The organism is Natrinema sp. DC36 (assembly GCF_020405225.1).
Classification (GTDB): Archaea; Halobacteriota; Halobacteria; order Halobacteriales; family Natrialbaceae; genus Natrinema.
In genome coordinates, this window is record NZ_CP084475.1 from 1 (window position 1) to 57,671 (window position 57,671).

At 57.4% G+C, this 57,671-nt stretch carries 52 protein-coding genes and 7 pseudogenes (1 of these 59 running past the window's edge); 31 read left to right on the forward strand and 28 right to left on the reverse strand.

The features are described 5' to 3' along the window. The first annotated feature begins 157 nt into the window (after positions 1–157). From LDH74_RS24260 to LDH74_RS24285, 6 genes and pseudogenes are all read left to right on the forward strand, one after another. A complete protein-coding gene (locus LDH74_RS24260; protein ID WP_226043230.1) occupies positions 158–976 on the forward strand; it encodes a ParA family protein in 819 nt (272 codons plus the stop codon). Then, positions 973–1,380, forward strand: a complete 408-nt coding sequence (locus tag LDH74_RS24265) for a hypothetical protein (RefSeq protein WP_226043231.1) — start codon at positions 973–975, stop codon at positions 1,378–1,380. Before LDH74_RS24260 ends, LDH74_RS24265 begins: the two co-directional genes overlap by 4 nt. 333 nt (positions 1,381–1,713) lie before the next feature. Continuing rightward, positions 1,714–1,869: pseudogene (locus LDH74_RS24270) on the forward strand (ArsR family transcriptional regulator); the annotation flags it as partial. Between the two features lie 101 nt (positions 1,870–1,970). Next, positions 1,971–2,666, forward strand: coding sequence for a nucleotidyltransferase domain-containing protein (locus LDH74_RS24275; protein WP_226043232.1), 696 nt, complete (start codon positions 1,971–1,973; stop codon positions 2,664–2,666). Beyond that, positions 2,659–3,168 (forward strand): DNA-binding protein, encoded by a 510-nt coding sequence (locus LDH74_RS24280; RefSeq protein WP_226043233.1) that lies wholly within the window; start codon positions 2,659–2,661, stop codon positions 3,166–3,168. The genes LDH74_RS24275 and LDH74_RS24280 overlap by 8 nt, the downstream gene beginning before the upstream one ends. Positions 3,169–3,195: 27 nt before the next feature. Then, positions 3,196–4,434, forward strand: a complete 1,239-nt coding sequence (locus LDH74_RS24285; protein ID WP_226043234.1) for a phage integrase SAM-like domain-containing protein — start codon at positions 3,196–3,198, stop codon at positions 4,432–4,434. Between the two features lie 35 nt (positions 4,435–4,469). On the opposite strand, the pseudogene LDH74_RS24290 reads toward LDH74_RS24285, so the two are convergent. The 7 genes and pseudogenes from LDH74_RS24290 to LDH74_RS24320 all read right to left on the reverse strand — a co-directional run bounded on the left by LDH74_RS24290 (position 4,470) and on the right by LDH74_RS24320 (position 9,069). After that, positions 4,470–5,149: pseudogene (locus LDH74_RS24290) on the reverse strand (IS6 family transposase). 61 nt (positions 5,150–5,210) lie between these two features. After that, the gene (locus tag LDH74_RS24295) at positions 5,211–5,966 is read right to left on the reverse strand and encodes a glucose 1-dehydrogenase (RefSeq protein WP_226043235.1); all 756 of its coding nucleotides are present in this window, start codon (positions 5,964–5,966) and stop codon (positions 5,211–5,213) included. Between the two features lie 137 nt (positions 5,967–6,103). Further along, on the reverse strand, positions 6,104–6,337 hold the full coding sequence (locus LDH74_RS24300; RefSeq protein WP_226043236.1) for a hypothetical protein: 234 nt from the start codon (positions 6,335–6,337) through the stop codon (positions 6,104–6,106). Between the two features lie 23 nt (positions 6,338–6,360). After that, a complete protein-coding gene (locus LDH74_RS24305; RefSeq protein WP_226043237.1) occupies positions 6,361–6,540 on the reverse strand; it encodes a hypothetical protein in 180 nt (59 codons plus the stop codon). A gap of 90 nt (positions 6,541–6,630) precedes the next feature. Further along, a complete protein-coding gene (locus LDH74_RS24310; protein ID WP_226043238.1) occupies positions 6,631–7,440 on the reverse strand; it encodes an alpha/beta hydrolase in 810 nt (269 codons plus the stop codon). Then, the gene (locus LDH74_RS24315; protein WP_226043239.1) at positions 7,437–7,835 is read right to left on the reverse strand and encodes a hypothetical protein; all 399 of its coding nucleotides are present in this window, start codon (positions 7,833–7,835) and stop codon (positions 7,437–7,439) included. The genes LDH74_RS24310 and LDH74_RS24315 overlap by 4 nt, the downstream gene beginning before the upstream one ends. 475 nt (positions 7,836–8,310) lie before the next feature. Then, entirely contained in the window at positions 8,311–9,069 is a 759-nt protein-coding gene (locus tag LDH74_RS24320; protein WP_226043240.1) for an IclR family transcriptional regulator, read from the reverse strand. Positions 9,070–9,641: 572 nt separating this feature from the next. Here LDH74_RS24320 and LDH74_RS24325 point away from each other — a divergent pair. Next, positions 9,642–9,794 (forward strand): hypothetical protein, encoded by a 153-nt coding sequence (locus LDH74_RS24325; protein ID WP_226043241.1) that lies wholly within the window; start codon positions 9,642–9,644, stop codon positions 9,792–9,794. Positions 9,795–10,068: 274 nt separating this feature from the next. Here the strand turns inward: LDH74_RS24325 and LDH74_RS24330 are convergent, their stop codons facing one another. From LDH74_RS24330 to LDH74_RS24360, 7 genes are all read right to left on the reverse strand, one after another. Beyond that, positions 10,069–10,530, reverse strand: a complete 462-nt coding sequence (locus LDH74_RS24330) for a nuclear transport factor 2 family protein (RefSeq protein WP_226043242.1) — start codon at positions 10,528–10,530, stop codon at positions 10,069–10,071. Beyond that, positions 10,527–11,504 (reverse strand): alpha-ketoacid dehydrogenase subunit beta, encoded by a 978-nt coding sequence (locus tag LDH74_RS24335; RefSeq protein WP_226043243.1) that lies wholly within the window; start codon positions 11,502–11,504, stop codon positions 10,527–10,529. Before LDH74_RS24335 ends, LDH74_RS24330 begins: the two co-directional genes overlap by 4 nt. Positions 11,505–11,506: 2 nt before the next feature. Continuing rightward, on the reverse strand, positions 11,507–12,487 hold the full coding sequence (locus LDH74_RS24340; protein ID WP_226043244.1) for a thiamine pyrophosphate-dependent dehydrogenase E1 component subunit alpha: 981 nt from the start codon (positions 12,485–12,487) through the stop codon (positions 11,507–11,509). 60 nt (positions 12,488–12,547) lie between these two features. Then, positions 12,548–13,327: an enoyl-CoA hydratase/isomerase family protein gene (locus LDH74_RS24345; protein ID WP_226043245.1), complete on the reverse strand. Its 780-nt coding sequence runs from the start codon at positions 13,325–13,327 to the stop codon at positions 12,548–12,550. Between the two features lie 140 nt (positions 13,328–13,467). Next, positions 13,468–14,478: an alcohol dehydrogenase catalytic domain-containing protein gene (locus LDH74_RS24350; RefSeq protein ID WP_226043246.1), complete on the reverse strand. Its 1,011-nt coding sequence runs from the start codon at positions 14,476–14,478 to the stop codon at positions 13,468–13,470. A 164-nt stretch (positions 14,479–14,642) separates the two neighbouring features. Further along, positions 14,643–15,806, reverse strand: a complete 1,164-nt coding sequence (locus LDH74_RS24355) for an acyl-CoA dehydrogenase family protein (RefSeq protein ID WP_226043247.1) — start codon at positions 15,804–15,806, stop codon at positions 14,643–14,645. A 69-nt stretch (positions 15,807–15,875) separates the two neighbouring features. Continuing rightward, on the reverse strand, positions 15,876–17,582 hold the full coding sequence (locus tag LDH74_RS24360; protein ID WP_226043248.1) for a 2-oxo acid dehydrogenase subunit E2: 1,707 nt from the start codon (positions 17,580–17,582) through the stop codon (positions 15,876–15,878). 267 nt (positions 17,583–17,849) lie between these two features. On the opposite strand from LDH74_RS24360, the gene LDH74_RS24365 reads away from it, so the two are divergent. Beyond that, the gene (locus LDH74_RS24365) at positions 17,850–18,323 is read left to right on the forward strand and encodes a VOC family protein (protein ID WP_226043249.1); all 474 of its coding nucleotides are present in this window, start codon (positions 17,850–17,852) and stop codon (positions 18,321–18,323) included. Between the two features lie 49 nt (positions 18,324–18,372). Next, on the forward strand, positions 18,373–19,908 hold the full coding sequence (locus LDH74_RS24370; RefSeq protein ID WP_226043250.1) for an AMP-binding protein: 1,536 nt from the start codon (positions 18,373–18,375) through the stop codon (positions 19,906–19,908). Between the two features lie 36 nt (positions 19,909–19,944). Here the strand turns inward: LDH74_RS24370 and LDH74_RS24375 are convergent. Next, positions 19,945–20,630 (reverse strand): annotated as a pseudogene (locus tag LDH74_RS24375) (aldo/keto reductase). A gap of 328 nt (positions 20,631–20,958) precedes the next feature. Between LDH74_RS24375 and LDH74_RS24380 the strand changes: the two are divergent. From LDH74_RS24380 to LDH74_RS24390, 3 genes are read left to right on the forward strand one after another with little or no spacing between them, the layout of a single operon-like run. Then, complete coding sequence (locus LDH74_RS24380) at positions 20,959–22,125, forward strand: ABC transporter substrate-binding protein (protein ID WP_226043251.1); 1,167 nt, start codon at positions 20,959–20,961, stop codon at positions 22,123–22,125. Between the two features lie 44 nt (positions 22,126–22,169). Then, a complete protein-coding gene (locus LDH74_RS24385; protein WP_226043252.1) occupies positions 22,170–23,072 on the forward strand; it encodes a branched-chain amino acid ABC transporter permease in 903 nt (300 codons plus the stop codon). Next, complete coding sequence (locus tag LDH74_RS24390; protein ID WP_226043253.1) at positions 23,069–24,082, forward strand: branched-chain amino acid ABC transporter permease; 1,014 nt, start codon at positions 23,069–23,071, stop codon at positions 24,080–24,082. Before LDH74_RS24385 ends, LDH74_RS24390 begins: the two co-directional genes overlap by 4 nt. A 124-nt stretch (positions 24,083–24,206) precedes the next feature. Here the strand turns inward: LDH74_RS24390 and LDH74_RS24395 are convergent, their stop codons facing one another. Together LDH74_RS24395 and LDH74_RS24400 are read right to left on the reverse strand one after the other, a co-directional pair. After that, the gene (locus LDH74_RS24395) at positions 24,207–24,923 is read right to left on the reverse strand and encodes an ABC transporter ATP-binding protein (protein WP_226043254.1); all 717 of its coding nucleotides are present in this window, start codon (positions 24,921–24,923) and stop codon (positions 24,207–24,209) included. After that, complete coding sequence (locus LDH74_RS24400) at positions 24,920–25,678, reverse strand: ABC transporter ATP-binding protein (RefSeq protein ID WP_226043255.1); 759 nt, start codon at positions 25,676–25,678, stop codon at positions 24,920–24,922. Before LDH74_RS24400 ends, LDH74_RS24395 begins: the two co-directional genes overlap by 4 nt. Before the next feature lie 280 nt (positions 25,679–25,958). Between LDH74_RS24400 and LDH74_RS24405 the strand changes: the two genes are divergently transcribed. Then, complete coding sequence (locus LDH74_RS24405; protein WP_226043256.1) at positions 25,959–27,581, forward strand: AMP-binding protein; 1,623 nt, start codon at positions 25,959–25,961, stop codon at positions 27,579–27,581. Positions 27,582–28,166: 585 nt separating this feature from the next. Here LDH74_RS24405 and lpdA read toward each other — a convergent pair. Beyond that, positions 28,167–29,564: a dihydrolipoyl dehydrogenase gene (gene lpdA, locus LDH74_RS24410; protein WP_226043257.1), complete on the reverse strand. Its 1,398-nt coding sequence runs from the start codon at positions 29,562–29,564 to the stop codon at positions 28,167–28,169. A 253-nt stretch (positions 29,565–29,817) separates the two neighbouring features. On the opposite strand from lpdA, the gene LDH74_RS24415 reads away from it, so the two are divergent. Next, on the forward strand, positions 29,818–30,585 hold the full coding sequence (locus tag LDH74_RS24415; RefSeq protein ID WP_226043258.1) for an SDR family NAD(P)-dependent oxidoreductase: 768 nt from the start codon (positions 29,818–29,820) through the stop codon (positions 30,583–30,585). A 261-nt stretch (positions 30,586–30,846) separates the two neighbouring features. Beyond that, positions 30,847–32,037, forward strand: coding sequence for an MFS transporter (locus tag LDH74_RS24420; RefSeq protein WP_226043259.1), 1,191 nt, complete (start codon positions 30,847–30,849; stop codon positions 32,035–32,037). A 5-nt stretch (positions 32,038–32,042) separates the two neighbouring features. Here LDH74_RS24420 and LDH74_RS24425 read toward each other — a convergent pair whose 3' ends face one another. Then, the gene (locus LDH74_RS24425) at positions 32,043–32,504 is read right to left on the reverse strand and encodes a MaoC/PaaZ C-terminal domain-containing protein (protein WP_226043260.1); all 462 of its coding nucleotides are present in this window, start codon (positions 32,502–32,504) and stop codon (positions 32,043–32,045) included. Between the two features lie 45 nt (positions 32,505–32,549). Next, on the reverse strand, positions 32,550–33,752 hold the full coding sequence (locus LDH74_RS24430; protein WP_226043261.1) for an iron-containing alcohol dehydrogenase family protein: 1,203 nt from the start codon (positions 33,750–33,752) through the stop codon (positions 32,550–32,552). 206 nt (positions 33,753–33,958) lie between these two features. On the opposite strand from LDH74_RS24430, the pseudogene LDH74_RS24435 reads away from it, so the two are divergent. Continuing rightward, positions 33,959–34,104 (forward strand): annotated as a pseudogene (locus LDH74_RS24435) (phosphotransferase family protein); the annotation flags it as partial. A 61-nt stretch (positions 34,105–34,165) separates the two neighbouring features. Here LDH74_RS24435 and LDH74_RS24440 read toward each other — a convergent pair. Together LDH74_RS24440 and LDH74_RS24445 are read right to left on the reverse strand one after the other, a co-directional pair. After that, positions 34,166–34,464 (reverse strand): annotated as a pseudogene (locus tag LDH74_RS24440) (winged helix-turn-helix domain-containing protein); the annotation flags it as partial. Between the two features lie 2 nt (positions 34,465–34,466). Beyond that, positions 34,467–35,066: a lipoate--protein ligase family protein gene (locus LDH74_RS24445; RefSeq protein ID WP_226043262.1), complete on the reverse strand. Its 600-nt coding sequence runs from the start codon at positions 35,064–35,066 to the stop codon at positions 34,467–34,469. Between the two features lie 163 nt (positions 35,067–35,229). Between LDH74_RS24445 and LDH74_RS24450 the strand changes: the two are divergent. From LDH74_RS24450 to LDH74_RS24465, 4 genes and pseudogenes are all read left to right on the forward strand, one after another. Next, positions 35,230–36,007 (forward strand): annotated as a pseudogene (locus tag LDH74_RS24450) (ribose 1,5-bisphosphate isomerase). A 367-nt stretch (positions 36,008–36,374) separates the two neighbouring features. Further along, a complete protein-coding gene (locus tag LDH74_RS24455) occupies positions 36,375–36,791 on the forward strand; it encodes a hypothetical protein (protein ID WP_226043263.1) in 417 nt (138 codons plus the stop codon). Positions 36,792–36,875: 84 nt separating this feature from the next. Continuing rightward, positions 36,876–37,763: a lipoyl synthase gene (gene lipA, locus LDH74_RS24460; RefSeq protein WP_226043264.1), complete on the forward strand. Its 888-nt coding sequence runs from the start codon at positions 36,876–36,878 to the stop codon at positions 37,761–37,763. An 84-nt stretch (positions 37,764–37,847) separates the two neighbouring features. Then, the gene (locus LDH74_RS24465) at positions 37,848–38,114 is read left to right on the forward strand and encodes a hypothetical protein (protein WP_226043265.1); all 267 of its coding nucleotides are present in this window, start codon (positions 37,848–37,850) and stop codon (positions 38,112–38,114) included. Positions 38,115–38,157: 43 nt separating this feature from the next. Here the strand turns inward: LDH74_RS24465 and LDH74_RS24470 are convergent, their stop codons facing one another. The 3 genes from LDH74_RS24470 to LDH74_RS24480 all read right to left on the reverse strand — a co-directional run bounded on the left by LDH74_RS24470 (position 38,158) and on the right by LDH74_RS24480 (position 39,520). Next, on the reverse strand, positions 38,158–38,334 hold the full coding sequence (locus LDH74_RS24470; RefSeq protein WP_226043266.1) for a hypothetical protein: 177 nt from the start codon (positions 38,332–38,334) through the stop codon (positions 38,158–38,160). Continuing rightward, positions 38,313–38,585 carry a hypothetical protein gene (locus LDH74_RS24475; RefSeq protein ID WP_226043267.1) on the reverse strand — a complete coding sequence of 91 codons (273 nt, stop codon included), beginning with the start codon at positions 38,583–38,585 and terminating at the stop codon, positions 38,313–38,315. The genes LDH74_RS24470 and LDH74_RS24475 overlap by 22 nt, the downstream gene beginning before the upstream one ends. A 299-nt stretch (positions 38,586–38,884) precedes the next feature. Next, positions 38,885–39,520 carry an IS6 family transposase gene (locus tag LDH74_RS24480; protein WP_226043268.1) on the reverse strand — a complete coding sequence of 212 codons (636 nt, stop codon included), beginning with the start codon at positions 39,518–39,520 and terminating at the stop codon, positions 38,885–38,887. A 102-nt stretch (positions 39,521–39,622) separates the two neighbouring features. Here LDH74_RS24480 and LDH74_RS24485 point away from each other — a divergent pair, with 102 nt between their 5' ends. Beyond that, the gene (locus tag LDH74_RS24485) at positions 39,623–39,910 is read left to right on the forward strand and encodes a hypothetical protein (RefSeq protein ID WP_226043269.1); all 288 of its coding nucleotides are present in this window, start codon (positions 39,623–39,625) and stop codon (positions 39,908–39,910) included. Between the two features lie 783 nt (positions 39,911–40,693). On the opposite strand, the gene LDH74_RS24490 is transcribed toward LDH74_RS24485, so the two are convergent. Beyond that, positions 40,694–41,026 carry a helix-turn-helix transcriptional regulator gene (locus LDH74_RS24490; RefSeq protein WP_226043297.1) on the reverse strand — a complete coding sequence of 111 codons (333 nt, stop codon included), beginning with the start codon at positions 41,024–41,026 and terminating at the stop codon, positions 40,694–40,696. An 883-nt stretch (positions 41,027–41,909) separates the two neighbouring features. Beyond that, on the reverse strand, positions 41,910–42,266 hold the full coding sequence (locus LDH74_RS24495) for a hypothetical protein (RefSeq protein ID WP_226043270.1): 357 nt from the start codon (positions 42,264–42,266) through the stop codon (positions 41,910–41,912). Between the two features lie 180 nt (positions 42,267–42,446). Here LDH74_RS24495 and LDH74_RS24500 point away from each other — a divergent pair. Beyond that, positions 42,447–43,074 (forward strand): annotated as a pseudogene (locus tag LDH74_RS24500) (IS6 family transposase). Positions 43,075–43,102: 28 nt separating this feature from the next. On the opposite strand, the gene LDH74_RS24505 reads toward LDH74_RS24500, so the two are convergent. Further along, the gene (locus LDH74_RS24505) at positions 43,103–44,461 is read right to left on the reverse strand and encodes a cytochrome P450 (RefSeq protein ID WP_226043271.1); all 1,359 of its coding nucleotides are present in this window, start codon (positions 44,459–44,461) and stop codon (positions 43,103–43,105) included. Positions 44,462–44,768: 307 nt separating this feature from the next. Here LDH74_RS24505 and LDH74_RS24510 point away from each other — a divergent pair, with 307 nt between their 5' ends. The 9 genes from LDH74_RS24510 to LDH74_RS24550 all read left to right on the forward strand — a co-directional run. Then, positions 44,769–45,740 (forward strand): hypothetical protein, encoded by a 972-nt coding sequence (locus tag LDH74_RS24510; RefSeq protein WP_226043272.1) that lies wholly within the window; start codon positions 44,769–44,771, stop codon positions 45,738–45,740. 423 nt (positions 45,741–46,163) lie between these two features. Next, positions 46,164–46,409 (forward strand): hypothetical protein, encoded by a 246-nt coding sequence (locus LDH74_RS24515; RefSeq protein WP_226043273.1) that lies wholly within the window; start codon positions 46,164–46,166, stop codon positions 46,407–46,409. Continuing rightward, entirely contained in the window at positions 46,402–46,887 is a 486-nt protein-coding gene (locus LDH74_RS24520) for a pilin (protein WP_226043274.1), read from the forward strand. The genes LDH74_RS24515 and LDH74_RS24520 overlap by 8 nt, the downstream gene beginning before the upstream one ends. A 1,252-nt stretch (positions 46,888–48,139) precedes the next feature. Then, positions 48,140–48,673: a hypothetical protein gene (locus LDH74_RS26730; RefSeq protein ID WP_345778583.1), complete on the forward strand. Its 534-nt coding sequence runs from the start codon at positions 48,140–48,142 to the stop codon at positions 48,671–48,673. After that, positions 48,670–49,527 carry a hypothetical protein gene (locus LDH74_RS24530; RefSeq protein ID WP_226043276.1) on the forward strand — a complete coding sequence of 286 codons (858 nt, stop codon included), beginning with the start codon at positions 48,670–48,672 and terminating at the stop codon, positions 49,525–49,527. The genes LDH74_RS26730 and LDH74_RS24530 overlap by 4 nt, the downstream gene beginning before the upstream one ends. Beyond that, positions 49,528–50,736 carry a hypothetical protein gene (locus LDH74_RS24535; RefSeq protein ID WP_226043277.1) on the forward strand — a complete coding sequence of 403 codons (1,209 nt, stop codon included), beginning with the start codon at positions 49,528–49,530 and terminating at the stop codon, positions 50,734–50,736. 6 nt (positions 50,737–50,742) lie between these two features. Continuing rightward, complete coding sequence (locus LDH74_RS24540; RefSeq protein WP_226043278.1) at positions 50,743–54,024, forward strand: conjugal transfer protein; 3,282 nt, start codon at positions 50,743–50,745, stop codon at positions 54,022–54,024. Positions 54,025–54,026: 2 nt separating this feature from the next. Continuing rightward, positions 54,027–55,154, forward strand: coding sequence for a hypothetical protein (locus LDH74_RS24545; protein ID WP_226043279.1), 1,128 nt, complete (start codon positions 54,027–54,029; stop codon positions 55,152–55,154). Beyond that, positions 55,144–57,671, forward strand: partial view of a type IV secretory system conjugative DNA transfer family protein gene (locus LDH74_RS24550; RefSeq protein WP_226043280.1) — the 5' portion only. It continues 568 nt past the right edge of the window; 2,528 of the gene's 3,096 nt are visible here — the first part of the coding sequence; the start codon lies at positions 55,144–55,146; its stop codon lies beyond the right edge, outside the window. Before LDH74_RS24545 ends, LDH74_RS24550 begins: the two co-directional genes overlap by 11 nt.

The window sequence follows — 57,671 nt, forward strand, 5'->3', positions numbered from 1 at the left end:
GCATTGATGGCAACGATAGTGTTTGCCTCAACGAGCGAAACGAACAATTGGTTTTAACATCGTAGTATTCCTCTCACCGAGTGAAACACCCTCACCGAACCAAACGAACAGAACGACCAAAACGAACAGAACGAACACAACGAGGTAAACGAAAGAAATGACCGACACCAACACCGCACGAATCACCGTGGCGAATCAGAAGGGAGGCGCGGGGAAGACAACCGACGTCATTCATACTGGCGGCGCACTCGCTGCCCGAGGCCACGACGTCCTCCTGGTCGATATCGACTACCACGGGGGGCTCACCTGCTCGCTTGGCTACAACGATCTGTACTACGATACCGACCGTACAACGCTGTTCGACGTCCTCGACTTCGATCAGATGGAGTCGGTGAACGACATTATCGTCGAGCACGAGGAATTTGACATCCTCCCCGCGAGCGAGAAGCTCGCGAACAACAAGAACATCCAGACGCTGCTTGAGGCACCGAAGAGTCGCGAGCGGTTGGAGATGACTCTCGACGAACTCGAGAAGGACTACGACTACATCATCGTCGACACGCCGCCATCCCTGAACGTCCTCACCGACAACGCCCTCGTCGCGACCGGTAACGTCGTCATCCCCGTCATTCCCGAGAAGCTCAACGCCAACAGCCTCCAGATTTTCGCAAAGCAGCTGAGCTCTCTCGAACAGGCGTACGGAGACATCAATCGGCTCGTCATCGTCTGTAACCGTGTCGAGCAGAACGCCGAACACCGCGACACCATCGAGGAGATCAAGTCGGCGTACTCCCTTCCAGTGTTCGAGATTCCGAAGCGGACCGACCTCTCCCAGTCGATTGGCGAGGGGGTATCCGTCTTCGGCTTCGGCAAGGAAAACCAGCGCGTTGAGGATGCACGCGACCTGTTCAACGAAATCGCCGATCTGTTCGACGAGACGTTCGAGAAGACCGCGCCTGAGGAGGTGGAAGCATGAGCGACGGCTGGGGCGATGCTTCCGGCATCGAGGGCAACTACGAAGAGGAGGACGATGAGGTCGATTCCGGCGAAACGAGTGAGGTGAGTGAAACGGTGGAAACCAGTTCATCGACCGAAACGACCGAATCGACTTCAATGAGTGAAACGAACGAAACGAGCAAAACGAAGACAAACATCAAGGACGAGTGGAATGGGCGAACGATCTACATTCCCGACGATGTCCTCGACGAGATGGAGGATACCTACCTCGAGTCCCAGCTGAAGCTCCGCAAGGCGGGCCAAGACGAGTTCAAGAAGAACCGCCACTTCTACCCGCTACTCGTCCAGTTCGGTGTTGAGGCGCTCTCTGAGGCGGATGCCGAGGAAATTCAGGCTCGACTCTCAGAACTCGGTGACGAATGAGCACCCGCAGAACGAGGACCGAGATTTTGTATAGCGATATACGATATACATTTTCCTGTAGTGCGGAATTCCGGCGCTAAGAGACTCCAGATCCTCGAATTCTCCCGATGAGACCGATACGGCAAGTGGTCGTGATTATGCCAATAATCACGACCACTTTGAAGTACCCCGACGCCGTCGGGTAAGCACGAATGTTGCAACCGCCTCATGACGCCGCTTTCTCCGGGGTAGAGACGCTGAGAGTGGGGGTCTTTCTGCAGTTACCGAGTGGTTTTCGAATTCACCTCCCTAGCCGGAAGCCTGATCACGAATTATTGACAATCCGTAATCGAGATGGCGAACTCACCTCCCTGGGCGGGCCAGCCACCCATTCAGCAGCTTCAGACGGTCGTCGACCTTCTCGAGACGCCAATACTCGCTCAGATTTATGCCCCCATTTTGCAGTACGGTCCCGTCACTGTTTCCGAGACCGTCGGCGAACTCGGTATCCGGATGTCTTTCTCCGCAAGCACGTTGATCCCGTCGTGAGTATTTAGGTGGAATCAGATCCACATATAATGTTTTTATAGTAGTAGTCCGTGTCACGTCATATGAACCGCGAGACGGAAAGTACGGATTCGCCCGGAGCATCTATTTCGCTTTCGGTACCCCCTTCAGATCCGGAATTATTCAAACATAAGGCGACGAGTGATGTCCTTTTATTTTTAACAAACCATCGATTCAGTGACTTTTCGCTGCGAGAACTTGCGACGCAGATCGGCCATTCACACCAGTCCGTTCGACGAGCTGTGAATGTTCTCAGTTCGAATGATCTGGTCACAGAATCTCCCAAAAGCAACCAGCGACTTATTCAGATCAACAGACAGCGCCTTTCTATCTCAGACGATCCGATTCTTCGGATTCCCCAATCGGAGTATCACCAGCCAGTCAAAACTGCTATAACGAAGCTCCGTGAGAACATTAGTGATGTCGTCGGCATCATCCTGTATGGGAGTGTTGCCCGGGGAGATGCTGACCGACGAAGCGATATCGATCTCTGGGTGCTGGCTCGCTCTGGGAGGGCCGAAAGCCAACGAGAAGCGAACGCCATCGCACGTGACCTCGAAGAGATGAAATTCGATGGTGACCGGTACGCGTACGATATCGACGTCGAGGCCGTCCAAGCGATTCCGGCCTACACCGATGACATTCGGGAAATCATCGTCTCAGGAATTCCAGTCTACAAGACGAGTGACTTCGAAACTGTCGAAAACCTCCTTCTGGAGGAAGGAGCTGCCGATGAGTAGCGGCTCAGACCCGTCATCTGTGCTCGCAGCACTTGAGCGTGCGCAGGACGCCTTCGAGATGGTTGGACGAGGTCGGACAGAATTCGAGGACGGAATTAGCGCCGATGCAGACTGGAAGACACAACTGACGAAAGCATGTCGCCTTCTCGAAGTTGTTGACACACTCCAAGCACAAGACGGGTACTACACTGCCGTCATCGAGGTCTGTTTCGGGGCTATTGAACGGTCGATCGAGGCGTATGCCCTCTCGATGACGACCGATACACTCCAAGATTTCCAGGATCATCAGTTCAGCTACGAACGTGCCCATCAGATCGGGCTATTCGAGAGGCAGACTGCAGAGGAGATGAGGAACCTCTACAGCGAAAACCGGACTGAGAGTTATTACGGTGGCGGTCGTCCAACCGAAGAACAAGCGGACGCAATGACCGAACTCGCAATCGCTGTCCATCAGTTCGCGGTGAGTCAGATCCGGGAGAGCGGCGTCTGTCTGTGTGACTGACTCCATTAGACACTTAAAGAGAGCAATATGGACCGGAATACATCTACAGGACGAACACAATTGACCCCCTTTATCGACTCGTTCGAGCGCTACCTCCAAGACAAGGGGAAAGGCCGCGGTGGGGACGGCGGGAACTACCGACGCAACGCAGCGCGCGAGCTCGAGCGGTTCTTCGAGTGGGCTGCCGGCGACCGCGACGACGACTGGACCGGGATCATCCCCGACGATGTTGACCGAGAGCCCACCTTCGAGGACCTCGACGAACGCGTCTTCCGCGAGTACGCCCGACACCTCGCCGGTGATCGAGGGCTCAAACAGAACACTGTACAAACCTATTACCGCTATATCTCTGCGTGGTGTGGCTGGTGCGTCAACGAGGGGTACCTCGAGGCGCACTACGCTCAGCGGGCGAGTGCGATGGCACCACTCCCCAACGACGACGGCCGCAAGCCCGGTGACCAGCAGGCCTGGACGTCCGAACAACGCCACGCCCTCACTCGACACGTCGACGAGCGAGCCCGCGATGCCATCGAGATGTACACGACACTCCCGGAGGATGCCGATCCCTTAGACAGACAGCGAGCGCGATACACGGCGCTGAAAGCTGCCCGTGAACGCGCCCTCGTGTTCGTCCTCGCCTACACAGCTGTCCGTGTCGGGGAACTGCTTCGGGACCCGAACGACCCGCGCCGGCGCGGGGTCCGGTGGGAGGAAATCTCGCTCGAGGACGGGAGCATGGACGTCTATCGGAAGAAACAGCAGTGGGACGCTGCGAGCCTCCCCGATCCGGTAATCTCGCCGCTTCGGAGCTATCGAAAGTTAATGGAGCCACCAACTGAGCGCTGGCCAGTGTTCCCGACGTTCGACCAGCGGACGCTCGCGACGCTTGTGCAGGACGAGTTGGCTGATCGAGGGGAACGCCCAGATGCAATTGACGGGCGACGTGGTGAGTATGCTCGTGACCTATTGCTGGCTCTCGACGAGGACGTTCGACCGCCATCGATCACGACGGATGGAGCACGGTCGATTCTTCAGCAACTCTCGGAAGACTGTGATATCGACATCGACCATCCGAAGCACGATTATCTCGCACCTCACGGTGGTCGACGCGGGATGGGCGAAGTTCTTGTCCGCGCGTTCGGATACACGGTTGCGGCACGGTATCTTGATAACTCCGAGGAGATGGTTCGTGAGCGATACTCTCATATTGAGGCCGGAGAACTGGGAGATGTGGCGACAGAGGCACTCAACGAGATCGATAGGTAGATAAAATCCCAATTGTCCTATGACAATGGTACTATCTAGTTTTGCACCTCCTCCTCGACTGGCATGGTTTCGTCGAGAGCTTGATGCGGTCTTTGACGGTTGTAGTAATGCATGAACTGTTCAAGACACTCTTGGATGGTCGCCCGACTCCCCATCGACAAATTATGGAATCGCCCGATCCGCATTTTGAGGGAATGAAACCACTTTTCGATAGGTTTCTGTCGGTATAATTGACCCGACCGCTCAGTCCGACTCGGGAAAGGGCAGTCCGATAGCCGAATTGACCAATGATAAACTCAGCCTCGGGGGAGATCGTATTTCTCGCAGAATTTCTGCAGAAACGCAGCCCCCGGATTAGTGCCATGTCGGCTAAACAGTGCAACGTCGCGAATCAACTTTGTCTCGATGTATATTGCAGTATATAGTCAAAATCGCTCGCCGTTGATCTTAACAACGGTTTCGTCGACAGCGACCCGCGACGGCGGAGCCGTCGTCGGGTCGCATCCGCTGTCAGCCAACCGATGCACCCAGTTCAAACTGCTCCGTGAGAGCGTTCGACGCCTAATTCAGTGAGAATCGTTGTTGTCTCCCGAAGCGAACAACCGGTCTGATAGAGGCGGACGGTGAACGCCCTGATGGACGTCGCCGTCCGCTCGTTCTTCCAAAAACCTTCTAAATCCCCCTCATAGCTCTCGGTGAGCAGGTTTGCGAGCATTTTCACCAATTCACTCAACGACCTGCTCACTTCTCAAACTGGCTCAACTAGGCCGTACCTATTAAGACATAGAGTACCCGCCATCGACGATAAGGTTCTGGCCCGTCACAAACGAGGCCCCATCTCCGATTAGGTAGATCACCGCATCGGCGATTTCTTGGGGATCACCGACACGGCTCATCGGCGTCTGTCTCTCGGCGAACTCGATAGTCCCCTCGTGAGTATCCTTTCGCAACATCGGTGTATCGACGAATCCGGGCGAAACGGCATTCACGCGGATACCCGAATCTGCGTAATCGCGAGCTATCTGACGCGTCAGCGCGAGAACGGCACCCTTCGACGCACTGTAGGATGCTGAGTTCGGTGCTCCGACGACACCGAAGACGCTCTCGATGTTGACAATCGCGCCGCCGCTATCGTCGAGCATCCGTTCGACTGCGGCGAGACACCCGTGATAGACGCCTGTGAGGTTGAGTTCAATTGTCGCCTGCCAGTTGTGTGTGCTTGTGTCCGTTATCGGGTAAGATTCAGCACGGCCAGCGTTGTTAACAACGGCATCGAGACTTCCAAACTCTTCGATAGCAGCGTCGACAGCTGTCCGAACAGACTCAAGGTCTGTCACATCCGTTTCGACGTAGATAGCCCTGCCGCCGTCGGCTTCAACCCGTTCATCAGTTGGGATGGTACCGTCACGCGGCGCACGGCGAATATCGGCATTGATTACTGATGCACCTGCTGCTGCCGCCTGAAGCGCAGTAGCACGTCCAAGACCGGAGCTTCCGCCAGTGACAAGACACGCCGTTCCATCGAGTGACATAGGTATATCTTCCGTGGGAAGCGCAAAAGTAGTTCCCCCGGAGAACGGGGAGCAGCGTCCGTCAAAGACCGGCCGGACAGTTAGTATGCAGGTTCAAAGACGATTTCCGGACTGGCTGAAAACGCTGTGACGGTTGCTTACCAAAGTTCAAATTGAAGAGATTCAGACGAGAGGTACCGTTTCTTGATCTCATCATCCTCTCGAAGCTCCGCAGCAGGCGCAGAGACCATGATATACCCTTCGTCAATGACGTATCCATGGTCACCGATCGACAGCGCCAAGTCAACGTTCTGTTCGATGAGGATAATACTCACCCCGCCATTGTTGATTCGTTTCAGCGCCTCTTCGATGAGATTGACCAGTGATGGCATGAGTCCCTCTGTAGGTTCGTCGATCAGCAAGACATCGAGACTTGAAAGGCCAGGTCGTACAGGCCCGTCCCATACTCGTCGACGTACTGTACGACGGCGTCGTCAGCATCGGGGTCGGTCGACTGGACCACGTCGATGTCGATACCGCTGTCGTCGATGACGCTTCGGAGGTCGTGTTCGCCCGCAATCGTCTCAGCCGTCATCGTCAACAGTTCTCTGAATCCGATGTTCGAGCAGTCGTCCAATGTCGTTGCGGTCCGGTCGAGGCCGAGGAGATGGAATCCCGACGGTCTTCAGGCAACACCGTTCTCTCCGAGGAACTCGAGACTGATGTTCGCAAGTCCCTCCGGATCCTCGAACATCGGGTAGTGGCCCATTTCATCGCCGACGACGAATTCTCCGTACTCGTCAGGAACCTCCGCAATCGTGCTCTCCATGATCTCGTCGGGAACGTAGTAGTCGGCCTCCCCCTTGAATAGCAGGAAAGGACATGAGATGTCCTCCAGTTTGTCCCTGACATCGTGATTCACCCAGGACTCGAGATCACCGGTCGCGATCTCCTGGGGAGCGTACCGGTGCATCCACCTTGTCTCACGCACTTTCTCTTCGGAGACGGGACGGTACATCGACTGCTCCGCAGCTCGCTCCATGATGTCTCGCCAGCTCGGACAGGCGTGGGGATGTTCGTATGCGTTGACGTCGGGGAACGTCGGCGTATGGGCCGCCCCTTCGAGCGCGAGAGCGGCGCGCATATCGTCTGAGTAGTGACAGGCCATATCGGTGACCATGTCTCCGCCAATCGAACAGCCCATGACAATCGGATCCTCATCACAGACCTCTTGAATGATCTCCCACGTGAACGCCGAATAGTCACGCATTTCTCGGAACGGTTCCCACCCGACCGGGTAAGACTTCCCGTGTCCGGGGAGATCAACGGCGATGGCCCGGTACCCCTGCTCAGCGATGAGTGGAAGAAATTCGTAGTACTCGATCGAGCAAGCACCGGCGGTATGGATGCAGAAGAACGGCGGCCCGTCACCGACTTCCTCATAGTAGATCCGCGTTCCGTCGACGTCCGCGTAGTGACCAGTAAGTTCTGTCATTGTTCGCCCTCCGTAATCAGGTTCTCGCCCATTAGCTCGGCCATCCGCACGAGCGCCTCGTGCATCCGATTCGCTTCCATGATATTCCCGTCAATCGTTATTTCTCCCGTGCTGTACGCGTTCCAGAACGGCATTTCTGCGTCATTAACCGCCTTCCACGCGTCTCTCGACCCCGAAAGGATAATATCGTACCCAAGCGGATTCGACATCGGTTCGTACGGCATCGTGTCGATGATCTCACCGCCATACAGTTTGAGCCAGTAGCGCTCGTCGCCAACCTCCAGCACGACGTTGACGTCTGACCATTCCGAGACGCGGTTGAAATGTTCATCCTCGTTGCATCGTTGTTGGATCTCTTCGATCCATTCTTCTGATGGTATCTCCATCCATGTCAATGGCCAACATTAGACTATATATAGATTACTCACATTTTCAGGTTATTCATTTCACATAGTGTGTTCCACCGGATAGCACATTAATAGGTCTAGCGACCGGACAACGGCTGTCGGTGACTGACTCGACGCTACAGTTTGGTTCTCCGCTCTCCAGAGGGAAACGACCAACGATTCAGGCGATGACCTCGTTTTTCCGCGACGGTACCATGACTGAAGGTCCTGTCCACGAGCCGATGAATTTTGTCGGCGTCCAAGACCTACCGGGGTCTGTTAACCAGCACGCGGCCGATCGCCGAGATCATGTATGCTGATTTCATGGGACTGTCAATCGATTAGGTGATGAATCATATAAGACTTTTAAATGATATGTTCGGTGGTGATGTCTCTGTTCCCATGACGGTCCGTACTGTCAACGGTGGCTAAGCATTCAACGCTGCCGCATAGCACTCGAAAGTACATTTGATTAGGTAGTCACCTAGTCATAGTTCATCAACACCTCAACGATGTTCCCGGAACGCATGAGGAGTTCCGGAAACTCTTCGGTGAAGAGATGATCGCTAATTCGGTTTGTCGGGCCGTATATCGCCAGTGACCCCCGGATCCGATCGTTTCGGTCGATGACAGGAACAGCAATTGAGCGCATACCCGCCAACCGCTCCTCGTCATCAAGTGCGTATTGTCGTTCCCGGATTTGTGTAAGCTCTTCACTCAGCTCGCTGGGATTGACAATTGTGTTTTCTGTTCGCCTGATCAAGCCATGCTGAGCGATAATATCGGACACTCTCTTTTCATCAAGAAATGCGAGGATCGCTTTGCCCGGAGCTGCGGTGTGCATTCCCATCATAATTCCACTATAGATGTTAACGGGAATCGCTTCTTTTCCTTCTTCCGTCGCGATGATGACTGCTTTTCCATGTTCCTCAATTGTGAGACTCGCATGCTCACCTGTCTCATCAGCCAAACGAGTGAGTTCGTCGTTAGCTGCCTGATAAATTTCTTTGTTTTGGCGAGTGAGATCACCCATACGCAGGAAATCCGAACTGATCGTATACTCCCCATCCCGTTCGACGAGATATCCTAGTTCATGGAGAGAACGGATGTGATCATAAACCGTACTTTTTGGACGATCCATCGATGCAGTCAGTTCAGAGATACCTGCACCGTTCCTGTCAACTATTTCTTCGATAACTTCAAATGACATCTGTAAGGATTTGACGGGAATATCACGTGCCATACTCCCATGTGTGGTATAATACTACGAAAAGGTTCCGGCATTGCCGGACAGTAGAACGACGAATTTTAAACCAGAGTAGTAACATTTACAATATTACTCGCCCTCCCATTTGGGGGAATATTGCCAATTGTATCTAACATGATTAGACAACACGGTTTCACCAACGCAATATATAGAAAAAGTAATTATTTCCACATTCATAGAGCGTCCGGCAATACCAATATATCGGTGCCAGTATCTCCCACAATATTACAACCATACGATTGTAAAATCACCTATGACAAGCTGTAACACGTTATTATAGCTGAAGTTAGGCCCTCAATATCCGGTAATACCAAACAGAACTCTGCCTTTGTAGCACTATTTAGTTTAGCATCTCTGCTAGCGTTTATCCGTTGAGTGACCGGTACAGTCGTTGTCACTGTCTATAGTAGACGTACTACAACGTTCGAACTTACTCAGGATGGGCGATATCAATAGATGTAAAACGGAGATCTACCAAGCCGCGAGCGACGAACTCAAACAGCGGGGGAGAAAACAGGCGAACACGCGAGCCTCACGATCGAGGAACAGTGGAAAGCGGTGATCATCACCACCGAGGAAGAGATGGAAGCTATCCGGATCAACTTTATAGCGAGATCATGATGTACATGTACACTGTGTCACCGGGAAAGGCGATCTTAGCCCTCCTCGATGAGAACAAGGTGTCCGGCATCATCGACTAGTGCGGATTGGTCGAGCGGACCGGGAACACAATCACTGACCGCGAGGAACTGGCCGATGAACTGGCGTAGATCCGCGAACACAATTACGCGCTCGACGACGAGGAGCGGTTGACGGGCAAGCACTCGATCACCGCCCCGTCACCGACCGGGAGGAACGGATCCGGGGGTCGCTGGCGATTTAAGCCCTGACCAACCACATTGATGACAAGCGGTTTCGCGAGGAGTTCACGGAGTTACTCATATGCTCGGCAAACATCGTCGAAGTGATGATGAACTACGACTGCTCGTCACCGACGATTTCGGCCCAGCCTTCGTCGTACTCCGCGAAGTAGTTGAAGTCGGCGACGACCTCAGCGAACAGCCACTCGCCGTCGACGCGTTCGTACTCGTCGTCGTAGACCCCCTGAATCCACCCAGCTGATCCGTCTGTGAACGTACAGGGGACCTCAAAGTACCAGTTCCCGGTCGCCGTCGTCCCGTCGATATCGATGATCGGGTTGTGGACCATGTGCGCCAGGAACGGGTGCTCTTCCCCGACGATGTTCTCGGCAAAGTCCCGAACCGCGTCCCGCCCATCAAAGGTGCCGATGGAGCCGAAATCGAGGTGTGCGTCCTCAGTAAACAGAGACGCATATCCGTCCCAGTCCCGGGAGTCGATCCGGTAACAGTACTCCGCGCGCAGCTCGGTGATCGCCTCTCGGTACTCCAGTCGAGTGATTCGGTCTTCCAAGCTCATATTCGGGGCATTTCTCGGATCGCGGTTTCAATGTCCGATGCGTCGGGGACGACGGCCTCGGTCAGCGGCGGCGAGAATGGGATCGGCGTGTCGTCGACGCCAATGACCTCGACCGGCGCTTCGAGGTGGTAGAACGCCTCTTCTTCGATGCGTCTTGCGATGTAGGACGCCGGCCCGTTCTGGATGACGGACTCGTCGGCGACGATGACGCGTCCGGTTTTTCTAGCGCTCTCGATCAGTGTGTCGATGTCCAAGGGTTTCAGTGTCCGCGGGTTGATGACCTCGACGCTGATGTTGCCGGCAACCGACGACGCGACGTTGAGCGCGTGGTGAAGCATCTTCTGGGTGGCGACAACTGTCACGTCCGCGCCCTCGCGTTCGACCGCGGCTTCACCGAGCGGCAGCGTGTAGGACTTTTCGGGGACCTCGCCCTCCCGGTTGTACAGCTCCATGTGCTCGAAGAAGAGAACGGGGTCATCGCTCCGGATGGCGCTTTTGAGCAGGCCCTTGGCGTCGTACGGCGTGTTCGCGAGCACGACCCTGATGCCGGGCATGTGCATGAATAGCCCGTGGAGGCTCTTCGAATGCTGCGCGGCGGCGTTCGAACCGGGGCCACCGTTGACGGTCCGGATCGTTATTGGGACGGATACGTCACCGCCGAACATGTACTTGAACAGGCCGGCCTGGTTCATCACCTGGTCGACTGCCAGCCCCATGAAGTCAGCGTACATGATCTCCGCAATGGGACGGGACCCGGTCAGCCCGGCGCCGGCGCTGCTCCCGACGATCGCCGCCTCACTGATCGGGGTGTCGATGACCCGGTCGCCGCCGAACTCGTCGTGAAGACCTCTGGTGACGGCGAAACTGCCGCCTGGCTTCCCGACGTCTTCGCCGATGAGGTACGCCGAGTCGTCGCGGGCGAGTTCCTCAGATAGTGCGTCGTTGATTGCGTGTCGCATCGATTTCTCTGGCATCGTTAGATCTCCTCCGTGTAGACGCCTTCGAAGGCCGTTTCCTCATCGGGATAGTCGCTGTCTCGGGCGAATTGGACAGCCTCGTCGATTCGATCGCTTGCCGTCGAACGGATCGCCTCAACTTCGCTTTCGTCGAGGTGGCCGCCCTCGACGAGGGACGCTTCGAGGGTATCGATCGGGTCGTGCTCTCGCCACTGTTCGACTTCCTCATCGGTGCGATAGGTTGTCGGATCGCCCTCGTAGTGGCCGTGATACCGGTACGTATCACAGATGATTAGGGAGGGGCCACTGCCGTTCCGGGCGCGCTCAACAGCCTCGGCCGTTGCCTCGTACACGTCGTGGACCGACATGCCGTCGACCGTCTCGGCGGGCATGTCGTAGACCTCGCCGCGGGCCTCAAACCCATCGACGTTGTGCTGGTCCGCCGCGGGCGTCATCTCCCCGTACTGGTTGTTCTCGCAGATGAACACCACGGGGAGGTCCCGGACGCCCGCGAGGTTCATCGACTCGTGGACGACGCCTTCTGCCATCGAGCCTTCGCCGAAAAATGACAGACAGACGCGGTCCTCATCGGATTGTTCGATAGACAGCCCCGCTCCGGCCGCCAGCGAGGGGCCTGCACCGACGATCCCATTCGCGCCGAGCATCCCCTGGCTGACGTCGGCGATGTGCATGCTCCCGCTTTTCCCGCCACAGTACCCGGTCTCCTTGCCGAACAGTTCGGCCATCATTCGATCCGGTTCAAGCCCCTTGGCGATGGAGTGGCCGTGACCGCGGTGCGTACTCGTGATGTAGTCCTTGTCGCCGATCGTCCAGCAGGCGCCGGTTGCCACTGCCTCCTGCCCGAGACATAGGTGGACGAAACCGGGGAGCTCGTTGTCCTCGAACAGCGAACTCACCCGCGTCTCGAACTCCCGTATCAGTATCATCTCTCGGAGTTGGTCGGCCAACTGTTCCGTATGCTTTGCTACCTCGTCTGGCATGAACTGATATGACGAAGGCGACCACAAAAAACTATGCACCGGTGTCAATCTGCTGCTATACTACTCTCCGAAGGATGGGTCGCGCTTCTCGACGAAGGCGGCCAGTCCCTCCTCTTTGTCCTCGGTCTCGAAGAGTAGTCCGGCCAGCGCCGCCTCGAGTTCCAGCCCCGACTCCAGTTGCGCCCTAGTTTCGTTAATAGATTTCTTGGCGAACCACTGGGCGACCGGTGGGCCGTCCGCGAGGTCCTCGGCAAGGTCGTCGATGCACGCCTTGAACTCCTCGTCGGCGACGACTTCGTTGGCGAGCCCGATGTCGGCGGCTTCGTTCGCCGAGATGTGTTTGCCGGTCAGTATCAGTTCCTTGGCCTTCAGGTAGCCCACGAGGTGGGCGAGACGCTGTGTTCCGCCCGCTCCCGGAATGATCCCCAGCCCGATCTCCGGGAGGCCGAACCTGGCGCTCTCGGCTGCGATGATGAGATCGCACATGAGCGCGATCTCGGTGCCGCCGCCGAGCGCGACCCCATTGACTGCCGCGACGACGGGGACATGGCTGCCCTCGATTGCATCCTCGAGGTCACCCATCGCCTCACGGAACTCGCTGCGGAACCAGATGCCCGACCGATCCTGGAACTCCTTGATATCGCCGCCACCAATGAAGGCATCGTCGCCCTCGCCGGTGAGGACCACCGTTCGAACTTCCTCCGACAGGGCGTCAATCGCGTCGGCGAGTTCGATCAACACCTGCGTGTTGACCGCGTTCATCGCGTCCGGCCGCGCCACGCGAACTGTCCCGATAGATCCGTCTCGCTCAACTGCAACTGTCTGGTACTCTGCTGACATCCCTTGCCCCTTCGAGGTGTTCTCTCATAATAGTTGTCCACTCCCCGAGTGTATCGTACGATTTCCGTTGGGCAGTCGCCGTATAGCGACCGAGTTCCGCCGCTGCCGCTTGGTCGACAACACCACTGATTTGGACGCGGTCAGGGCGTGATGACCAGATTTCCGACGACCGTTCGGTCTCGCATGTCGGCGAATGCCTGCCCGGCGAGATCGAGTCCGTACGTCTCGTGAACCGGCGGTTCGACGGCCCCATCCTCGTAGAAGCTGACGACGCGTTCGAGGTCGGCCTGGGTCCCCATCGTGCTCCCGATCACTCGCTTGTGTTCGAGGAACAACTCCTGCGTGTCGATCTCGGAGAATTGCCCAGCCGTTCGACCGCAGATGGCCATTCGGCCGCCCCGTCCGAGTGCGGACAGGCACGCGTCCGTGAACTCCCCGCTCAGGTGATTGATGACGGCGTCGACGGGGTCGATGTCGTTCAGTTTCTCGTCCAGTTCCGTCACGTCCGCCGCCTGGATCAGTTGGTCGGCACCGAACGCCGGCAGTCGGTCGAGTTTCGCCCCTGACGAGGAGGTGCAGATCGACCGGGCCCCCATCGTATCCGCGAGTTGCGTGGCCGCGACGCCGACGCCACCCGTCGCACCGGGGATGAGAACAGTGTCGCCGGCGTCGACGTCTGCACGCCGGAACATGTGCCAAGCAGTCATGTACGCGACCGGCAGGGCGGCCGCTGCCACCAGATCCACGTCGTCGGACACGGGGACGAGTCGGTTGGCGTCCACAACCGCCTGTTCGGCGAAGCCGCCATGGAAGAGGCTGTACTCTCGACACAGGTTCTCCGGCCCGTCCCGGCAGAACCGACACGACCCACAGGTCAACATAGGGTTCAACACTACCGGGTCGCCCGACTGGAGGCCGTCGACGCCGTCGCCGGTCTCCCGAACTGTGCCTGCAACATCGACGCCCGAGACGAACGGGAGGTGCTGCTCCTCCAACCTGAAGTCGCCTTCGAGGTAGAGGAGGTCGTGTCTATTCACCGATGCACCTTCGACGTCGACGATTGCCTGGCCGGCGTCCGCTGTCGGCGTTTCGACGTCGATTGCTTCGACTCCCGACGGGCCACCAAGGGCCGTAAAGGCTGCTGCACGCATACACCTGTTTTTCGACCCGACACGATTATACTTTCCTGCTAGTCGCGGACTGTAGCCGTCATCGTCTGAGCGCTAGGATGAGATCGAAGAAACCGGAACGCGTGGTGTCCAATCGGTGAAGCCTATTGTCGGGTCCGTCTGGGCCCTGCCCGACCGGCGATCCTTCAGTACGACCGTGGGAGATCGAGGACATTCGTGCTGACGAACGACTTGACTAACTCGTCGCTGACCGGCGCGACGCGTGCCAGCCGAACGTCGCGGAAGAGACGTTCGACGTGGTACTCGTCGGCGAAGCCCATCCCACCGTGGGTCTGGATCGCCTGGTCACAGGCGTTGAACCCGGCGCGGGCACCCATGAATTTCGCGGCGTTGGCCTCCATCGAGCAGTCCTCACCCTTGTCGTACAGCGAGGCGGCATTGTAGATCATGAGTTTCGCCGTTTCCAGTTCCATCTTCGACTCGGCTAGCGGGAACTGGACGCCCTGGTTCTTCCCGATCGGACGCTCGAACGCTTCACGTTCTTTCGCGTAGTCGACCGCCATATCCAGCGCCAGTTCGCCGGCCGCTAGCGGGATCGCCGCCCAGATGATCCGCTCGGTATTGAGCGTCCTGAGGACGTGGTAGAACCCCTTGTCCTCTTCGCCCAGCAGATTCGCTTCGGACACGCGGACATCGTCGAAGACGACCTCGCAGGAGCCCAGACACCGCATGCTGAGTTTGTCGATCTTGTTGACGGTGATACCGTCGGCGTCCGACGGGATGACGAAAAGCGAGATGCCGCTGTGGCGGGAGTTGTCTTCCATCGGGGATGTCCGCGCGAGGGTGACGATGTAGTCGGAGACGTGTGCGCCCGTCGTCCAGATCTTTGTCCCGTTGAGGACGTACTCGTCGCCGTCTTTATCGGCGGTCGTCTTGATCCCGGCCGTGTCGAGGCCCGCGTCCGGTTCCGTGAGTCCGAGCGACACGATGGCCCCGTCGGCGATTTCCGGGAGCCACCGCTCTTTCTGTTCCTCGTTGGCGTGTTCGTTGAGCGAAATACCGCCGAACACCGGTCCGAGTGTGAGCAGGTTTGGACCGCTGACGCCGCCGCCGTGCCGCCCGAGGGCCAACCCGACCGCGGCGACCTCCTCCATACCGAGCCCTTCGCCGCCGTACTCTTGGGGCACGGTCAGACCCGTGAACCCTGCTTCCGTCAGATCGTCCCAGATTTCATGTGGGAACTCCTCGGCCTCGTCTTTCTCGCGCCAGTAATCGAGAGGGTAGTCCGAACAGATATCTTTCGTCAACCGTTGCATCATCTGCTGCTCCTGGGAGAGAGCGAAATCCATGATTATAATATTCCGGTCACGTATCTTAGTGTTTTTGTTAGTGTGCCTGCACATCGCGGCCGAGCGTCCTCAGAGCCCCACGATTTCGGGGTCCCTGAGGCCAGTTATCGTGTCCGCGTACGCCGACTCCCGGCACGCAGCGTAGAGGAGTCGCTTCGTTGTTGCCGGCGTCGAGCCGTTGGGCGAACCGACCGTGATCGACGGCTGACCGCCGTCGAGGGCCACCTCGAAGTCGGGGACCGGCCAGTCGTGGCTTGCGGCGATCTCGTCCGCGTGCGCCGCGACGTCGCGCATGACGACCGTTGCGATGTCGCGCTCCCCCGTGGCAGGGTCGTCCGACGCTTCGTCACCGGTCCTCACCCGACTGCCCGAACGGTCCGCGACGACGAGCGACGGTGACTCGACGCCCTCGGTGAGGGCGTCCAAAAACCGGGCGGCGTCGGCGCCGTCGACCACGCGGTGATCAAACGACAGCGAGAGTGTACAGGTGCGCCCGTCACCGTGTTCGCGGACCCGACCAACCCCTAGGATGGCGACCTGTGGCGGGTTGATTATCGGATCGAACGAATCTACGCCGAACATCCCGAGGTTCGTGATGGTGAAGGTTCCGCCCTGCAGGTCGTCCATCGTGTGTTCCCCGTCTAGGACGGTGTCGGTGAGCCGTCGCCGCTCGGTAGCGATTCCGGCTAACGACCGCTCTTCCGCCGACCGTATCACTGGCGTCAACAGGCCCCTGTCCGTGTCCACGGCCACCGCGACGTTACGCTCGGCGACGTATCTGATCGTTTTGTCCTCGAACCAGGCGTTGAACACGGGATACGCCACGAGTGCGCGGACAGACGCCCCGACTAGTAGGTCGGTGAACCCGATACTCGCGTCCCGCTGGCCCGACAGTTCCTCGGCCGTCTCGAACGCCCGTTCGACGTCGATCTCGCGGTTGAGCGTGACGTGGGGGGCCTGCTGTGCGGAGCGGGACATCCGGTCGGCGATCGTCCGGCGCATCCCCGAGAGGGGCTCTTCATCCGTGATCGTGACGCTGGACGGGTCGGCGTTCGCGGTGGTACCGCTCGACGCTGTCGACCCCGTGGCCGCCGGCCGGTCCGCCTGCCCGGCGGCGGCACGAACGTCCGACTCGGTGACACGCCCACCGATCCCCTGTCCCTCGACATCGTCGAGAGTGACGCCGAGTTCCCGAGCCAGTCGCCGCGTACTCGGACTCGAAAAATTGCGTCCGGAAGTGACCGTCGCGACCGCATCACCGTCGACCTCCTTCTCATTGAGGACCGCCTCTACGTCGCTTCGGAGGATCGCGCCCTCGGGGCCGTTGCCGTCGATCGCTGTGAGGTCGACATCGTGTTCCCCCGCCAATTTACGCGCGCCCGGTACCGCCCGTTCGAGATCGTCACTCTCGCCCGCGGACTGGTCAGCCCCTGTCTCCTCGGGTGTCGTTGCCGAGCCGGTTGTATCGCTCCCGTCCCCGTCGTCCGTGTCGTGGTCGACGCGACTGCGGGGCGCGGGTGCGTCTTCTATGCTCTCGCCGGGGCCGAGCACGACGCCGAGGACAGTTCCCGGCGGCACCGATTCCCCGGCGTCGACATCAACCCGTGCGAGCGTCCCGTTCTGATCGGCGTGGACGTCCGCAGACGCCTTCTCGGATTCGACCTCTGCGAGGACTCTCCCGTCCGTTACTTCGTTCCCTTCGTCGACTTGCCACTCGACGAGGAGACCGGTTTCCATCGTGTTACCCATCATCGGCATCCGGACTGCCTGTACCATTGCTCGTCTCACTATCCAAACCGGAGAACCAAAACAGTAGCGTCGGCGTCGACCGGTACTGAGGAAGTCATATAGTAATTTGATTGATATTTAATGGCTCTTAGACACGAATCAACCAGGAGATCGAAATATATGAATCATGGAGGGCCTCACGGACATCAGCCTTGATTTCCTCGAACGGTACGGCATCGCCTGAGACACGGTCGAATTGCTATCTTTTCGATCCCGCCTCGGAGACTCAGTTTCAAGACCCCGCCCACGCATGACATGGACGCTATGCACGTAGTAGGCATTGATAGAATCGTGATCGCTACCGACGACCTCGACCGTACATCCGGCACGCTCTCGGACCGGCTTGACATCGGTTTCGGCGAGTTGCTTTCGTTGACGACCAAGACCTCTGCCGGCAGCCACGACCTCCAGAGCGTCATCGACGACAGCGGAGTCGGTATCGACATCGTCTCGTCTGACTCGGCCGATAGCGACGATGCGGTGGCGAAGTTCGTCGACGAACACGGCACCGGACTGTACGCGATGGCCCTCCAGGTCGCCGATCTCGACGCGGCACGGACAGACTTGGCGGCCGACGGCGTTGACCCCGTCAGCGAGATTGCGGCCGGCGAGTTCACCGAGTATCTCTACCATCCCCGCGACTTTGACGGGATTTTCGTGTTCCTCGCCGAGTTCCCCCACGCCTACGAGACGAACTACCGCCTAGAGGCGTTGCGCGACCAAAAATGACAAAAGTCATTCAAAACCACTAAGCATTGGACACACGCAGGTTCCTGATATGCGCCAAGCGAATTTCGGTTATATCGTTCGAAAGAAGTCGTACTATCGGCCAGACGCCGTGGCTATCGTCGAACAGACCACGCGCGAGGAATACACGTATGCGGAACTCGAACGGCGCTCGAATAGTATCGCGGCCGAACTCGAAGCCCGTGGCGTCGGCAAGGGCGACCGGATCAGTGGGCTCTTCCGCAACTCCGCGGAGTTCTTCGAGCTGTTCTTCGCGACCTGCAAACTCGGCGCCGTCCTCGCCCCGTTCAACTACCGGCTGTCGCCTGCCGAACTCACGTATCTGAACGACGACGCCGACCCCAGACTGTTCGTCTACGAGGGTGTCTTCGAGGATACGGCTGCGGCACTGCCCCTCGACGAGGTACCGGCGGTTCGCATCGGCGAGTCCGATGGCGACGAGCAGATGGCGGCCGACGACTGGAACTCGTTCTACGAGCGCGATCCCAGCGAGGTCGAGGTGGCCGGCGCGTTCGAGGACCCGGCCGTGCTGCTGTACACTAGTGGCTCAACCGGGCGGCCGAAGGGCGTGCCCATCTCCCATAAGAACCTGTTTTTCTCGTCGGTGAGCTACGTCGTCGACACGGAACTCGACAGCGCTGACGTGACCGTGACCTCGGCCCCGATCTTCCACGTCGGTGGGCTCAACATCTTCACGCTCCCTCTGCTCCATGCGGGCGGGACGGTGATTCTCCAGCAAGAGTTCGAACCCGCCGAGACTTGGGAGATCATGGCCGACTACGACGTGACTAAGACCTTCGCCGTCCCGACGATGCTCAACTCGATGATCGGTGTCGACGGCTGGCAGGAGTACGACCTCGACGCGCTAGAATTGGTCGTCGGCGGCGGCGAACCGGTGCCGACCGAACTCAAGGAAGCGTTCGCGGAGATTGACGTTCCATGTATCGCGGCCTACGGCCTGACAGAGACAACCGACGGGTCACTGTTCCTCCGGCCTGAGGTCGCCATGGACAAACCGCCCAAGTGCAACGGGAAGACATTCACACACGTCGATGCGAAGGTCGTCAACGAGGACGGCGAGGAGTGCCCGCCGGGAGAGGCAGGGGAACTCCTCCATCGAGGTCCGACCGTCACCGACGGCTACCTCGAACTCCCTGAGAAGACCGCCGAGGCTTTCGATAAGGACGGCTGGTTCCATACCGGCGACATCGCCGAGGTCGACAATGACGGGTTCTATCACATCCACGGTCGCATGGACAACATGATCATCACCGGCGGGGAGAACGTCTATCCCTCCGAGGTTGAGGAAGCGCTGTACTCCCACGACCAGGTCGACGAGGTCGTGGTCATCGGCGTTGACGACGACCAGTGGGGTGAGATCGTCAAAGCCGTGATCGCGACAACGGACAGCGAGCCGATACCGGATGCGGAGCTCGACGAGTTCCTCGGCAACCGCCTCGCGCGGTTCAAACACCCGAAGGAAGTTACGTTCGTCGACTCGCTCCCGAAAAGCGGTACCGGGAAGATCGAGCGCCAAGCCGTCCTCGACCGTCACGCCGACCAGTAGGGCGCGCTGTTACCACTGGGCGGGTTAGACCGGTTCCTACGGTTCTTCGAGGTACGCTATGTTGCTGCCGGACAGCGAGATGTCGGGCGCGCCTCAACCGTCTCCCGGAGATGTTGGACGCTCGTCGTGCCGACGATCGGCGCCGTCACCACGTCCTTGTGCAGCAGCCAGGTGAGCACAATCTGTGCCATGCTGATCCCTTCGCCGGCCGACGAGTTGCTGTACTCGCTCGTTGATCTCGCGTCCGCCACCGACGTGATAAGGGTTGTCGAGAATCCAGGGATCGACTTCGGAACGGTCACTCTCTTTGAATTCTTCGTGGGGGCGCGTCAGGTACCCGCGGGCCAATGACGACCACGGCATCACGACCACGTTTCCCCGTTCGCACAGAGGCAGTACCTCCCGCTCCTGTTCGCGGTAACCGAGATTGTAGTGCAGTTGAACCAAGACGAAGCAGCTGAGTCCGTCGCACGTCGTTCGTACGTAAGGCGGTCCCGAACTGGTAGCCCCACATCGAACTTGTGCTGACGTAGCGGATCTTCCCCCGCCGGATGGCGTCGTTGAGTATACGTACCGTCTCCTCGATGAGCGTGTTCTCGTCCCAGCGATGGATTTGGATTCACCAGTCGAGTACATATTTGCGGTGTCGAAGAGGTTGGTTCCTAATCTGCTTTCTCCCAAATTATCTCGGTCGCCGACTCGTCTTCGAAGGACCACTCCAGTCAGTCAGTGGAACCGAAGCTCAGACAATCCAGACACAAGCGGCTGACTGTCGTTCCTGTCGGATCGAATGTCGTGTACTCCATGGTTTCACCTCGAAACACAGCTGCAAATGCCTTTGTGGGGCTGCTAGCACAGGAGCCCCGCCGGTCCCACGCTGATAATATGACGGGCAAATGATGTAATCGATCTTAATATTTCCGAAATACATAAGTTACCTCTCGAGCAACTCGCTTACGTATGCCAATGGATGCCATTAACGCAGGTACGTCGAGGCGTCAGTATCTCAAATACGCCTCAGTAGGGTCCGCGGTCACACTGGCTGGGTGTATGACTAACAGCGGTGACTCGGATAGTATCATGATCGGGGCGACGATTCCAGAGAGCGGTCCGTACGGAAATATCGGCAAAAACCAGGTAAAAGGCGTTGAACTGGCCGTCAAGCACGCGAACGAGGACGGTGACGTAAATGGCACCGAAGTAGAAGTCGCGTTCCGCGACACCCAGACCGACACGCAGGAGGCGACCCAGGTCGCCCGCGAACTCCTCCGGAGGGAGAATGCGGACTTCCTCGCGGGGAACTTCTCTAGCAGCGTCGCGCTGGCGATCGGTGAACTGGCCCAGCGCGAAGACGTTATTTACACGTGTGTTGGTGGTAGTAACGCTATCACCGGGAGCAACTGCCGGTCGAACGTGTTTAACGCCGGGAACAGCGCGGTTCAGCAGACCAGCGGTGGCCTCAAGTATGTCCTCGACGAGGGGCTCGGAGAGAGCGTCTACGAGATCACAGCTGACTACTCCTGGGGACAGTCCATTCAGGAGTGGAACGAAACCGAGATCGTGCCCAGCTACGACGATGTCGAGTACATAGGTAACAGCTTCGTCGAGTTCGGTGCGACGGACTACTCGCAGGCAATCACCGACGCACGCAACTCTGGGGCCGACATCATCAGTTTCAACCTGTTCGCGTCGAACCACGTCCAAAGCGCCCGTCAGGCCGACGAATACGGCCTCTTCGAGGACTTTGTCTGTGTCTGGCCGGCCACGGGTATCGTCGAGGCCGAACAAATCGGGTCGAACATCCTGAGCAAAGACAACTTCTACGCGAGCGCACCGTGGTACTGGCAACACGAAGCGGAGGCCGCACAGACGTTTGCCGAGTCGTTCCAGAGCGAGTACGGCGAACGACCGCTTGGATTCTCCGCGAGCATGTATACGGGCGTTCGCACAACGCTCAAGGCGATCGACGCTGCCGGTGGCACGGAAACCGCGGACATCAGGGACGAGATGGAAGACCGCGAGCTGTTCCCTCAACTGTGGGGCGTCGGCGAGCGGTTCCGGGCCTGTGACCACCGAGCGACCATCTCGACCATGACGGTGCAGGGTCGGGACCCCTCCGAGGTCGACGGGCAGAACTTCTTCGAGATCATCAACGTTCCGCAGAACCCCGAGGAGACGCAGATGCGGACCTGCGACCAGACGGGCTGCTCGTTCTAACTCCACCCATGGCCTCATCTATACTTCTTAACGCAATCCCGGGAATGGCGGATACGCTGTTCGTGCCGCTCCAGATCGATTACTACGCGGCTCAGTTGTTTAACGGGCTCGTACTAGGAATGATTCTCGTCCTCATCTCGCTGGGACTGACCATCATTTTCGGACTCCTCGGCGTGATCAACTTCGCACATGGGGATCTGCTGCTCGTCGGGACGTACGTATCCTGGACGGTGATGGACGCGAGCGGGAGCTTCCTGCTCGGCATCGGTGCAGCGCTAGTCGCGACCCTTGCACTCGGAATGATTTTGGAGCGGACGTTGCTCAGATACACGTACGGTCGGCACGGTGCACTGTTACAGCTGCTGCTGACGTTCGGTATCGCCGAACTCGTGCGCGGGTCGGTGATCCTCATCTGGGGTCGGACCGGGAAGAATTTCGCCACACCGTCGTGGGGAAGTAGTTCCATCGACCTTATACTATTCACGTACCCGATCTACCGGGTTTTCGTCATCGTCGCGGCCGCCGTGCTCATCGTCGCCGTCTACCTGTTCCTCAACCGGACGGACTTGGGGCTGCTCATCCGGGCCGGAACGCAGGACCGTGAGATGGTCGACATGCTCGGCATCGACGTGTCACGCCTCTACATGTTGGTGTTCGGTATCGGCGTCGCGCTCGCCGGGACAGCCGGTGCGCTCATCGGACCAGTGAGAGGCGCATTCCCGACGCTCGGCATCGAGTTACTGATACCCGCGTTCGTCGTCGTCGTTATCGGTGGGCTCGGGAGTTTCCGGGGCAGCGTCGTTGCGGGGATCCTCATCGGTGAACTCCAGGTCATGACTGGCGTGTTCTACTCGGAGGCGTCACAAGCGATCGTCTTCGTGTTCATGGCGCTGGTGTTACTGGTACGTCCACGAGGGCTGTTCGGACAGGAGGGTGTTGTCGAATGATTGAAGCCATCGCCGCTCGCGTCCAGTCCGTCTACGACCAGGTCGGGGAGCGCAACCTCTCCTACTTGGGCGTCTTGGCGCTGCTGGCCGTGTTACCGAATCTAATGGGGCCGTTCATAGCGTCTCACATCATCGTCATGGCTATCTTTGCCATGGGATACAACATCATCCTCGGGTTCGGCGGCGAGCTTTCTTTCGGCCACGCGGCTTACTTCGGACTGGGTGCCTACGGCGTCATCCTGAGCCTAGAGCACCTCGTTTCGAACCTCTACCTTGCGATCCCCATTACTGTCGTCGCGGTGACGCTCCTGAGCGTCGTCTTCGGCTACCTGAGTCTCCGACGCCGGGGCATCTACTTCGCGATGATTACGCTGGCGCTGGCACAGCTCGTCTACGCCATCGTCTTCCAGATGAACGAGCTGACCGGCGGGTCGAACGGGATCGCCATCCCGGCCACCGAGGCACCACTTGGCCCACTGATGCCCATGAATAATGATCTCCACTTCTACGCGTTGGCCTGTGCGTTGTTCCTGCTGTCGTTCGTGGTGATCGCCCGAATCGTCAACTCTCCGTTTGGCCGCGTTCTAAAGGCGATCCGCGAGAGCGAGGATCGGGCGCTCCACCTCGGTTACGACGTGAACTCGTACCTGTGGCTCGCCTTTGCTATGTCTGGGGCGTTTTCGGCGCTGGCAGGCGCACTCTACGCCGTGCTGTTCGTGTTTATCTCCCCCTCGATTCTGTTCTGGCAACTCTCTGGAGAGGTCGTACTGATGGCCATCATCGGTGGCGTCGGAACGCTCACAGGACCGCTCGTCGGTGCCATCGTGTTCATTTTCTTTTCGAACACGCTGACTAGCATCACAGAGCACTGGGAAATCTTCTTCGGGGCCGTCATTATCGGCATTGTATTACTGGCCCCGGAAGGGCTGATCGGCCTGCTCCGCAAGGCCGTGCTAGACGACGAGAAGGTGTTAAACCTCAGACGCCTGCTCGAGCGACTCCGTCCCTAAGCGGGCCGTCCGTTTCTTTCGACCGATTTCGGTTCAGTTGTCGCGAATCTACCGGCTAGCGATGCCACTGTTCGATCTGAGAGCGAAAGACAGCAAAATTAACGTCGGCTTTTCGAGCGGGCACTCATCCGAGCGCGAGGTAGCGGTCCTTGATCTCGGCGTCTTCTTTGAGCGTCTCGCTTGGTCCGTCAATCTTGTTCTCGCCCTCGTCGATGACGTAGGCGTAGTCGCTGATGTCGAAGGCGAGCTCGGCGTTTTGCTCGACTAGGAGGATCGTAATGCCCTCGTCGTTGATACGTGCGAAGATGTCGCGCAGCTTCTCAACCAGCGTCGGCATCAGGCCCTCGGTCGGCTCGTCGATGAGCAGCAGGTCCGGGTCCGATAGCAGGCCGCGAGCGATGGCCAGCATCTGCTGTTCACCGCCGCTCATCTGCCCGGCCTGTTGGTTCAAACGTTCTTCCAAGCGCGGGAAGTACTCGAACACCTGGTCGGTCAGTTCTGAAACTCGGGTGTTCGCAATCTCCTGGCCCATATGACCCAGCCGGAGGTTCTCCTCGACGGTCAGTTCCGGGAATACACGACGGTGTTCCGGGATGAGCGAGATGCCGAGTTGCGATGTCTCGTGTGGTTCGTTGTTCGTGATGTCGGTTCCATTAAACGTGATCGTCCCCGACTTGGGGTTCTGGCTGCCAATGATCGATCGGAGTGTTGTCGTCTTGCCGGCGCCGTTCCGCCCGATGAGCGTACAGAGTGACCCCTCCTCGACAGTCATCGAAAGGTCGTGGAGGATGTGGCTCTGTCCGTAATACGTGTTAATGTCGTCGATTTCGAGGATACTCATGTCGTACCCTCCAGGTAGACGCGCCGCACTTCCTCATTTTCCTGCACCACTAACGGCGCATCGTCGGCGATCTTTTTCCCGTTGTACAGTACCATTATCTTGTCGGCCACTTCGTTGACAACGTTCATCTTGTGTTCGATGAGGACGATCGGGAAGTCATCTTGCAACTCGTGGATGAGCTCGATCACTTCCGTCGTTTCCTCGGGACTCATTCCGCTTGTCGGTTCGTCGAGCAGGAGCATCTTTGGCTCCGTCCCTAGCGCGACGGCGATCTCGAGGGTCCGCTGCTCACCGTGACTCAGGTCCGATGCGAGGCTGTCGGCCTTGTCGACGAGCCCGACGCGTTCGAGTATCTCGTACGCGCGGTTGCCGATCGCCGGATCGGTTGACTGCCAGAAGTTGTAGGACATCGAGTCCGACTGAACCGCAATCGAGACGTTCTCGAGGACGGTCAGCCCCTCGAACAGCTTCGTCACCTGATAGGACCGGATGATCCCGCGGCGTGCGATGCCACTGGGTCCCACATCGGTGATGTCCTCGCCATTGAAATGGATGCGGCCACTTGTCGGCGTCAGTGCACCGGTGAGGAGGTTGAAAAAGGTTGTCTTGCCCGCGCCGTTCGGTCCGATAATCGCGTGGAGTTCCTCGTCGAGGAACTCGACGCTCACGTCGTCGACGGCGGTGAGCCCATTGAACTTCTTCGTGAGGCCCTCCACTTGTAAAACTGCATCTCCTTGAGCCATCGGTGTGCTCATACTGATACTCCCCGTATATTAGTAGTTCCGCTAGGTTCGGCAGGCGTGTTGTTCCCGTCCCGGAACACGGGCCCGAGTGCAAGCCGAAACATTGGCCCTTTTCACGATCACCTCTCCCGTGGTCGGTGCATCGGACCGCCGAGGGTGATGCTTTCGGCGACGTGTCGATCGTCTTGTCCGTCGGACGCCTCGTCGCCGATGGCGAGCGTCTAATTTCGTATCCCCTTCGTTATGGGTGGTATCCAGTACAATGATTATGGAGGATGTATTTGAGAGGGATATGGAGATTGACTTGAGTCAGTACGACACGTACGACGAGGCCTATGAGCAGTTCGAGTGGGACGTTCCGAAGACGTTCAATATGGCTGACGCGGTCTGCAATCGTTGGGCGAGCGAGGATGACGGCAAGCGCCGCGTCGCGCTCTTCTACGAGGACGAGGACGGCAATCGGGAGACCTACACCTTCTGGCAGGTCCAGCGGATCGCCAACAGGGTGTCGAACCTGCTCGGGGACGCCGGCGTCGAGCGGGGCTCGCGCGTCGGAATCGTCCTCCCCCAGCGCCCGGAGACGCTGTTTGCTAACATCGGCATCCTACAGCGCGGGGCGGTTTCGGTGCCGCTATCGGTGCTGTACGGGCGCGAAGGACTTCGGTACCGCCTCGATCACTCCGAGACGGAAGTCGCGATCGTCGACGAGGAGCGTGTAGAGCTCGTAGCCTCGCTCCGGGACGAACTCGACCATCTGGAGACGGTCATCACCATTGACGACTCCAAGTCGATTGACAGCCAATCCTGGGAGGATGGTATTACTGACGCGTCGCCGAAATTCGAAACGGTCACGACCGATCCAGAGGATTCGGCCTATATCATCTACACCAGCGGCACGACGGGGAAACCGAAGGGCGCACACCACGCTCACCGGAAGCTGCTTGGATACATTCCCGGCTGGCAGATGATTAACGAGCTCCCCAGTGAGGAGGCGGTTCACTACACGCCCTCGGGCTGGTCATGGGTCGGCGGCTTATTCGCCGTCGTTTGGGGCGCCTGGTATCACGGCCAACCCGTTGTCGGCTATGGCGGGCAGTTCGACGCCGAGTCGGTCTACGAGGTCCTCGAACGGTACGGCGTCACCAACGCCCTGCTGACGGCAACGATGATTCGCATGCTCAAAGAAGAGGACCACAGCCGGTACGATCTTGACGTCGACGTCGTGCCCAGCGGCGGCGAGAAGGTGACCAACGACATCTACGACTACGTTGAAACCCAGTGGGACGCAGTCGTCAACGAGATATACGGCCAGACGGAGTGTAACTTCCTGGTCGGAACCAACACTCAGCTGATGGACGGGAACCGGGAGGCATCCGGGAAGCCGTGTCCGGGCCACACGGTCGCGGTGATCGACGAGGAGACGGGCGAACGGATGGATCCGGGCGAAATCGGGCACATCGCCGTCCAGCGGCCGGATCAATCGATGCTGCTCGACTACTGGAACCAGCCGGACCTGACGGAGGACCTGTTCGTCGACGACTGGATGAAGACCAGCGACGCCGGCTCCTACGATGCGGATGGGTACATCTACTACGAGGGACGTGCCGACGACGTCATAATCACCAGCGGCTATCGAGTGAGTCCGCTGGAAGTCGAGGAGTGTCTGCGAGAACATGACGCCGTCAACGACGCCGTGGTGATAGGGGTCGATGACGCCGAACGCGGGACGGTTGTAAAGGCGTTCGTCAAACCGGAATCTGACGCCGATCCGTCGGACGCACTCGTCTCGCAACTCCAGACGTTCGTCAAGGAACGCGAGGCCGCCTACAAGTACCCGCGCAAGGTCGAGTTCGTCGCGGAGTTCCCCACGACGGTCTCTGGAAAGATCCAGCGCCATAAGCTGACCGACGACTGACCTTACCGAAAGAAAATGGCCGATCTGAAACCTGCCTCAGCGGACTGAGTAATGGTGCACGGCGTTCCGAGAGTGACGCGTCCTCACGCGTCCCGCCGTCCGAGAATACTGACGTACGTGACCGACAACACGGGTGACCCGCCCGGCATCGTCATCGTCAACTCGAAGGTAACGTCGCCGGGCTTCGGGTGGGTTCGATTCTCTCGACGATGTCAAGACGGCCTGTGAGCGTGACCTCAGATTCGACCGACCGGTGGGAACTGATGTCGGTGCTCCACCTCTCGCCCATGTTAGCGCTCTCGTTCATCACCTCCGTCATCATCATGCGCAACCCGAGTCAGAGGGTATAGAGCCCGCTTGTGACCAATCCATCGAACAAAGCGTTGTTCTCGTGGTCCTCGCTGAGGTAGTAGGATTGCGGGTCCCACTGCTTGGCGAACTCAACGATTTCCGCAGGTGTCAGCGTCTGTGACGACAACTCGAAGGTGTCATCTTCGCTGAAGTCATCGAAATATAGTATCCCACCGGGTACCGGACCTACGTATCTATATATCGGCGTTCCTCGCTGTCGACGCTTCCGCTCTCTCAGCGGTTGAAGATGTGGACCGCTTCCCCGCGTGCGTCAGCGGACGCTTCCATGACCGCTTCCGAGAGTGTGGGGTGCGTGTGGATAGTAGAGACGACATCTTCGATCCGCGCACCGACCTCGACGGCGAGCGCGAGTTCGCCGATCAGTTCTGATGCCTCTGGCCCGACGATCTGTCCGCCGAGGATCCGTTCCGTGGCCGCGTCGGCGACGACGCGGACGAACCCGTTGCTTTCATCGAGGGTGAGCGCCCGTCCGCTGGCGTCGAGCGGAAAAGTCCCCACGAGCGGCTCGAACCCCTGGCTCTCGGTTTCCGCTTCCGTGAGCCCGACCGTACCGACTTCCGGATCGGTGAACACGGCCGCGGGCACGGCGCGATAGTCGTACGCCGCCGGTTCGCCCGCGAGTACGTCCGCGACGACTTCGCCCTGTCTCGACGCCTTATGGGCGAGCATCGGCTCGCCCACGACGTCGCCGATCGCGTGGATGTTCTCCTGACTTGTCCGCCCCTGCCGGTCGGTAGTGATGAAACCGTCCTCGGTCACCTCGACGCCGGCCGTGTCCAGAGCAAGCGTGTCTGTCACCGGCTCTCGCCCGACCGCAACTAGCACGTTGTCGGCCTCGAACTCCGATTCATTGTCACCAGAGGTCGTCGTCACGGCGACGCCGTCGTCAGTCCGAGTACAGTTGCTGGCCGCCTCGTTCGTGCGGATGTCGATGCCGAGCGCTTCGGCCTCTTCGTGGACGATGTCGGCGATATCGGCCTCGTAGGGCGCAAGGATCCGGTCCATCATCTCAATAACCGTCACGTCGGTCCCAAGTTTCGCTAATACTGTCGACAGTTCCATGCCGATGTAGCCGCCGCCGACGACCAGGAGACTGTCTGGGAGTTCTGGCAGCGCGAACACGTCGGCCGACGTGAGAACCGACTCCCCGTCGGGCTCGAAGCCGGGGACCTGAACCGGCCGACTCCCCGTCGCGATCATCGCCGACTCGAAGCTGATCCGATCCGGACCGTCGGCCGATCCGTCACGGACCACAACCTCACCTGGGGACTCGAACATTGCCGTTCCCTCGACGAGCGTGACGCCGTTGGCCGTACAGAGCTGTTCGACACCGCCGGTCAGCTGATCGACGACTTCCGCCTGCCAGGAACGGAGTTGCGGAAAGTCCACCTCGACCGTTGCGTCGACGCCCATGTGCTCGGCGGTGCGGCTCCGATGGACAAGGTCCGCGACGGTTACGAACGCCTTCGATGGAATGCAGCCGCGGTTGAGACAGACGCCGCCGTAAGCGTCGCGCTCGACGAGCGTCACGTCTTTGCCGTGCTGGCCCGCCCGGATCGCGCTGACGTAGCCGCCGGGTCCGCCCCCGATCACCAATATCTCGGTTGACATAGTCTGGTCTGCGCACATTACCGGCTTCGTTCTCGGGGCTCCCTCAAAACATTGCGGGTCCGCGTTCGAAGAAGCGCCCGCGGGCCGTTCGGACACGGCTGGCGGCTCGCGGGGTGTTGGTGTCGATCGACGATCAGACCTGTGTGATATCGCTCTGGACGTGTTAAATCTTCTAGTTTTGTATATATCTTTGATAGTGGCCGGGTGTGCTGGCAGCACAACGTTCATGGTCGCAACTCGTGATTCGTCACACATGGTATTGGATTCGTTCTCGCTGTCGGATCGCGTCGTAGTGGTAACGGGCGGTAGCCGTGGTATTGGCGAGGAAATCGCCGTCGCGATGGCGGAAGCAGGGGCCAACGTGGCTCCGGTCGCCCGCTCGGAGGACGCCCTCGAGGCCACGGCCGAGCGCATCGAAGACGCGGGCGGGACCGCGCACCCTCGGACGCTCGACGTGACCGACGAGGCAGCCGTGACGGCGATGTTCGACGAGGTCGAGGACTCGCTCGGCGACGTGGACGTGCTGGTGAACAACGCCGGCGTCAACCCCTTCTTCGGGAACGCGCGGGACCTTGACGGGGAGATGTGGCGTCACATCCTCGACGTTAACGTCTCTGGTGCGTTCTACTGCGCCAGGGAGTTTGGGAGGCGCGTCCATGAGCGCGAGGGCACGGGGTCGTTGATCAACCTCGCCAGCGTCGGCGGAGTCGTTGCACTTCCCTACCAAGCACCATATACCGCCTCGAAACACGCGATGGTCGGTCTGACGAAGTCACTCGCAATCGAGTGGGCGCCAGCGATTCGCGTCAACGCGCTCGCGCCAGGATACGTCAAAACCGCCTTCACGAAGGGCGTCCGGGAGAACAGGGAGATCCGCGCGGACCTCCTCGATTCAATCCCGATCGACCGCTTCGCCGAACCCGACGAGATTGCGGCCAGTGCGGTGTACTTAGCCAGCGACGCCGCCAGCTACGTCACCGGTGAAGTCCACGTCGCCGACGGCGGCATCGCCGCTCAGTAGTCCCCACCCGTAAACCCGCCGTCGAGGACCCAAACCCGGACCGACGACGGCTGTACTCCGGCGAGTATTAAGGTGCTGGACTGTCAACACTCGAACAACCGTGATCGCAGAGACTTCAGTCGACGAACCGTCCGACCAAGCCGGTGGATTGATAAACTCGGCGACGACAGACGAGAACCGTGCGGCGGCGGAACAGTCCGAACCTGATTCTGTGTCAGTGATGGGGCCGTTCGACTTGGTTCAGAGACGACCATGCCGTCCATGAACGGCGAGAGCCGGTGGGAGGACTCGCGCCTAGGCGTGTTCGTCGCGTGTTTTTTCATCTCGGTGGCGGCTAACGGGTACTTCATCGCTCCGGCGAGTGTTCTCCCGCTGCTCGTCGGGGAGTTCTCGGTGACGAAGACGGTCGCCAGCTTGGCGATCAGCACGGCGATCTTCGGGACGGTGCTTTCCCAGATACCCTGCGGATTCCTCATGGACCGATACGACAACCGTCGCTTGATGGCCGCGGCCACCGCCGTGTTCCTTCCGGTGAGCGTCGTCGGTGTTGTCTTGGTGTCGTACCCACTGTTTCTCGCCAGTCGGTTCGTCGCGGGTGTTGCTGCCGGCGTGCTGTTCGTGCTCGGAACGAACGTGGTGAGTCAACTGTTCGCCGGCCGAAACCAAGGGTTCATGATGACGGTCTTCATCGCGAGTGCCCCGGTTGGCTTCGCATTCAGCCAGTTCAGCGGCCCACCCGTGGCGGCGGCCTTTGGGTGGGAGGCTACATTCCTCACATATCCGCTGCTGGCGGCCGCGGGATTCGTACTTTTCCGCCTCTCGTGGTCGACGCCGATACAGTCTGGCGATCCCATCTCGCTCGCGCAGTTTGGGATGGCGCTCCGGAACCGCTCCGTGTTGGTGGTGTCGGTCTCGGCGTTTTGTTCGTACATGCTATACATCTTTTTCAACTCCTGGATGCCAACGTATGCGACGGAGGTCCTCCCATTGACGCTGGTACAAGCGGGAGCGGTGACCTCGCTGCTCCCGGCGGTCGGGGTCGTCGCCCGGCCGGTCGGCGGGTGGGTGTCCGACGCGCTCGGCTATCGCCGACGGGTCGTCGTCGCAGCCTCGCTGCTGTTCTCGCTCCCCGGACTGTACGTCGTCGCGGCCGGTGTCTCGCCGACGGTCTTCGCTGTCACGATGCTCTGTGTCGGCTTCTCGATCCAGTTCGGGTCCGGCGTCTACTACGTGTACGCCCGCGAACTTGCCACGGAGAACTCCGGGGGGACGACCCTTGCGCTGTTTACGACCATCGCGTTCACCGGGACGCTCGTGTCACCGACCGTCGGTGGGTGGCTCATCAGTGCGGTCTCATGGTCGGCCACCTTTGCTGTCTACGTCGGTATCGGCCTCTTCGGCATCGGCATCCTCCTGCTTTCGACCGATTCCCGACCGAATGCCGTCGCGTAGGAGGCTCAGACGGCGTCGTTATCGCCCGTCGCGACGAGCAGCCTGTGAACGTCGATGACAGCCGTCTCACCGTCGTCGTTGACCAGTTCCACCCGTGCCGTCACGAGTCCCCACGCCTCGTTCCGGAACTCCGTGTCAACAATCTCGATCTCGGCGTGGACCGTCTCGCCGGGTGACACCGATTCGAGATAACGGACCTCGTCGTGGCCGTAGTTCATCGCTAGCGCGGCGTCGCTCGCGATCGCGTCCACTAGGAATCCGTCGGCGATACCCAGCAAGAGCGTCCCTTGAAGTACTACGTCGTCGACCAGCGGATGCGCGTCGGCATACTCCCGGTCGACGTGGATAGGGTCCGTCGACCCCGATGCGCCGACGAACTGCCTGATGTCCGAGTCGGTCACCGTCCGGCCCTCGGTCTCGTACTGTTCTCCCATCTCGAAGTCCTCGAACCGTCGACGTTCGACCATTGACTGCACCGTTGCAGGGGAGGGGTTAGAAGGTTACGCTGCGGGTCACCAAGCGTCGCGGAGCGCCCGCTCGATGTCGTCCACGGTCGGATCGAACTCCGCCGGGCCGATCTCCAGGAACGCGTCCTCGGCGGTGTGTTCCGCGACCGCCCGGAGTCCGGCCACCATCGTGCCCTGAATGTCGCGGAGTCGCGATGGCAGACCCAGCCCGTCGCGAACGGTTCTGACGGCCTCGACGATGGCCGCCTCGGTTGTGTCTGCATTTTCCTCCCCTGTGACGAGTCCGTCGGCGAGTACGTCCGGCCGGCCGCCCCCCTCGGCGAAGATGAGTTCGAGCGCGTGGGGGACGATCACGCCGTGGGCGGCACCTTGTTGGATGCCAAACTGGTTGCGGAGCGCGTGCCCGAAGGCATGGACGACGTTGATCTTGTACTGGTCGGGCATCGAAACGCCGTACTGGACCAGCAGCGTTCCCGCTACGGCGCGCTCCATAACTTCTGGCTCCGCGGACTCACGGAGGTGCGGGAGCGACGACCGGAGGTATCGGAGCCCGCGAACGGCCGTCGCGTCGGTCACGGGATTGGCGAACCGCGAGTAGATGGCTTCGACTCCCTTGTCGAATCCGTTGATCGCCGAGGCCGTGAGGATATCCATCGGCGTCGTCTCGAACAGGTCGGGATCGTACACCAGCGCCGTCGGCATCAGCCGGGTATCGACCGGAATCGCCTCGACGGATCCCTCCTCGGTCTCAGCAACGAGGCCGGCCGCGACCGAGAGGTCAGCGCCCGCCATCGTCGTCGGGACGGCCAGGATGGGCACGAAAGCGTCGTCGTTCACCGGTAGCGTCAGTTCGCCCGATTCGAGGATCTCTGAGCGGGCGTCCGTCAGGGTCCGATCCGCTCGTGCGAGCGCGCTGATGCCCCGGGCCACATCGATACTGCTCCCGCCTCCGACCGCAACAATGGCGTCCGCATCTTCCGTTTGGAATTGTTCGATTCCGTCGAACACGGTCGACAGCGTCTTCGCGGTCGTCGTCTTGTCGAACACGCCGGTGAGCCGGTCGCCGAGCCCCGCTTTCACCGGGTCAATTACGGCGTCGGTGGCACCGACGGTCTGGCCGCACACGACCATTGCGCTTTCAAGCCCTTCGCCTGCCAACGTCTCGTCGAGCCCATCGATGTGTCCCCTCCCGAACCGGATGGTGCCTGGTTTGAACTCAAACGCAAAACTCGGGGTATCGAGTGCCATGATATAGAGACTTGATACCATCTCGCATAAATATTCCCTTCCCCCGTGCGGGACGCTCCCGAGGTCAGATAATATCGCGTTGGCCGGGGCCGCTCAAATGTTGATGCCTATGCGGTCAGGACTGGCCTAACGGGCGCCACGTTTGGCACTGGAAACGGACGGCCGGGCGGTCCAATAACGATGATAGACGACACTGACACGACTACATTGACCGCATCGTCGACGACGACTCGCTCGCTGGTACTTGTCGAACCGTCTCGGTCCTATCGACGAGTACGACCTCGAGCATCATGCGAAGGGGGACTCCAACGAGACGCTCTTCGTCACTTGGGGCAGCTACAAACTAGTCATCTGACGACCGCCGCCCGGTGAGACAGCCGATACGGAACGGCACGATTTCGAGCAACTCAATCCTTTTTCAGCAGTCGTTGACAACTCGGGAGTGAGTATTCGGCACCATACGTTTCCTTAAGATATTCTTGGAGGAGCGTCAGCGTCCACACTGGTGTGTCGATCCCAACCTCTTTGGGTAGTTTGTGAACAGCTTCTTCAAACCTCTTTTGCTATAACTCTGAGGGTTTTCGGTTCTTCTAGTTCGTTTATTATCAGAAACAGCTGGCTCGTCATGACCGTAAAGTAACTCGCCAGTGTCGAGTCACTTGAGCAAGCTGTAAATCATCCGTCGCTGAACGTCGCACCACTCGGCTAACTCGTTCATTGGTCGCTCCGGTACTTTCGAACGTCTTCGGTCTTGGGGTGCCGACCGTCGAGTAACGCGTCCTCGATCACCGAAGCAACCGTCTCGAGGGCCACTATACTGCCGGCTCGGTGGATACTACCCACAGCTTGCGGATCAAATTCAACTTTCAGGTTCTCATACACGGGCTCGAGAACGCGGACGAGTTCCGCGCGGTCACAGATGACGACGATTCCCGCGGTCACCGCGACCTCGTCCCCGATCCGCTGGGCGATTCCCGCGATCTTTCCGTCTGCCGACAGCGAGTGTGAACCTGGGCAGAATGCACCGTCCGGTTCACCACGTTCTACCGAGACCCCGATTTCGCCCAATGCACGGATTAGTTGCGACGTCGTTCGCTCATAGCGCTCCGTGATACCGCGACGCTCGTTGGCCACTGGATCCACCTGCGTGAAGGCGAGTGTCTGGCCTGTGTAGGCAACTGCACGGCCACCCACGCTACGTTCGTTCGGGGGGAACCCGTGTTCCTCCCCGGCCGAACGCGCCCTGTCGTATCCGCTCGCCTGCGTGTCGCGCGGGCCGAACACCACCTGTTTCGGCGGAAACCAGACCCGCACAATTGATTCTCCCGTAGTTCGCACCCGATGTCGTATCGACGATTCGACCCCGAGATCGGATTCGGGCGAGGAGAGACGACCACGTATCACGCGCATACCACAGGTACTGATGCCGGGGGCTTAACGATACCTGCAATCATGGCCGGAGCTGGGAATCGCGAAAATGCCAACAGATCTATTCGAGCAGTTCAGCGACATCGGCGAAGCGGAAGTGACCCTGCGATCAGCCGAGAGTGGACCGAGTAGTTCATGGATTTCCCGACAGCGACGTGATCATCGTCGATGACGGCCTCTCGGGGTTGATGGTCGCCAGAGAGTTCCCCGAGCGGGGCGTCCAGACGATGGTCGTCGAGAAGTACAACTACCTCGGCGGGAGCTTCTGGCTCGACGGCTTCCTGATGAACAAGATCACACGGTTCGGGGTCCGGCCCACCACGGCCTCGACGTGGACTACAAGCAGTCACTGGACAGGAGGGCCTCTACGTCGCCAACGGCTCCGAGGCCTGTTCTGGCCACACCAAGGCGCCTGCGATGCCGGCGCCAAGATGCAAAACATGACAGAGTTCACCGATATCGTCATCCGTGAGGACCACCGCGTCTGCGGCATCGTCATGAACTGGACGCCCGTCGGCGCCCAGTCTCGAAGACGAGGCCAGTGGGATGGACCAGACCGGCGACAACTCCTACGGCGCCCCCGGTAACGGCCCCATGTGAGTCGGGAAGTCCGAAGACGCGACATCGAGCACACCGGCCTCGCCCGCAACGGCCTGATAGTTACCGGTATGGCCACCGCAACAACCTACGGCTTCCCATGGATGGGCCCAACAGTCGGCGCCACGCTGCTCTTCGGGAAACGGGCCGCCCAGACCGCCATCAACGAACTCGGCGTCGACATCGAGGACGTGGACATGGTGACCCAAGCGAGTCGCGCTGACGATTGACATCATCGTCTTTTTGAAGTAGAGAGGTTGGCGATCGCGACCGGGACGACGTGAATCCCCACCGCGAGCTGCCCGTTACTGCCTCCAACTGCAAAGCTCCTACCGCCGCTGTGCAACGACGAAAGCGGTGCCGTCATCTTCGGTCTCTATTTTGTCTGAGACTAACAGACAGTACACATAGTCTCCGTGACAAGCGTCACGAAGAATGAAGGACCACTTGAGCACGACTCTCCGTGAAAGATCGAGGTCAATTCGGAGAGATCGACGACAATGACGGAATCGGCGATCAACACCATAGTTGAGGGATGTGGATCAAGGAAACACCTGTCGCCAAAGACGTTACTGGGCCCGAACCGACAAGAGAACCGTGGTAATCATCCCACTTCGTTCTTCCGGCTACTGGTCGCTGTTTTCGGGCCGGCAGTGGTTGTACGTTCTCCGCCAGAACTGTGGAACGGCCGCGCCGCCCGCCTATTCCGGGGGTTCGTTCACAGAGAGGGAAGCTTTTGTAGAGTTAGCCAATTACATGGCAATGACGGAACCAAACGTGAGTATCTCCAGCCGAATAGACAAATTGATTGCCGTACACTGTGACATGGCCGCCAATTCATTCACCGACGAGACGCCGCTCGGAGAGACCGAAATCGATGCAGATTCGCTCGGCTTGGTCGAGATAGCGGAAATAATTGGGGTTGAGATGGACGTGTGTGTACCAAATGAAGCGCTCGATACATTTGAAACCGTTGGGGGCATAAGGGACTACGTGAAGGACCATGACACGTGATATCGACGAAACAGACCCCTGCCTTGAACTGACGATCACCGTCCGGCCCACTATTTTTTATATTGTTCGCCGTACTGATCGAGCATGAACTCCACTAGAAAGCCCGAGTGGTTACGGATACGACCCCCCTCGGGCGAGCGGTTCACCGAGATCAAAGAGACACTTCGCGATCACGACCTCCATACCGTGTGTGAGGAGGCCAACTGCCCGAACCTCGGGGAGTGCTGGAGCGGTCGAGATGGGCCCGGCACCGCGACGTTCATGCTGCTGGGCGACCGATGTTCGCGCGGATGTAATTTCTGCGACGTGGAGACCGGCGGGATGGACCCGCTCGATCCCGACGAGCCGACAAACGTCGCCGAGGCGGTCGCCAAAATCGGACTTGACTACGTGGTTCTCACCTCCGTCGACCGTGACGACCTTGCCGGTCAAGGGGCGAGCCACTTCGCCGAGACAATCCGCCAGATCAAAGAACGACAGCCGGACATCCTCGTGGAAGTGCTGATCCCCGACTTTCAAGGGGAGGAGCATCTCGTACGCCAGATTATCGAGGCTGAACCGGACGTGATCGCCCACAATGTCGAGACAGTTTCCCGCCTGCAGTGGCCGGTGCGAGACCGTCGGGCCAGCTACGAACAATCGCTGTCGGTGTTAAGGCAGATTGAACAGGAATCGGACATCTACACCAAGACCAGCCTGATGCTTGGCGTCGGCGAGTACCACCACGAGGTCTATCAGACCCTGCGGGACCTCCGTTCAGTGGGTGTCGACGTGGTAACGCTGGGCCAGTACCTCCAACCCTCCCGATCGCATCTAGAGGTCGCCAAATTCGTCCATCCCCACGTCTTCGACACGTGGGAGCGGGTCGCTGAGGAGGAACTGGAGTTTTTGTATTGTGCCAGCGGCCCGATGGTCCGCTCGTCCTATCGGGCCGGCGAACTATTCGTCAAGGCGCACCTCCGTGAGAGCTAATCAGTTGCTCAGGCACGCTAGGAAGCGCGTGCCGTCGACTGAGAGTTGTGGCTGTCTGGGCGGTTTCAGAATATAGGAGTGACAGTGTGTTTCGTCAGGAGAGGGAATCGAAGCGGGCTAGAACTCACCGTCGATTCGCTCTGTCGCGTCGAACGTGCGGTCCTAACGGTCGACTTTGTCGATTCCGGCCATCAGCAGATCATTTTTGAAGAAGACGCGGCGTGGATGTGCGTACGCGGGGCCGTGTTTCAGCGCGTACTCCCTGATATCGGTTTCGAGGTCCTCTATCTCGTCCTCAAGGGATTCATGGCGACGCTGCTCTTTCTCTCGGTCGCGCTTGTTGTCGCGTAATTCGCCGAGTTCGTCCTCGGTATCGCGGATCTATCATCTGGTCCTACCCGACTGTCCGAAGCGTATCCAGCGTTTCCTCGATGCGGTCGGTGTCGACTTTGCCCCCGCAGGTCCAGCAGATCCTCGTTTCGTCGACGAGGAGTTGATCGGCCAGATCTTCATAGGAATAGTTATCGGTTGCCAGCGCGCCGGTCACGTTCATTTCCTCGCCGTCGAGCATCTCCTCATTAGACTGGATGATATCGTGGAGATCCTGACCTCGGATTCGAGTTCGCGCTTGCGTTCCTCCAAGGATGAGAGTTCCTCTTTGAGTGAATCCAAGTCTTCAAGTTTCTCGTCGATTACGTTGTGCCGGCGTTCGAGGCAGTCGATCTCCTCATGGATCTCGTCGGTATCGACGGGCCGAATGATGAGTTGCCGGAGATCGCACTGCTGGACGATTGCCCGGCAGACCTCGTTTGATTCGAGCAAACGCAAAGAGGTAGGCGAGTGGTACGTCCTCGAGGTACGTCTCGCCGTTGATAGAGGGTTCAACTATCCCCTCATCAGCATCACCTTTGAGCGTCACATCGTTGCTCCCCATTACGGGCATGATCGACTGCAAAAAGTACGTACGGTTCGTCGCGTTGCGTCCGGACAGGACGGCCACATCCAGCGAGATCTTGACTTCAGCCTACGTAATGCCGCCGATATTCTTGGCGGAGATCGTGGCTCCCAAGCCCCCACTACCCGTTCTGGCATGCTCGCTGGCTAACATAGAGCGGTCGTGTTTAGTTTGTAGCATTGTGCCAGACGGCGAAGGCTTGGAGCCACGATTCGGCTGTTGATGGTTGTGCGTGACTGAAACAGTTTGAGAATGAAGAGGTACGTCGCTTTATCTCGCGGAAGACATGTTCCGCCGCGTTCCGATTTCCATGTTTTTCGTATCGAAATCGGAGCCCAGATCGACGGAGTGCAGTCTGGAGATGTTTCGCTCCATCGACGAGAAACACGGCATCATCAAGATCATGTTTCTCACGGAGTTCGTGCAGGAACCGTTCTGTCAATGCAGTCGTAGTCGTCGAATACAGCCGTATATGGAGTATGTTGTTCGTTTCTGGATCGACAGCGGTGTACAGCCAATAGCGATGTTCGTTAAGTTGAATCACCGTCTCGTCAAGTGCGACGTGATTCGGTTCCTCGTCAACTGTCGGCTGTATATCGCATTTGTGAACCCAATCATGGACTGCCTTGCGACTGCGCTCGACACCGATCCTCTCTAATTCTCGAACAGTATTCGAAAGCGATAATCCAGCAAGATGGAGTCGAATGCCGAGCTCCATCAGCCGACGCGGTGTCCGTTCTCGCTCCACAAAATCCAAATCAATCCAGTCGCTACTACCGCTGAGGCGTGCGATTTCTGCCATGAACCAGCTGAAAATCAGCACGCCTCACTTTTCACGATCAACTAAACACGGCCCATAGAGCCCACTCAAACCTATATATACTTCCAAGTACACAAATATCATATGGATACATCTACAACAGCGCATGTTGCTGGGATTGTGATCACTCAAGCAATCGCGAAATCAAAATTCTCGGTTACAGATATACAGTCCGAACTTGATCGATCAGCGGATGAAAATGAGATAAGGTCGGTACTGGTGCAAATTGAACGAGACGGTTGGATAGAAAAGCATTCATCCTCATCATTTGAAGCTTGGCACTCTGGTCCACTTGCATTGGAATATGGTAATATGATCACTCATAGTGAAGATATTGAAGGGAATATTCCTGTCTTACCTGACGAGCGATAGAGGTTTTTTGTCGGAAGTAATCAACGAACATGAGCACAGTTTCGTTGCAAAAATGAATGGTAGTATTTAGATAAGCTGATTCCGTGCGGAGGCGATCGTTGCCGAGTACGAACTGATCGAGGTCCTCCGACAGATCGATCGGGAACGACTCGAGAGTATCCCTGGTATCGGCGATGATCATAGCGAGACTGTACTCGGTCAGGTACGGGACGAATAATCACCGTCAGAACAGCGCTTTCATTATACCATAATACGTTTTTCACCACGCTTCTCGAACGGACAAACGCAATGTGGATGATAGCTGCGTTTGTCCACGGAACGGATCGCAAATGTTCCTAGGTTCAGTATAGAGAACTCGATAGATTGGTTGGCGTACAATTTACTGCGTGATCTACCCGGGGTGTGTCAGTAACATTTCGGAGGTAGATTACCCGAACGTGGATTAGTCACAAGGTAAGGTATTGAACCGTCCACCGCAGGATTATAAGGAAAGTTTTAGTAATTTAGTCGTCATTCCGGACCCCCTCACAAACAGACGGGTTCTCTGGGTAGTCCTCGAGATTAAGCCAGTGTCCGATTAGAAACGGCTCGGCAGCGTTCCTTGTGTATACGCGATACCAAGTACGACTGTCATAGCGCCAATAAGTAGCCAATTGATGGCAGAACTATCGTCCTCACTGCCGTTGTATCCAAACGGCACAAGTCCTCCAGCTACATCCTCAGACAGGAATTTCCCGCTATCAGAGACTTGGATTCTCTTCAACTTTGTATTCAGTTTCATCGTTATATAATAACTTCCTGTATTCTCACCTGAGCTAGGATATCGGTTATCATGCGCCCTCCTTCTCGAGATACGACCAGTTCCCATTCACGCTGGTTCTCGAGTTCCTGTTTCGCTCGAGCGGTCCGTTTGTAGGAGTTCGTCCGCCGGTCCATCGACCCTTTCTCGACAAGCCTGCGGTCGACCAGCGTGTCAAAATTTGGATATAGTTGGCCGTGGTTGATCCCCTTGGCATAGTAGTCAGATAGCTTATCTTTGATTTTGAGGCCTTTCGCGGGGCCAAACCACGCGATTACGAACAGCAGACCGCACTGGAATGTGGTCAGGTTCGACACCATGTCAGGCATATCAATACAGTTTTTATATATTTAAATATGATATTTTTATGGTATAAATGTACCCTAGACAGGTGGGTTTAGCGTACTGTAGGACTGGTAGATCGACTATCTAATCACTGATTCGGGGTGTCAGACAGGCGGTCGCCAGTCGAACAGCTATCCGCTTGGTCGTTGGACGGAACATATGGACAGCGAGGGGTTCACCGATGAAGAGATCGCGACGTTACTGACGCTCCTCGCACAGAATCAGAGAGTTGGCGCGAAATGGTAGCATGAGAACGGGCGTGATGAGTCGCGTAAGATCCCCCAGAAGAGCCTAGTCTCGAACAGGACTGACGTGGCCTTAGTGGGATCCGGTAATTCACTGACACACGTTGGTCGTCGCTCCCACAGGAGACTGTGGCCGTCATTCGCACCCAAAATGATGAAGGTATCGGCTCGAGAAACACGAACGATCGCCCGGTCGCAACGATCGTCGTGCTCGGCGATCGTGTGCTCGAGGTAAATCACGGGCCAGTGCGATATTATCTACCGAAAACGGGCGCGATAACCGCTAAGATACTGGCGTCCAAGTGACACCTATGTCCACGGGACAATCGATATGAACACTGAAAGACGACGCTGTTACAGGCGTTCAACTGACGCTGGCGGCGTTTTTCTTTCTCACGTTTATCGGGTAGGCACACATGGAGCTCCGTTCGTACTACTACCTTGAAGATTTCTACCACTATCCTGGACTACTATTGTTTCTCGCTGCGGAGGCCGTGACGATCTGGTTGCTTGCCTACCTATACGGGTGAGAGGGGTATCGAGAGGCTCTGTTGAAAGTCTTAAAACACGATGGGTTTGGCACCCTCTGCGGTAAGTACAGGGTCTGTAGCTAGCAGTCGTACCACGGTTCGATTGTGTTATCTGGGTGCAGCGTGAGTCCGATGTCTTTCGGTTCGCAGTCGAACTCAACCGGCAAATTGGGGTCGTAACGCCACATATGGGAGACGCCAGCTTCTGTGAACACGTATACTCTCGTGGGCGTGGCTTCAATTGCGCCACGGGATGTCATCTTTTCAGCCCCGAGTACGAATACATGGCTGAAAAGCGTCTCATCTTCACTCCCTATCACGCGGACTGCTATCTCCGCCTCCGAAGTAGTCCTGTTCTCAACCATTACTTCGCTGGATTCGTCGCTACTCCCGGTGTTATTCTCTGGAAGAACGCCACTACAGCCACCAGTTGCCACGGACGTCACCACCCCGAGAGTCGCAAGAACTCGTCGTCGAGATGGGCGATGTTCACGGGGAGTGGCTGATACGTGGTCAGAGTGCATTACTATTCGAATAGGTATTCGGAAATAAATAATAATGGTGTCCAGTGATCGGGTGCTGATTCGTTAAGCGTGAAAAAGTGAGGCGGTACGATTTTGTGGTGCTCTAAGCCAAAATTCTACCGCCTCAGTGGATGTAGAGACCGGATCGATTTGGGTTTTGTGGAGCGAGAGCGGACACCGCGTCAGCTGATGGAGTTCGGTATTCGGCACCATCTTGCAGATTTATCGCTTTCAAATACCGTTCGAGAATTAGAGAATTTCGGTGTCGAACGGAGTCGCAAGGCAGTCCACGATTGGGTTTATAAGTGTAATCTACAGCCGGCAGAGGATAAGAAGCCGAATCACGTCGCGCTTGACGAGACAGTGATTCAACTCGGTGAATATCGTTATTGGCTGTACACTGCTGTCGATCCGGAAACGAACAAAATTCCCCATATCCGGCTGTATTCGACGACAACAACCACGTTGACAGAACAATTTCTGTAGGAGTTCACTGAGAAACATGATCTTGATAATGCCGTGTTTCTTGTCAATGGAACAAAACATTTCTAGACTGCACTCCTTCGATCTGGACTCCGATTTCGATACGAAAAACATGGAAATCAGACCGCTATTGAAAAATTTTCTATAAGACAAAACGATGTGTCTCCTTATTTCCAAACTGTTTCAGCCATGCAAATCCGCAACAGTAGAATTGTGGCTTCAATCCTTCGCGGTCTGACACAATGCCACAAACTAAACACGACCGTCTAGCGTTGCTGAATCCGCATAGATAAACCGTTCTTTGTCTGCGTAGCGATCTCTGGTTCGATTGTGATTGTCGGGTCCTCACCAGCCCATTCGAGAGTCCACTGTTGGCCGATCGTCGCCAGCACTAACGTCGCCTCGAGGCGGGCAAACTCCCGACCGATACACGTCCGGCGACCACCACCGAACGGGATGAACGCGTGGTCAGTGAGTTCCGCTTCGAAATCATCTGTCCACCGATCAGGCCGGAACGAGAGAGGATTGTCGTAGAACCGCTCATCACGATGAGCCGAAATAATGGACAGATGAACTTCCTCCTCGGCCGGAATCCGATAGCCATCGACCTGGATATCTCGAGTCGTCTTCCGGGGGATCGTATGGATGGGCGGATACAGTCGGAGGGTCTCGGTGACGATTCGGTTTGTGAGATCGAGATTTGCAATGTCTTCTGGTGTCGGTGATTCACCCCCCAGAACTGCGTCGAGTTCGTCGTGGAACGCTTGCCGAATGCCGGGATTCATCGCCAGCGAGTACCAGGCGAATCCGAGCGCGGCGGCGGTGGTCTCGTAGCCAGCAAAGATCATCGTGAGCATCTGGTCTTCGACTTCTTCCGTGCTCAGACGGTCTTGGCCACTTGCTTCGCGTGCCTCGTGAAGCATCGATAAGAGCGTCTCTTGCTGGAGGTCGTTCGGCTGTGGGCTGTTTGCTCGTTCCGAATCTGCACTATACTCCGCAAGCAGTTGTCGAACTTCCGTTCGGAGACGCTCTACTGAGTTGCTGAACTCTCGTCGTGATGGTGTCGGAATCCAGTTCGGTAAGAGCCAGGACGTCGGCGCGAACCATTTGTTGAGTCCTTCCGATGCTGCACGGAGATCGTTGCCTTCCCCCGGAGGTAATTCGCGCCCAAAGAGTGTCGCGAAGAGGATCTCTATTGTGAGATCCTGCATCTCCGACTCTATATTTCGAGTCTCGCCTGGCTCCCACGTAGCGAGTCGTCGTTGTGTAGCGTCGACCATATACTCGCCATATCCCCCGATTCGATCCCGATGAAATAATGGTTGGAGGATTCCTCGCTGGCGACTCCACTGCTCTCCCTCTGTCGACAGCAATCCATTGCCAAACACCCGCTGAAAGTCCGCGGTCTTTCCGAATGCATCGATGTCAGTCACCAGCGCTTGTTTGAAATACTCCGGATGGGCTAAGATATAGACGTCGACGCTAGGAAGTTCCATCCGATAGAGGTCTCCACATTCGTTCGTCGCGCGGTCAACGAACTCAAACGGACTTCGAGCAAAATCCAGCGTATGCCCAATCACTGGGTGTCCTGAGGGTGCAGGAGGGCGACGACCGTTCGGATCCATAGTAATTCATCCATGCAGAACACAAATAAATCCACTGTAGATCCACACTCAACTGGCAGTTATACATTTATATAGTAGACTTAGATATTAGGGTTGATTATAGCAGTAATCAATAAAGATAAATAACTATTGGATTAAAGGTAGAGATGGGAAATCCATCATGGGGGATACAACTGTGACTGGAAATATACGCCGAGCAAGGAACCCCCTTACAGGCGAAAAACTCGTTGTCCGGAGTGTTATCAATGAGACAGTTGACTCAGCGCGTCTCAACGTTTTACGAGCCATGGGAAAACTCTCGAGCCCCGTGGTACAGACTGTTGTTGCCCAACAGGCCGATATCTCCCGTCAGTCTGTCTCTAATCATCTTGCGGTTCTCCGAGACCGTGGGTTTGTCAAGGAACCTAACACAGAGATTGAGCTAACTGCTGGTGGCCTCTTGCTCTTGGATGTTATCGAGAGTTGTCTTCAGACGGTCTCGGTTGAGGAGCTATCGTCCCTGACTCGTTCCGACCATCCGATTGGCGTGTTAAGAGCACTTGAAGGACAACCATACCGTCTGAGTGAGCTAGAATCAGCAGTAAGCAGTTCCCCGTCACGACCCACAATTGGGCGTATCATCAAGACCTTCACAGAGTATGGCTGGAGCCAAGACAATGGGGGGAAACAGCAGATCACACCTGCCGGAACACGTGCCTTGAATGCCTATGTTGACTTGGCGACGGCAGTTGAGCAACTCATAGAGAAAGCGCCATGGCTACAGCGCCTCCCGAAAGAAGATGCGACCTTTCCAATTCCGGAATTGGCTGACGCTGAGTTGATCATTTCTACCCCTACTCGCCCCTCTTCCGTACTTTGGACAGCTCTCAAGCTCTATGACCGACAAACAAGTCGCTTTCGGGGGTTTTGCTCTATCTTTAATCCAGTTCTGTTCCACGCCTATCGAGGATTGCTTGAACTCGGCATTGAATGTGAGGCTATCCTTGACTTGCCAACTTACGTCGAAGCCGCCGAAAACCCTCAAACCCAGTATGTGGTCCATGGCTCGACGTATAGCAACTACCAGCCCCTGGTCCTCGATCGTGCACATACGCTCGGTATCGGGATTTACGATACTCGCAAGGTCGCTATTGGAGCGTACAATGAATCCGGTAGTGGAAAGCATATTGCGATGATTGTCACTTCTAACGAACGACTCGTCGAATGGGGAATCAACTTGTATGAGTCCTATCGCGCGCAAGCTCGATCTGCCTCTGAACTGGAGCCAAAGAGGGTATAGAATTCATCAGACGCCAGTTTATCGATTATATTCGGCCCACAGAGAGAGTCATCTGAGAATTGAATAATAGTACGGATTACATACATATTGACGGTGTAAACGCCAGTGAAAATATAGTTATCCTCCTTGAAATTTCGATTGGTGAGAACCAGTGGAAAAACATCCAATGAAGATAATTCAGGACCGACATGCTCGAGAAGTACCCTCCCACCTATCCAGTTGGCCCAGTGACGGTACCGATGAACTCCTCCGGTTCAGCGTTAGAGTGACGCGGTTACTAATTCATCGAGACTCTGATCGAAACGGTTACTCTGCGATTAGAACCCCGAACAACGAGGTCCTAGTCTCAAATTTCCACAAATCAGCAACTGGTCTGTGAGTAAGAAAATGGTGAAACGAACTACCACGACGACTATTTCGGTTATGCCCGCCGACGCCCTGTTCCTCAACTGGGCGACCGGCATCAACGCATCGGGGCTATTCCGCGAGGCACTCGCCGAGCAGATGGCGTATCGTGATATCGAGCGAGACAGGCTCGTCGCACTCATCGAGGAAGCACTCCGCGACGACGATCGTGACCTCGACGACCTGATCGACCAGACCTCGTGCCTCGAGGACCTCGAAAATATCCTCGACACACCAAACGTCAACTCAGTTTCCCATGAGTAATCGTTCATCCCCCACAGCGACTGAATCGTCCAGTGAACACCCCACCACCAACGAGAAGTCCCCTACGTCTCGTAAAACGAGACTGCGAGTGCAGTTGCTTTACACCTCTGTTCCACCACAGCTTGTCTCACTCGCGACTGGACTCCTCTTGTTAATTGTTGCAGTAGGTCCAGCTACGGCTCAAAGCGATGTGGGAGACGTTTACTGCGGCACCGGCGTCGAGACTGGTATCGGGATTGTTTTTGGCGCTGTTGCTGGTCTCGGGCTCCCTGCAACCGGTTTCTATGTCGGTCGAGCTGGCCTCTCGTATATGCGTGCTGGTGGGAACCCTGAAAAGAAGAACCAAGCCAAAGAGAAGCTCGTAATGTCGGGTATCGGATTTGGGATCATCGTCCTCGCGCTGATCTCACCGGAACTCATCGACAAGGTCGGCAGTCAGATGGGATTCGGCTTCTCTGACTGCGTGAAACCGTTCTAATACGGCAGACAAACCGGTTCACTGAAATCCAATGACCACGTCTCGTGTGATCGTCATCGCCGTCGCGTTCCTCGCCGTAAGCGGGGGCGTTGCGAGTCTGACTGCAGATGTCGCTGCAGCTGACCCAAACTCGAGTACGGCGATTCCTGCTGACGGACCGGATTACGGTGTAAACGAAACGCGGTTCCCGCTGTTGTGGTCGGAAGACATCGATAAGGGGGACCGCTCAAGTAAGGAGTTCACGGACACCGTTTCTTCCGACGCGGAATTTTCCACTCGGCTCGCAGGGGCGACGGATGTCCCGTTCGAAGAACCGATTGAAGCCGTCGAAACCTGGAACAGCGGTGACGTCCAGGATTTCACCCCTGGGAATGAGAAGACGTCAGTTCATCCTAAGGGAGCACAACTCGAGGACGGACGCTATATCAGGGATGCGTACGCGAGCATCTTCGCGGTCCAGCCGTCGACGGTGTTGCATTCAGGAAACAACTCGACACAGTATATCGCTCCAGACGGTGAGGTCCTCGCGATAGCCGATTACCGAGTCCGTGTTCCAGATGACGATACCACTGGCTCGGTCCGCGATCAGTGGTCGATTGCTGAGACAGATATTGATAGTGTCGAACTACGGGCAGACGGTCGGATACTTGACTCCGGTAACGATCATCGCTCCACTCTCGAGTACAGTGGGCTGTCAGGGACGCAGAACCTCTCCGTAGAGGTTGCGATTTCTGTTCGCCTTCGCCATGAAATACGAACGTGCGATGATTACGACAGTGAGGAAGATTCCTGTGATGAGTCGTGGGAGACTGAAACGGAGAATGTGAGCGAACGGGTAACAGCAACCGAATCCCGTCAGACGGCCGTTACTCGGATCGACAATAGTGACGGAAAGCGCGTGACGTTCGAAAGCGACGAGAATCGTACTGGTGTCGTCGTACATCCGGGTACTACGTGGGCAGCAATCGATGTTGACAGTACCGCTCGTCTTCGGGGGAATTGGCGGTTCTACTCTGCGGGAGTAGACGGCTGGCACACGATGGTGTCCCAAACGGAAAGGGACACTACCCGGAAGAACTCATCCGTCCGCCCGGCACAAATCCATGCCGTACCGACGCAGAAACGGCCAGATATGCCAAGCGAGGCGACGGATACCGCTGAGCCACCGTTAGTTATCGAAGAAGCCTGGGGAAATGAACAAGTCGGTCCCTCCCTCCCGAACGAGATCGATATTGCGACTGTCGATCGCTATGTGAACGCAACGTCAGTCGCCGTCCAATCGGAGACGCTTCCAGCAGCGACCTTTGACGAGGTGACCGTTCACGGCATTGTCCGTGGCCAGTCGCAGACCATCTCGATCGATGGCGACGGATCCGTTCGCGAAACGAACCTCGAGTTGACGGTCCTCGAGGCGAACTCGTCAGGGGCCCGCGTTCAGGCAACTGTCACGGAGAAGGCGACCGGTGATCCAATCACAACCGGCCGGGTCGAAGTTGGGAATCAGTCCACCACCGTCAACGCTAGTGGAATGGCCGTTCTCGAACTCGAGAATCGGCCGTCTGTAGTCGTTGATGGACAGTACATTCCAACGGAGTGGTGGCGCGCGAATCAACTGTATTCCGCAGCGGAGGACCGGGCGAAGATCCCACCGAAATATCCCGGTTTCCAGAAGATCGTTCAGTTGATTCTTGTAACACTGCTCTGGTTTCTGCCGGTCGCTCTGGCTGTCTACGGTTTCGACTACCTGTCCGGAGGCACGTTCCTCGGACTTACAGATCAACAATGACAGAAAATTCCAATACGGATGGCAGTCGTATCGCTCGCAGGTCAGTCCTTGCTACCCTCGGCGTTAGTACAGCCACTCTTGCTGGCTGTGCGTCAGGGTCAGACCCCTCAAACAATAGTACAGATGGGAATGGAATCAGTACTGAAGACAGTGACGTCTTCACGTCCGTCGAGATAGCGGAGGAGAGCCTTGAGATCGAAGTTACCGATGATATGTCGGTTGAGTTCATCAACCTCGTCGATCCAAGTGGAGAGCTGTACGATCAACAGCGTCTCGAGAACGGCGAGACCAAGACATCATTCGAAATTCTTGGCCGATATGAAGATGACTTCTTTACTGGAAAATACGAGCTAGTCGCCCTCGATGGGGACGATCAGGTCGATACAACGACGCTCACGCTCGAGGCTAACTGTACGATCACAGATGTCCTGTGGTCGGCAGAAAATCCCGATATGGAGTGGGACAAAAACTCGCCTACTTGGGAGACATATGCGGCAGTCGTTATAGAGAACACGGGGACGATTCCATCGTTGCTCACTGAACTCGAGTGGGCAGGTGCTCCAGTTGCTCGACTGCAATCGAAGGAATCGCAGTCATACTTTCACGAGACACGCTTACCGCCGGGGGAGACTACTGTTTATTCTAACGGGTCGGTCTATGCCACAGATGGTGCAGTTCACTCGCTGAACTGTAGTGATCTCGAGACGGAACCGATGACTGTCACAGCCGTCGTTCAAGTCGGATCAGATCCCTCATATACTCAGGATATTGAATATGGAGACGATCAATCGTGTAGTCTCACCATTGTCGATAGCGACTCTACTGGAGGTTCATCTAGCGAGGGTGAGAGTTGAATGGGATGGCTTCAAAACGAAGTTGAGACTGCAATTGAGAACGTCATCGAGGATTTCACCGATGCGCTTCTCGGCCTTGTTAATGACATTTATGAAGCGATCTTAGCTCCGATCGTCGGCGTTCCAACCCCCAAATCAGATTCGGGGTATATGGTTGTTGGAACCCCGGACAATGCGCCATGGGAGAGTCTGTACCAAGACGTATACCTCTCATACATCATGCCGCTGGCGATCATGCTGTCGGTTATCGCCTTTGCGTTTGTTGGACTCCGGGCAGGTTCGATCAGTGAGTACCGACGAAAACAGCTCCTGCGACGACTCGGTCTCGTATTTATGGGGACTTTTGTTTGGTTTCCACTTGTCTCGATTCCGTTGCAGTTCATCGACGCAGTCGGTATGACGATTGCCCCAATTGACGAGATGTCGGCAGGACTCGGCGGCCTCATCCAATCCTCGCTTGGGGGCGTGTTCACTATTCTTGCGATGGTCGTCATAACGAACTTCTTCTTAGTTATCGCAGGATTTGTCGTCGCTCTTCGCTGGATTGCACTCTGCGTCTTGACGCCAATCATGCCGCTACTGGGCGTCCTTTGGTCGATGGAAGTCTGGCCATTTAGTCCCGCGGCTAACATGGCACGCCGAGCTTCAGGAATCTATCCAGGCTTAGTCCTCGCTGGGATTCCGCCAGCTATTCTCTTCCGAATCGGCTGGGAGGTTGGCGGTCTCGAAACATCTGTTAAGGGCCTCTTTTCGTTGTTCATCGGGTTGACGCTGATTCCTGCAGCGATTATCACGATGATCATGACGGTGTACTGGAGCAGCCCAGCAATACGGACCGTCGCACAGAAGGGCGTCTCGGCAACGAATCCTGCAGCAGCCGCATCCGGGGCTGCGAAGGCAAAACGCACCTCTGGAAAGGCTGTCCGGGGTGCTCGAAACGTCCATCGAGGATACGCGAACAACCAGGTTGGCGCAGTAACAAAGAGTGGCCAGACGACGCTCGGAGGTGGCAACTCGAAAGCCTATCAGCTCGGATCATCAGCCCGCTCAACGAAGGCTCACGCTGGGCGGTACAGCAACCTGCGGAAGTCGAAGACGGGCCGTATGCGAGACAAAGCCGCCGATGACGCTCGTAAAGCCACACAGAAGACATCGACTCGAGCAAAGCGCGGGCTCAAGAACACGAAACAGAAGGTCTCACGGTGGTGATTCCGTATGAGTACGAATACAGCTGATAGCGAGTATAGTACGAGAAAGATCCATCAGTCATTGGGCGGTACTACGGCGTTCTTCCGAGGGTACACGATTGGTGAACTCATGCTGTTTCTCGCAGTGGCGTTCATCACTGTCGTTGCAGCGACGTTCGTCCCTGCTGCACTGACGATCCCGGTACTGGGATTCGGGATCATGGTCACGATCCTCCTGTTCTTGCTCCATAAGGTGAAGCCCAGATACCTCTGGCTCACCGAGTGGCTCGCTGCCCGCTTCGGCTGGGCGATCAAGAACAAGGAGTATACCCACGGTGGTGAGGATAACAGCGAGGTTCGGTATCTGACTCGTTTACAACGGGTGTACCCCCACGCTGTCGAACGAACGGATGGTGCACTCGTCAGAGCGATGCAAGTCGAGCCAGCGAACATGGCCCTCGAGGACGACGATGCATGGGCGAAGGCTGTCCAGTCGCTTTCTGAGTTCGTTAATTCGACCGTGGACTTCCCGGTGAAGATCTATATCACCAGCCGAGAGGTCGACGATGACGATGTCGTCCGTGCACACCAGGACCGACTCGGTGACGCTGATGTTCGGTCACGGCCGGTCTTGAAGCGGCTTCTCGAGAAATACGTCACCGCGAATACGACCGAAAGCGGAGACATCGACTCAGAGACGACAACGATTCGCGAGTACTACCTCATCACTGCAGTGAACGATGACGATGTCGAACAGTTCGACAAGACGGGTGACAGCGTCCTCGCCTATCTCGCAGAGATGCCCATGGTAGGTCGATTCTTCGATCGGTTCCAGACCGATGATCTGACTGAGCCTGAGCGTGAGCGACTCAAAGAAGAGCAACTCGAGTCACGACTCACACAACTCCGACGCGGCGGCTCGTCGCTCTATCAGTGTTCAGTTAGTCCGGTTGACGCATACGACCTCGCTCGGATCACGAAGGAGTACTGGTCGTGTCAGCCCGAGAAGTATGCTGATATCACGGATGCACTCGGTACGTTCCCGGTCGTCTCCCACGGGATTAGCGATGGTGTTCCAGCAACTCCCGATCCCAATGACGTCCTCGATGCAATGGACGAGCAGACCAGTACGCCGGAATCGGCCTCGGACGATCGTACCGAAGATAGTATCGACGAGGATCTCTCGATTTCCTCCGGCGATCGGTTGCCAGACACGTCGACGATGCACCAGTCGGTTATCGCCCCGACGACGGTCGATTGGGAGACGACCTACGCCGTGATCAACGACGAGACGTACGTCCGTACGTTCTGGGTCGAACAGTTCCCCGAGGAACCCTCAGATGGCCTCCTCGAGCGTCTATTGCTCGAGACCGACCTTCAGACGGATATCAGCGTTCACCTCGACCCGTTTGACAGCCAGTCGGCCCAAGACATGATGGCGGACTGGATCTCGGATTTGAAGATCAATCAGCACGACTCGGACAGCCTCCAGTCCGAGGACCTTCAGGACGATATCGATCAGGCGAAATACATGCGGTCGCTCGTTCGTGCGAACAAAGCGTCGTTCTACCGCGGTGGCGTGTTCATTCGCCTCGCCGCTGACAGCGAGCAAGCGCTCGACAATCAGACGACTCGCTTGCGGTCGATCGTCAAGGATGCCCCGGCGAACTGTACGCTCAAGGTTGCGAGCCGGTGGCAGGAGCGCGGCCTCGCAACAGTGTCACCGCTCGGGACGAACGAACTCGGTCGCGATCGGATGTCCACACTGACGAATCAGGCGATCGGCGCGATGTTCCCGTTCTCGTCGAACTACCAGATGATGGACGACGGCATCGAGTACGGCTATCACGGCCACAACGGCTCCCCCATCCGAATCAATCCATGGGAACTCGAGACTGGACATAGCGAACTCGTCGTCGGAATGCCGGGCGCCGGGAAAACGTTCGGCGATATCATGCGCCACCTGCGGATGATGAAGCGACGCAACGACACGATGCTCGTCCTCGTCGATCCAGTCGGCGGCTTTCGTGGTATCGCGGACGCTCTGAACGCGAAAACGATCACCGTCGGCGGCGACACGAAGCTGAACCCGCTCGAGATCCGAGAGACGCCACAGCACGTCCTCGAGTCGAGCGATGGCATCTCTCCCCTCTCGGCGAAGAAGGATGAGGTCTACGCCATTCTCGAGAACTTCCTCGACGCTCGTGATATCGAACTCGGAGCCGAGACGGGTGTCCTCTCGTACGTCATTGACGAGGCCTACCGACAAGCAGGCATCATCGAGGGTGATGTCTCGACGCATACCTCGAAGCACTCACCGACGATGCAAGACGTCCATCGGATTCTCTGTGATATCGCCGAGCATCCAGATGAGCACAATATTGCGGCATCCGAATCCGCTCGCGAGCGGGCCGCACAATACGCAGACGAACTCGCAATCGCGTTTCAGCCATTCCGAGAGGGCGGTGCCTACGAAAATCTCTCACACCGCTCGGAGATCAATATCCTCGAGGGAGACAACAAGGTCGTCTATATCGATCTCGGTCAGATCGAGGGCAGCGCATCAGGGATCGACCGCCAGACGTTCCTGATGCAACTCCTGCTCTCGACGATCTATCAGCAGGCGAAGAACACCCAACGGAACGTCGAACTCGCGATCGACGAAGCGCACTACCTCTTCGAGGACCAGGCCAACCTCGACTTTCTCGAGACGGCGTTCCGTCACCAGCGCCACGCTGGCCTTCGAATGGTCCTCCTCTCGCAGACAGCCCAAGAGTTCTATGAGACCGAGCAGGCCGAGAAGATTATCGGAATGTGTCCAATCAAGGTCTTTCACAAACTGCCCGACCTAGACGACGGGACAGCCGACAAAATCGGCCTCACAGAGGAACAACGTTGGTACGTTCGACGGGCTGATGCAGGGAAGGAAGACCTCGGATACAGTCAATCACTCGTTCGCGTCGAAGAACACGGAACGTATCCGCTGCACGTCGTCGCCGACGACTTCGAGAAGCGCGTCATCAACTACGAACCCGACGACCGGACATACATCCAGCAGGCGATTAGCGACCAGCCTGAAGAACTCGTCGACTTCGAACGGTTCGTGGAAAATGAGGCGCGGATGAACGCACTCACCAATCGCTACGGACTCTGCGAGGCAGAGGCGACTCGAATTCTCGATCGTGGCTTCACTGAAGACGAAATCATCGAGGCGATCGTCGCGACCGCGCGGCAGAGCGACACAGTAGAGACATCCGCTCTCGCCGACGGCGGTGACGACGGCGTTACGGTTCGACGAGGAGGTGAATGACGATGTTTAGCTGGCTTTTCAATGACGGTCCAGAGTACGACGCAACACAGGTAGAGTTCGAAGAGCCGTTCGTCCAGCACCCGGAGAGTGCGCCCGGTATTCTGCTCAGAATCCGCCCCTTCAAAGAGAATCAGGGCATCGTCGACGGCGCCGGACTACTCCAGTCGGTCCACGACGTGACGACGAACTTCCGAGAGAAGAACACGAGCGACCATCACACCTTCGAGGTCTGGTTCGACGAGGGGAAGATCAAGTTCTACATGCACGCTGCAACCGAGGCAGCCGCCGACAAGTTCCGCCGCCGCGTCGGGAATAACTACGCTAACAGCGAGGTATTCCCCGTCGAGGATGGCTACGCCTTCCCCGTCATCGAGCCCGATGAGTACGTCGCTGGCGCATGGCTGGAGATGGAGAAGCTTCCCTACTACCCGATTCGCCATCACAACAGCGAGGGCTGGGAAACCGACCCATACGGCGAGATCACGAGCGAGATGCTCTCGCTCGACGAGAGCAAGGTTGTCACGCAGGTCGTCTTTCGACCGGCGAAGCAGTCCTGGACGGACGGCGACCAGTTCAAGCATAACAGCGTTGATGATCTGGCCCACGCGCTCCGCCAGGGAACTTCGGTCGGGTGGCTGAATCCTCGGACGCGACCAGCGAGCGAGAAGGACAAGCAGGCGGCCAAAACCATCGAACAGCAGCGCGGCGAACAGGCGTTCCACGTCAACATCCGTATCGTCGCAATCTCAGCGGACAAAGACGAAGCTCAAGCCCGTGCGCACGGCGTCGCCGGGATGTTCAGAAAGTACTACAACGCGATCACTGAGCAGGGTCTCGACGATATGCCAGTGTACCATCGGAAAGAAGGGAAGCGTGCGAGTCAACTCCGCCAGCACGTCACTCGGATGGCCGACCGCGAGTGGACCGACCGGCGCATGATCATGACCGTCGACGAACTCGCCGGCGTCGCACACATCCCGAACAACGAAATCGAGACGCCAAACATCGACTGGCGATACACGCAACGTGGTGACCGCGTTCCCGCCGACGCCGTTCAGTACGAGCGACCCACGACCAGTGACGGTCTCCAGAAGCGCCAGGCTGGACAGGGAGGGCAGGATGGTGTTTGAACGATTCTTCGGTCGTGGCAACGGGGATCAGTCGGCACGCTCTGATGCAGGCTCATCTTCGAAAGAACCGACAGAAGTCGAAGAGGCGAGTACCGATCTCCAGACCGAACCAGACGAACGTGCAAACGTGAATGTAACGTCTGATCCAGCACCAGAACCGCAGTCTCGAGTCAATAAAACGTATGAAATAACCGAACAGGACACTACCTACGTCGGTGGAAAATCAGTCATTACCGAAACAGCCAGTGAGGGCACTGTCGCGGGATTGTACGTCCGCGAGATGTTCGAATCAGGTGCCACAACATCGCCCGCGCCGCTCTGGATCGGCTACGACGAAGATGCGCAACGTGGGTTCCGCGAAGCACCGCTCCGGTTCGAGTCGCTCTTCCGGCATATCTGGATCACGGGCACTACCGGCTACGGGAAAACAACGGAACTGCTGAACATGATGGTCCAGTGGGCGTATTCAGGATATGGATTCGTCTACTTCGACCCGAAAGGACGAGACTCTCGCGAACTCCTGCGGAAACTCCCCGAAGACCGTCTTGACGACATCGTCTGGATCGAGCCTGGATCGTCAGAACACGATAAGACGGTCGGGCTGAACTTCCTCGAGGTTCCCGACTGTGATACAGAGGAAGAGCGCGAAAACGAGATTGAGAATCGCATCGAGAATCTGAAGGCGATCTTCGATACGGACGAGTACTGGGGCATCAATATGGAGTCGATCACCGAGTCAATGGGACGAGCGATGATGCAGTCCGAGAGACCGTTCTCAGTGATCGACATGTACTTCACGCTGTTGAACGCCGAGCGGCGTGAAGAGTTTGCTCTCGATGTCGACGATCCGTATGTGCAGGAGTTCTGTCTCGAAATCGCACGGATGGATGACGAGACAGTCCGGCCACTCCTGAAGCGAATCAAATCCTGGGTCGAAAACTCGGTCATCCGACGGATCATCTCCCACCGCGAGAGCACGATCGATTTCCGCGATATTATCGACAACGACCGAATCGTTATCGTCCGCACGCCCGTCGAGAATACGGACATCAAGAAGATGGTCACACTCGGCGTGATGCGGAATCTCTGGAGTGCAATTCAGCAGCGGTCGTATGAACGCGATACCGACCCAGATCCGTATTTCGTCCTCTGCGACGAGTTCGACGACATCGCCAGCGATAATCTCGATATCGAGTCGATGCTCGCTCGTGCTCGGTCGATGCGGCTCTCCGTGACGCTCGCCTCTCAGTACCCCTCACAGTTCGACGAGGACACGCTCAAGGCGATGCAGAACAACTGCGACAACCTCATTGCGTTCTCAGTGAATGACGTAGACGACGCCCAACTCCTGATGAAGCGGTTCCGAGACTACACTGCAGAGGACCTGATCTCGACTGACCAGTATCAGGTCTGGACGAAACTGCCTCTCGATGGCGGTCGGTACTCAGAACCCGTCCTCCTCCGCTCGTTCCCGCCGTATCCACCACTACGGTCGGCTGATGCGGTCGACGACATCATCGAGCAGAGTTTGGACCGCTACGGGACCAAGCCGCTGACCGATGCTGAAATCATGCAGAATCTCATCTACAGCGACGCCAACGAGGCAGCGAACCCGACGAAGATACTGGATGAAACGATGGCGGAGTCGATTCGTGCAGTACAGATTCGGGAGGGAGTACGGGCGGAAAACGGCTGGGTGGATGTCACTACCGTTGACGAGGAACTCTCGATCCGCCTTGAGAACACCCAGCCTGACATCGACTATGCGTACGAAGACCTTCCGGACGTGCGTGAAGCATCGCAATTGCTCGAAGTCGATCTGAAGGACGACGACATCGTTGCTCGCCTCTCCGACGAGGGGGAAACGACGGTACAGCCTGAAACGGGAGCTGTTAGATCGGCAGGGGGAACGAGCCATGATGCAGTCCTCATGGATACCGAAACGGCGCTTACCGAACGCGGATTCATCGTCGATATCCTCGTACAGGACGGGAGCGAGCAACCCGACGCCACCGCGACCCACCCAGACCACGACGTCGTCTTCAACATCGAGGCCGAGACGACGACACCGGACCGGCCCGCGAAGGTTTTGCAGAACTTCAAACGGGCCTGCGAAGCCGACCGGATACCGCTCTTTGTCGTCCGTCCTAGTGACTCCGATACGAAGTGGGCGAAACGAATCGAGAACATCCTCTCGCCGCCACTGCGAGAACGGGCGGACGGCACTGAGCAGTTCTATAATCGCGACGAGATCGTGATGTTCGGCGGTGGCGCGACGGCCCACGGTGGAGTAACCGCTGTTCGACCACGTACTGCGGACACAAATCGAACTGTCTGGACACGCGATAACGGCGAGCGCGTGCTTTCAGACGGCGAGACGGAGTTCACCCGTGTTCCAGATGAGGGGGAACTCTCCAAAGACGGTGTTCCGGCCTACTATAGCCACGATCGAGAAAACGGCCAGTATACCGTCCACAAACCAGGAGAGACCTGCGTCTATGACTCGAAAGACGACTT

Coding starts and splice junctions, on each gene's coding strand:
- LDH74_RS24260 (WP_226043230.1), top strand. CDS start 158: ATGACCGACACCAACACCGCACGAATCACCGTGGCGAATCAGAAGGGA.
- LDH74_RS24265 (WP_226043231.1), top strand. CDS start 973: ATGAGCGACGGCTGGGGCGATGCTTCCGGCATCGAGGGCAACTACGAA.
- LDH74_RS24275 (WP_226043232.1), top strand. CDS start 1,971: ATGAACCGCGAGACGGAAAGTACGGATTCGCCCGGAGCATCTATTTCG.
- LDH74_RS24280 (WP_226043233.1), top strand. CDS start 2,659: ATGAGTAGCGGCTCAGACCCGTCATCTGTGCTCGCAGCACTTGAGCGT.
- LDH74_RS24285 (WP_226043234.1), top strand. CDS start 3,196: ATGGACCGGAATACATCTACAGGACGAACACAATTGACCCCCTTTATC.
- LDH74_RS24295 (WP_226043235.1), bottom strand. CDS start 5,966: ATGTCACTCGATGGAACGGCGTGTCTTGTCACTGGCGGAAGCTCCGGT.
- LDH74_RS24300 (WP_226043236.1), bottom strand. CDS start 6,337: ATGCCATCACTGGTCAATCTCATCGAAGAGGCGCTGAAACGAATCAAC.
- LDH74_RS24305 (WP_226043237.1), bottom strand. CDS start 6,540: ATGACGGCTGAGACGATTGCGGGCGAACACGACCTCCGAAGCGTCATC.
- LDH74_RS24310 (WP_226043238.1), bottom strand. CDS start 7,440: ATGACAGAACTTACTGGTCACTACGCGGACGTCGACGGAACGCGGATC.
- LDH74_RS24320 (WP_226043240.1), bottom strand. CDS start 9,069: ATGGCACGTGATATTCCCGTCAAATCCTTACAGATGTCATTTGAAGTT.
- LDH74_RS24330 (WP_226043242.1), bottom strand. CDS start 10,530: ATGAGCTTGGAAGACCGAATCACTCGACTGGAGTACCGAGAGGCGATC.
- LDH74_RS24335 (WP_226043243.1), bottom strand. CDS start 11,504: ATGCCAGAGAAATCGATGCGACACGCAATCAACGACGCACTATCTGAG.
- LDH74_RS24340 (WP_226043244.1), bottom strand. CDS start 12,487: ATGCCAGACGAGGTAGCAAAGCATACGGAACAGTTGGCCGACCAACTC.
- LDH74_RS24345 (WP_226043245.1), bottom strand. CDS start 13,327: ATGTCAGCAGAGTACCAGACAGTTGCAGTTGAGCGAGACGGATCTATC.
- LDH74_RS24350 (WP_226043246.1), bottom strand. CDS start 14,478: ATGCGTGCAGCAGCCTTTACGGCCCTTGGTGGCCCGTCGGGAGTCGAA.
- LDH74_RS24355 (WP_226043247.1), bottom strand. CDS start 15,806: ATGGATTTCGCTCTCTCCCAGGAGCAGCAGATGATGCAACGGTTGACG.
- LDH74_RS24360 (WP_226043248.1), bottom strand. CDS start 17,582: ATGGTACAGGCAGTCCGGATGCCGATGATGGGTAACACGATGGAAACC.
- LDH74_RS24365 (WP_226043249.1), top strand. CDS start 17,850: ATGGACGCTATGCACGTAGTAGGCATTGATAGAATCGTGATCGCTACC.
- LDH74_RS24370 (WP_226043250.1), top strand. CDS start 18,373: ATGCGCCAAGCGAATTTCGGTTATATCGTTCGAAAGAAGTCGTACTAT.
- LDH74_RS24380 (WP_226043251.1), top strand. CDS start 20,959: ATGACTAACAGCGGTGACTCGGATAGTATCATGATCGGGGCGACGATT.
- LDH74_RS24385 (WP_226043252.1), top strand. CDS start 22,170: ATGGCGGATACGCTGTTCGTGCCGCTCCAGATCGATTACTACGCGGCT.
- LDH74_RS24390 (WP_226043253.1), top strand. CDS start 23,069: ATGATTGAAGCCATCGCCGCTCGCGTCCAGTCCGTCTACGACCAGGTC.
- LDH74_RS24395 (WP_226043254.1), bottom strand. CDS start 24,923: ATGAGTATCCTCGAAATCGACGACATTAACACGTATTACGGACAGAGC.
- LDH74_RS24400 (WP_226043255.1), bottom strand. CDS start 25,678: ATGAGCACACCGATGGCTCAAGGAGATGCAGTTTTACAAGTGGAGGGC.
- LDH74_RS24405 (WP_226043256.1), top strand. CDS start 25,959: ATGGAGATTGACTTGAGTCAGTACGACACGTACGACGAGGCCTATGAG.
- lpdA (WP_226043257.1), bottom strand. CDS start 29,564: ATGTCAACCGAGATATTGGTGATCGGGGGCGGACCCGGCGGCTACGTC.
- LDH74_RS24415 (WP_226043258.1), top strand. CDS start 29,818: ATGGTATTGGATTCGTTCTCGCTGTCGGATCGCGTCGTAGTGGTAACG.
- LDH74_RS24420 (WP_226043259.1), top strand. CDS start 30,847: ATGAACGGCGAGAGCCGGTGGGAGGACTCGCGCCTAGGCGTGTTCGTC.
- LDH74_RS24425 (WP_226043260.1), bottom strand. CDS start 32,504: ATGGTCGAACGTCGACGGTTCGAGGACTTCGAGATGGGAGAACAGTAC.
- LDH74_RS24430 (WP_226043261.1), bottom strand. CDS start 33,752: ATGGCACTCGATACCCCGAGTTTTGCGTTTGAGTTCAAACCAGGCACC.
- lipA (WP_226043264.1), top strand. CDS start 36,876: ATGAACTCCACTAGAAAGCCCGAGTGGTTACGGATACGACCCCCCTCG.
- LDH74_RS24470 (WP_226043266.1), bottom strand. CDS start 38,334: ATGCTCGACGGCGAGGAAATGAACGTGACCGGCGCGCTGGCAACCGAT.
- LDH74_RS24480 (WP_226043268.1), bottom strand. CDS start 39,520: ATGGCAGAAATCGCACGCCTCAGCGGTAGTAGCGACTGGATTGATTTG.
- LDH74_RS24485 (WP_226043269.1), top strand. CDS start 39,623: ATGGATACATCTACAACAGCGCATGTTGCTGGGATTGTGATCACTCAA.
- LDH74_RS24505 (WP_226043271.1), bottom strand. CDS start 44,461: ATGGATCCGAACGGTCGTCGCCCTCCTGCACCCTCAGGACACCCAGTG.
- LDH74_RS24515 (WP_226043273.1), top strand. CDS start 46,164: ATGCCCGCCGACGCCCTGTTCCTCAACTGGGCGACCGGCATCAACGCA.
- LDH74_RS24520 (WP_226043274.1), top strand. CDS start 46,402: ATGAGTAATCGTTCATCCCCCACAGCGACTGAATCGTCCAGTGAACAC.
- LDH74_RS24530 (WP_226043276.1), top strand. CDS start 48,670: ATGACAGAAAATTCCAATACGGATGGCAGTCGTATCGCTCGCAGGTCA.
- LDH74_RS24535 (WP_226043277.1), top strand. CDS start 49,528: ATGGGATGGCTTCAAAACGAAGTTGAGACTGCAATTGAGAACGTCATC.
- LDH74_RS24540 (WP_226043278.1), top strand. CDS start 50,743: ATGAGTACGAATACAGCTGATAGCGAGTATAGTACGAGAAAGATCCAT.
- LDH74_RS24545 (WP_226043279.1), top strand. CDS start 54,027: ATGTTTAGCTGGCTTTTCAATGACGGTCCAGAGTACGACGCAACACAG.